The organism is Lactiplantibacillus sp. YT640 (assembly GCF_049745435.1).
In the GTDB taxonomy this organism is placed as follows: domain Bacteria; phylum Bacillota; class Bacilli; order Lactobacillales; family Lactobacillaceae; genus Lactiplantibacillus; species Lactiplantibacillus plantarum.
Map to the genome: position 1 here is coordinate 1 of NZ_JBMNVY010000022.1, position 46,069 is coordinate 46,069.

General features: G+C 44.4%; 44 protein-coding genes and 1 riboswitch. Of the genes, 15 read left to right on the plus strand and 29 right to left on the minus strand.

The genetic code is table 11. The features are described from left to right. Positions 1-395 precede the first annotated feature (395 nt). On the plus strand, positions 396-911 hold the full coding sequence (locus ACOV1R_RS11950; RefSeq protein WP_003643489.1) for a VanZ family protein: 516 nt from the start codon (positions 396-398) through the stop codon (positions 909-911). Positions 912-1,078: 167 nt separating this feature from the next. Here the strand turns inward: ACOV1R_RS11950 and ACOV1R_RS11955 are convergent, their stop codons facing one another. Further along, positions 1,079-2,068 (minus strand): serine hydrolase domain-containing protein, encoded by a 990-nt coding sequence (locus tag ACOV1R_RS11955; RefSeq protein WP_015381036.1) that lies wholly within the window; start codon positions 2,066-2,068, stop codon positions 1,079-1,081. A gap of 417 nt (positions 2,069-2,485) precedes the next feature. On the opposite strand from ACOV1R_RS11955, the gene pflB reads away from it, so the two are divergent. Next, positions 2,486-4,744: a formate C-acetyltransferase gene (pflB, locus tag ACOV1R_RS11960; RefSeq protein ID WP_003642836.1), complete on the plus strand. Its 2,259-nt coding sequence runs from the start codon at positions 2,486-2,488 to the stop codon at positions 4,742-4,744. Positions 4,745-4,780: 36 nt separating this feature from the next. Further along, on the plus strand, positions 4,781-5,602 hold the full coding sequence (gene pflA, locus ACOV1R_RS11965) for a pyruvate formate-lyase-activating protein (protein ID WP_003642837.1): 822 nt from the start codon (positions 4,781-4,783) through the stop codon (positions 5,600-5,602). A 224-nt stretch (positions 5,603-5,826) separates the two neighbouring features. Here the strand turns inward: pflA and ACOV1R_RS11970 are convergent, their stop codons facing one another. Further along, positions 5,827-6,138 carry a metal-sulfur cluster assembly factor gene (locus ACOV1R_RS11970; protein WP_003643490.1) on the minus strand — a complete coding sequence of 104 codons (312 nt, stop codon included), beginning with the start codon at positions 6,136-6,138 and terminating at the stop codon, positions 5,827-5,829. A gap of 1,060 nt (positions 6,139-7,198) precedes the next feature. Between ACOV1R_RS11970 and ACOV1R_RS11975 the strand changes: the two genes are divergently transcribed. Beyond that, complete coding sequence (locus tag ACOV1R_RS11975; RefSeq protein ID WP_015381038.1) at positions 7,199-8,119, plus strand: aldo/keto reductase; 921 nt, start codon at positions 7,199-7,201, stop codon at positions 8,117-8,119. 169 nt (positions 8,120-8,288) lie between these two features. Further along, entirely contained in the window at positions 8,289-8,813 is a 525-nt protein-coding gene (locus tag ACOV1R_RS11980; RefSeq protein ID WP_003643491.1) for an HIT family protein, read from the plus strand. Positions 8,814-8,907: 94 nt separating this feature from the next. Here the strand turns inward: ACOV1R_RS11980 and ACOV1R_RS11985 are convergent, their stop codons facing one another. Next, the gene (locus ACOV1R_RS11985; protein WP_021357434.1) at positions 8,908-9,153 is read right to left on the minus strand and encodes a YdeI/OmpD-associated family protein; all 246 of its coding nucleotides are present in this window, start codon (positions 9,151-9,153) and stop codon (positions 8,908-8,910) included. 172 nt (positions 9,154-9,325) lie between these two features. Here ACOV1R_RS11985 and ACOV1R_RS11990 point away from each other — a divergent pair, with 172 nt between their 5' ends. Then, positions 9,326-9,754 (plus strand): hypothetical protein, encoded by a 429-nt coding sequence (locus ACOV1R_RS11990; RefSeq protein WP_003642842.1) that lies wholly within the window; start codon positions 9,326-9,328, stop codon positions 9,752-9,754. Between the two features lie 102 nt (positions 9,755-9,856). Here the strand turns inward: ACOV1R_RS11990 and ACOV1R_RS11995 are convergent, their stop codons facing one another. Together ACOV1R_RS11995 and ACOV1R_RS12000 are read right to left on the minus strand one after the other, a co-directional pair. Then, the gene (locus ACOV1R_RS11995; protein WP_015381040.1) at positions 9,857-10,498 is read right to left on the minus strand and encodes an SGNH/GDSL hydrolase family protein; all 642 of its coding nucleotides are present in this window, start codon (positions 10,496-10,498) and stop codon (positions 9,857-9,859) included. 1,105 nt (positions 10,499-11,603) lie between these two features. After that, positions 11,604-13,271: a BCCT family transporter gene (locus tag ACOV1R_RS12000; protein WP_003642847.1), complete on the minus strand. Its 1,668-nt coding sequence runs from the start codon at positions 13,269-13,271 to the stop codon at positions 11,604-11,606. 769 nt (positions 13,272-14,040) lie between these two features. Between ACOV1R_RS12000 and ACOV1R_RS12005 the strand changes: the two genes are divergently transcribed. Continuing rightward, positions 14,041-15,885 carry a heavy metal translocating P-type ATPase gene (locus ACOV1R_RS12005; RefSeq protein ID WP_015381041.1) on the plus strand — a complete coding sequence of 615 codons (1,845 nt, stop codon included), beginning with the start codon at positions 14,041-14,043 and terminating at the stop codon, positions 15,883-15,885. Between the two features lie 2 nt (positions 15,886-15,887). Continuing rightward, positions 15,888-16,067: a hypothetical protein gene (locus ACOV1R_RS12010; RefSeq protein WP_003642849.1), complete on the plus strand. Its 180-nt coding sequence runs from the start codon at positions 15,888-15,890 to the stop codon at positions 16,065-16,067. Positions 16,068-16,210: 143 nt separating this feature from the next. Here ACOV1R_RS12010 and ACOV1R_RS12015 read toward each other — a convergent pair whose 3' ends face one another. Continuing rightward, positions 16,211-16,879: an MmcQ/YjbR family DNA-binding protein gene (locus tag ACOV1R_RS12015; RefSeq protein ID WP_015826060.1), complete on the minus strand. Its 669-nt coding sequence runs from the start codon at positions 16,877-16,879 to the stop codon at positions 16,211-16,213. Positions 16,880-17,365: 486 nt separating this feature from the next. On the opposite strand from ACOV1R_RS12015, the gene ACOV1R_RS12020 reads away from it, so the two are divergent. Further along, complete coding sequence (locus ACOV1R_RS12020) at positions 17,366-18,550, plus strand: DUF2325 domain-containing protein (RefSeq protein ID WP_021357446.1); 1,185 nt, start codon at positions 17,366-17,368, stop codon at positions 18,548-18,550. Positions 18,551-18,713: 163 nt separating this feature from the next. Here the strand turns inward: ACOV1R_RS12020 and ade are convergent, their stop codons facing one another. Further along, a complete protein-coding gene (gene ade, locus ACOV1R_RS12025; RefSeq protein ID WP_013355992.1) occupies positions 18,714-20,405 on the minus strand; it encodes an adenine deaminase in 1,692 nt (563 codons plus the stop codon). Between the two features lie 77 nt (positions 20,406-20,482). Then, a riboswitch (purine riboswitch) is annotated at positions 20,483-20,581 on the minus strand. A gap of 451 nt (positions 20,582-21,032) precedes the next feature. Here ade and ACOV1R_RS12030 point away from each other — a divergent pair. Next, entirely contained in the window at positions 21,033-22,133 is a 1,101-nt protein-coding gene (locus ACOV1R_RS12030; RefSeq protein WP_015379490.1) for an SIS domain-containing protein, read from the plus strand. Positions 22,134-22,193: 60 nt separating this feature from the next. Here the strand turns inward: ACOV1R_RS12030 and ACOV1R_RS12035 are convergent, their stop codons facing one another. From ACOV1R_RS12035 to ACOV1R_RS12050, 4 genes are all read right to left on the minus strand, one after another. Beyond that, on the minus strand, positions 22,194-22,499 hold the full coding sequence (locus tag ACOV1R_RS12035) for a hypothetical protein (RefSeq protein WP_013355995.1): 306 nt from the start codon (positions 22,497-22,499) through the stop codon (positions 22,194-22,196). A 38-nt stretch (positions 22,500-22,537) separates the two neighbouring features. Continuing rightward, entirely contained in the window at positions 22,538-23,962 is a 1,425-nt protein-coding gene (gene nhaC / locus ACOV1R_RS12040) for a Na+/H+ antiporter NhaC (protein ID WP_003643500.1), read from the minus strand. A 434-nt stretch (positions 23,963-24,396) separates the two neighbouring features. After that, the gene (locus ACOV1R_RS12045) at positions 24,397-25,779 is read right to left on the minus strand and encodes an amino acid permease (RefSeq protein WP_015379491.1); all 1,383 of its coding nucleotides are present in this window, start codon (positions 25,777-25,779) and stop codon (positions 24,397-24,399) included. Positions 25,780-26,066: 287 nt separating this feature from the next. Then, entirely contained in the window at positions 26,067-26,981 is a 915-nt protein-coding gene (locus ACOV1R_RS12050) for an alpha/beta hydrolase (RefSeq protein ID WP_015379492.1), read from the minus strand. Positions 26,982-27,170: 189 nt separating this feature from the next. Between ACOV1R_RS12050 and ACOV1R_RS12055 the strand changes: the two genes are divergently transcribed. Beyond that, positions 27,171-27,671 carry a phosphatidylglycerophosphatase A family protein gene (locus ACOV1R_RS12055; RefSeq protein WP_003645558.1) on the plus strand — a complete coding sequence of 167 codons (501 nt, stop codon included), beginning with the start codon at positions 27,171-27,173 and terminating at the stop codon, positions 27,669-27,671. Between the two features lie 204 nt (positions 27,672-27,875). On the opposite strand, the gene ACOV1R_RS12060 is transcribed toward ACOV1R_RS12055, so the two are convergent. The 11 genes from ACOV1R_RS12060 to ACOV1R_RS12110 all read right to left on the minus strand — a co-directional run bounded on the left by ACOV1R_RS12060 (position 27,876) and on the right by ACOV1R_RS12110 (position 34,557). Continuing rightward, entirely contained in the window at positions 27,876-28,736 is an 861-nt protein-coding gene (locus tag ACOV1R_RS12060; RefSeq protein ID WP_003645557.1) for an NmrA family NAD(P)-binding protein, read from the minus strand. 4 nt (positions 28,737-28,740) lie between these two features. Next, positions 28,741-29,160, minus strand: coding sequence for a MarR family winged helix-turn-helix transcriptional regulator (locus tag ACOV1R_RS12065; protein ID WP_003645556.1), 420 nt, complete (start codon positions 29,158-29,160; stop codon positions 28,741-28,743). A gap of 170 nt (positions 29,161-29,330) precedes the next feature. Further along, positions 29,331-29,735: a Spx/MgsR family RNA polymerase-binding regulatory protein gene (locus ACOV1R_RS12070; protein WP_003643504.1), complete on the minus strand. Its 405-nt coding sequence runs from the start codon at positions 29,733-29,735 to the stop codon at positions 29,331-29,333. A gap of 207 nt (positions 29,736-29,942) precedes the next feature. Further along, positions 29,943-30,317, minus strand: a complete 375-nt coding sequence (locus ACOV1R_RS12075) for a DUF488 domain-containing protein (RefSeq protein ID WP_003643505.1) — start codon at positions 30,315-30,317, stop codon at positions 29,943-29,945. 269 nt (positions 30,318-30,586) lie between these two features. Beyond that, a complete protein-coding gene (locus ACOV1R_RS12080; RefSeq protein ID WP_003642958.1) occupies positions 30,587-30,910 on the minus strand; it encodes a hypothetical protein in 324 nt (107 codons plus the stop codon). Positions 30,911-30,999: 89 nt separating this feature from the next. Next, positions 31,000-32,100: an A/G-specific adenine glycosylase gene (gene mutY, locus ACOV1R_RS12085; protein WP_003643506.1), complete on the minus strand. Its 1,101-nt coding sequence runs from the start codon at positions 32,098-32,100 to the stop codon at positions 31,000-31,002. A 67-nt stretch (positions 32,101-32,167) separates the two neighbouring features. Next, positions 32,168-32,533, minus strand: a complete 366-nt coding sequence (locus ACOV1R_RS12090; protein ID WP_015379494.1) for a hypothetical protein — start codon at positions 32,531-32,533, stop codon at positions 32,168-32,170. A gap of 34 nt (positions 32,534-32,567) precedes the next feature. After that, positions 32,568-33,074, minus strand: coding sequence for a putative immunity protein (locus ACOV1R_RS12095; RefSeq protein WP_003643507.1), 507 nt, complete (start codon positions 33,072-33,074; stop codon positions 32,568-32,570). A 232-nt stretch (positions 33,075-33,306) separates the two neighbouring features. After that, entirely contained in the window at positions 33,307-33,750 is a 444-nt protein-coding gene (locus tag ACOV1R_RS12100) for an Hsp20/alpha crystallin family protein (RefSeq protein WP_003642962.1), read from the minus strand. 95 nt (positions 33,751-33,845) lie between these two features. Further along, positions 33,846-34,202, minus strand: a complete 357-nt coding sequence (locus ACOV1R_RS12105) for a hypothetical protein (RefSeq protein ID WP_015379495.1) — start codon at positions 34,200-34,202, stop codon at positions 33,846-33,848. 211 nt (positions 34,203-34,413) lie between these two features. Then, complete coding sequence (locus ACOV1R_RS12110) at positions 34,414-34,557, minus strand: hypothetical protein (RefSeq protein ID WP_003642964.1); 144 nt, start codon at positions 34,555-34,557, stop codon at positions 34,414-34,416. Positions 34,558-34,721: 164 nt separating this feature from the next. On the opposite strand from ACOV1R_RS12110, the gene ACOV1R_RS12115 reads away from it, so the two are divergent. Beyond that, positions 34,722-35,360: an SDR family oxidoreductase gene (locus ACOV1R_RS12115; protein WP_003642965.1), complete on the plus strand. Its 639-nt coding sequence runs from the start codon at positions 34,722-34,724 to the stop codon at positions 35,358-35,360. A gap of 326 nt (positions 35,361-35,686) precedes the next feature. Continuing rightward, complete coding sequence (locus tag ACOV1R_RS12120) at positions 35,687-36,145, plus strand: GNAT family N-acetyltransferase (RefSeq protein ID WP_003642966.1); 459 nt, start codon at positions 35,687-35,689, stop codon at positions 36,143-36,145. Between the two features lie 186 nt (positions 36,146-36,331). Here ACOV1R_RS12120 and ACOV1R_RS12125 read toward each other — a convergent pair whose 3' ends face one another. The 7 genes from ACOV1R_RS12125 to ACOV1R_RS12155 form a co-directional block, all read right to left on the minus strand. After that, a complete protein-coding gene (locus tag ACOV1R_RS12125; RefSeq protein ID WP_015379496.1) occupies positions 36,332-37,240 on the minus strand; it encodes a DMT family transporter in 909 nt (302 codons plus the stop codon). 385 nt (positions 37,241-37,625) lie between these two features. Continuing rightward, positions 37,626-38,324 carry a VIT1/CCC1 transporter family protein gene (locus tag ACOV1R_RS12130; protein ID WP_003642968.1) on the minus strand — a complete coding sequence of 233 codons (699 nt, stop codon included), beginning with the start codon at positions 38,322-38,324 and terminating at the stop codon, positions 37,626-37,628. A gap of 25 nt (positions 38,325-38,349) precedes the next feature. Then, entirely contained in the window at positions 38,350-39,027 is a 678-nt protein-coding gene (locus ACOV1R_RS12135) for a VIT1/CCC1 transporter family protein (protein ID WP_003645552.1), read from the minus strand. Positions 39,028-39,305: 278 nt separating this feature from the next. Continuing rightward, entirely contained in the window at positions 39,306-40,292 is a 987-nt protein-coding gene (locus tag ACOV1R_RS12140; RefSeq protein ID WP_003643511.1) for a choloylglycine hydrolase family protein, read from the minus strand. Between the two features lie 96 nt (positions 40,293-40,388). Further along, a complete protein-coding gene (locus ACOV1R_RS12145; protein ID WP_003645551.1) occupies positions 40,389-42,428 on the minus strand; it encodes a heavy metal translocating P-type ATPase in 2,040 nt (679 codons plus the stop codon). 319 nt (positions 42,429-42,747) lie between these two features. Continuing rightward, on the minus strand, positions 42,748-43,176 hold the full coding sequence (locus ACOV1R_RS12150; protein ID WP_003645550.1) for a CopY/TcrY family copper transport repressor: 429 nt from the start codon (positions 43,174-43,176) through the stop codon (positions 42,748-42,750). Positions 43,177-43,373: 197 nt separating this feature from the next. Next, positions 43,374-43,646 carry a hypothetical protein gene (locus tag ACOV1R_RS12155; protein WP_003642973.1) on the minus strand — a complete coding sequence of 91 codons (273 nt, stop codon included), beginning with the start codon at positions 43,644-43,646 and terminating at the stop codon, positions 43,374-43,376. A 130-nt stretch (positions 43,647-43,776) separates the two neighbouring features. On the opposite strand from ACOV1R_RS12155, the gene ACOV1R_RS12160 reads away from it, so the two are divergent. Both ACOV1R_RS12160 and ACOV1R_RS12165 read left to right on the plus strand, forming a co-directional pair. After that, positions 43,777-44,193: a hypothetical protein gene (locus ACOV1R_RS12160; protein ID WP_003645549.1), complete on the plus strand. Its 417-nt coding sequence runs from the start codon at positions 43,777-43,779 to the stop codon at positions 44,191-44,193. 332 nt (positions 44,194-44,525) lie between these two features. After that, positions 44,526-45,959 carry a DHA2 family efflux MFS transporter permease subunit gene (locus ACOV1R_RS12165; protein WP_003643514.1) on the plus strand — a complete coding sequence of 478 codons (1,434 nt, stop codon included), beginning with the start codon at positions 44,526-44,528 and terminating at the stop codon, positions 45,957-45,959. Positions 45,960-46,069 lie beyond the last annotated feature (110 nt).

Genomic DNA, 46,069 nt, shown 5'->3' on the forward strand with positions numbered 1-46,069 from the left:
CTCTTGATTCAAAACCAAGAGACCCTACACATTTGATTCGTCGAAACTTTGTTCAGTTTTCAAAGATCTAATTCCGTGTGTTAATTGCTTAACACAACTTAATCATCATAACATCTTAATCAATATCTTGTCAACAACTTTTTTTAAGAAGTAACTTGATTAATTTGTCGTGGTTGCCATTGCGACAACAGAAACTATCTTACCAATTACTGAAGAAGTTGTCAACAACTAATTTCAATAATTATTTGGTGGTGAGATGTATCTGCCGTAGCAGCAACGTTTACTAATATACCAATTGAAGTAAAAAGTGTCAACACTTTTTCTGAATTTCTTTTTATTAATAGTCAAACCAGCTTTCTTTCTCTATACTATTTAATTAAAGGAGCGACTAAATTATGCTAGCTTGGCTACCATTCTTTTTGATTTCATTAATGTTTATTGTTCTACTATACGCTTGTGCGCGATCAGCGCGCACAAATATCCAGCGTTTTAAGCAACTCAGTTTAATTGCCTTTCTCTGGGTCTTAACTGCTTTTTGCTACACACCTACCAGTTACAATTTTGGTACCCAACTCGTTATTCAATATATTCAATGGGGACCCGTTAAGCTGAACGTGATTCCTTTCCAACAACTTGACATTGAATTTTGGCTCAACGTTCTCCTCACTGTTCCATTGGGCGGTTTACTGGCATGGAATTTTCCCGACTTGCCCTGGCGTCGTTTTATTTGGTTGGGATTTCTTACGGGGCTAACACTCGAGCTGGGACAATTCATCCTTGACTGGTTGGTTAACCTCAAACGTTGGGTTGATATCGATGATGTCATCACAAATTGGGCTGGTGTCATTATCGGTGCCGCTGGTTATAAAATTGCACGTCATGTTCCCGGACTTCGCTGGTTGCAAAAATAACGTATATATAGAAGCAAAAAGCAAAATAGCGTTTGCTTAGCACCCACAAGTGCCAAACACTTCAGCGGTCTAGCTGTCATGAAATCGTAATTAAATAAGCGTCGCAGCCTTAAGTGGCTGCGACGCTTATTTAATTTAACTACTAACTATTAATGAAGCTGCCATCATCAGGATTCAAAAAACAGATCGAATACTCGCTTACGATCTTGGTTCCAGACCTGATTGTCACTAGTTGGATAAACTCGATTTGTTAACACAACCAGCCCAATTTGACGATCCAAATCAAAAGCAACTGCCGGGCCAGTAAAACCAGTATGGAAATATTGATGTCGTCCCGCACGTCGTTCCCAACCTAACGTCCGGCCATTTTCGTCATACTCGCCTAACCAGTCAAAGACATTTTCATCCAGCACCCGTTTGCCTTGATATTCACCAAAGTTTAACATCATTTCAATAAATACGGATAAATCCGTCAGCGTTGAGAACAAGCCTGCGTGACCACTCTCACCATTCAACAAAAAGGCTTTATAATCATGCACCTGTCCTTGAATCTGACCCCGCCGCGGATCAAACTCCGTCGGCACAAACCGAATCTTCGGACGATTTAAGTTATAACCCGTATTGGTCATCGCTAGTGGATAGCAAACGTGGTCTTGAATACTCCGAGCCAATGAGCCGTCAACCGCACGAATAATCCATCCCAATAAAATAAATCCCAGGTCTGAATAGACATACGTTGTCCCTGGTGCCGTGACGAGTGGCGCATCATAAACCGCTTTGATCAGATCTTCACGTTGCATCTTATCCAGGTTATCAATATCTGCCGGTAGCCCACTATTATGAAGTAACAAGTTTTTAATCGTTATTTCAGGATGAGTGAACCCAGGTAAAGACCGGGCAACCGAGTCCGTTAAATGAATCGTGTGGTCCGATAACAACTGAAAAATCCTCGTCGTGGTCCCTACAACCTTAGTTACCGATGCTAGGTCATAAATCATCGCAGGATCTAAGCCCACGGCAAACTCATCGCGGCCCTGCTTACCATGATAGTATTGATTGATACCTTTAGGGGTGATCAAGCTAAACGACGCCCCATAAATGTCGCCAGCTTCAATACAACTGTCAATATATTGTTCAATTTGTTCGAGCATCCGCATTACGCCCACCTTTCACTACATTCACTAGTTTCTGCTTATCTTCTTTATGATAACGAACTTCCTCATAAAATCAACGGCAAACGCTTTTAACACCCTCCACACCTCGTTGCACTTTTTATTAATTAACTAGTTAAACACTTGTTACATTATGGACAATATTCCACTTATATATCAAAACAAGTCTTGTTTTTAGCCGTTTTCTAAATATAATTAAGTGAATTACCAATGCCTATCTAGCTATGTAAGTACTGTTATATCAACGTTAATAGTCAACTTTTCAATAATAGATTGCAAAAAAATAACCCAAACGTGAAATAAATCACCTGAAAGCGGTTACAAATCCAGCAAAAAATGTTATGATTCAAATATAGAATTTTATCAATCATTTGATTGGATTCAAATTATGGAGGCGAGAAAATGATTACATCAGAAAAGACAACAAAACCAGCAGCTTGGAAAGGTTTCAAAGGCGGGCACTGGCAGGAAGAAATCAACATTCGTGATTTTATTCAAAATAACTTCACACAGTACAATGGCGACGAAAGCTTCCTGGCCGGACCAACAGCCGCTACTAAGACCTTGAATGACAAAGTCTTAGAATTAAAGAAACAAGAACGTGCCGCTGGTGGTGTGTTGGATGCTGATACTAAAGTCGTTGCAACGATTACTTCACACGGCCCTGGTTATATTCAAAAAGATCTCGAAAAGATTGTTGGTCTCCAGACTGACAAGCCTTTGAAGCGGGCCTTCATGCCATTTGGTGGTATTCGAATGGCTGATGACGCTTTGAAATCATACGGTTATACCCCTGATGAAGAAAACGACAAGATTTTCACTGAATATCGCAAGACTCATAACCAAGGCGTCTTCGATGTTTATACTCCTGACATGCGGAAAGCACGTCACTACAAGATCATCACCGGACTACCAGATGCATACGCACGTGGCCGTCTCATTCCTGATCTTCCACGGGTCGCTGTTTATGGGATCGATCGTTTGATGGAAGACAAAGCTAATGACTTTGCCCACATTGGTGATGGTGAATTGACTGATGATGTTATTCGCCTCCGTGAAGAAGTTCAAGATCAATACCGTGCTTTAGCAGATATGAAGAAGATGGCTGCCAGTTATGGCTACGATATTAGCAAGCCTGCAACTAATGCTCAAGAAGCTATTCAATGGATGTACTTCGCTTACTTAGCTGCTATCAAGACCCAAAACGGCGCTGCAATGTCCGTTGGCCGGATTGATACAACGATGGACATCTTCATCCAACGTGACTTGGACAATGGTGTTCTGGACGAAAGCCAAGCTCAAGAATTAATTGATCAATTCGTCATGAAACTACGGATGGTTCGGTTCATCCGTACTGAAGAATACAATTCTCTCTTCTCTGGTGACCCAATCTGGGCAACCTTATCAATGTGTGGTTTAGGCGTCGACGGTCAACACCATGTGACTAAGACCGCTTTCCGGATTTTAAAGACTTTGGACAACATGGGCGCCGCACCAGAACCAAACATCACGATTTTATGGTCAGACCGCTTACCAGAAGACTTCAAACGTTACGCAACTGAAGTTTCAATCGACAGTTCAACCATTCAGTATGAAAATGATGACTTGATGCGGGTACAATGGGGTACCGATTATTATGGCATTGCTTGCTGTGTTTCCGCACAACCAATTGCTGATGGAATCCAGTACTTCGGTGCCCGGGCAAACTTAGCCAAAGCGATTCTTTATGCCATCAATGGTGGCCGCGACGAAATTGCTGGAGATCAAGTTGGCCCTGCTTACGAACCAATTACTTCAGAATACATCGATTACGACGAATTCATGAAGAAATTAGACAAGCAAATGGATTGGTTAGCTGACACTTACGTTAACTCACTGAATGCAATTCATTATATGCATGATAAGTACTACTATGAAGCTGCCCAATTAGCTTTGAAGAATACTGATCTTGATCGGACCTTTGCAACTGGGATTTCTGGCTTATCACATGCCGCGGATTCAATCTCAGCTATCAAGTATGGTCACGTTAAAGTAATTCGTGACGAACGTGGTATCGCCGTTGACTTCAAAGCCGACAATGACTACCCACGTTATGGGAACAATGACGATCGCGCTGATGACATTGCTAAATGGTTAGTCAAAGAATTATACAGCAAGATGAACACGCATCACCTCTATCGGAATGCCAAACTTTCAACTTCTGTTTTGACGATTACCTCCAACGTTGTTTATGGTAAGAACACTGGTACCACACCAAATGGCCGTCAAAAAGGCGAACCATTCTCACCAGGTGCTAACCCTGCATACGGTGCTGAAAAGAGTGGTGCATTAGCTTCACTTCTTTCAACTGCCAAATTACCATACCGTTACGCAACTGACGGGATTTCCAACACGTTCGGCGTTACTCCTAACACGTTAGGCCATGACCTCGAATCACGGAAAGACACGTTAGTAAACATGTTAGACGGTTACATGAAGAACGATGGGATGCACTTGAACATCAACGTCTTCAATAAAGACACTTTGATTGATGCTCAGAAACACCCTGAAGAATACCCAACATTAACGGTTCGGGTTTCTGGCTACTGTGTCTACTTCGCAGATTTAACCAAGGAACAACAAGATGACGTTATTTCACGGACATTCTTCGAATCAATGTAACATTTAATCTTTAATAGTTAAGAAGGCGAAAGGCTCATGGAAAACAAACAAGTTTCAACAACGCAAGCGGCGGCAAAGGAGCCTTTGATAGGCTACGTTCACTCCATCGAAACGTTTGGCTCCGTTGACGGACCAGGTATCCGTTACGTGGCATTCCTTCAAGGATGCCACATGCGTTGCCAATACTGTCACAACCCTGATACTTGGAAACTCAACGTTGGCGATCAAATGACGGCCGACGAGATTCTCGAAGACGCGGCTAAATACCGGGCTTTCTGGGGCAAGACGGGTGGCATCACAGTCAGTGGTGGTGAATCACTGGTACAAATCGACTTCATCTTAGACTTATTCGAAAAAGCCAAGGCGATGAATATCAGTACTTGTCTGGATACCTCTGGACAGCCTTTTACCCGAGAACAACCTTTCTTTGACAAGTTCGAACGTCTAATGAAGGTCACGGACATTTCGTTGGTCGACATTAAGCACATCGATTCTGCCAAACACAAGCAGTTGACCCAGTATGGGAACGAAAATATCTTGGATATGATTCAGTACATGGCCCAACACCACGATGATATGTGGATTCGTCACGTCCTGGTTCCCCAACGGACTGATTACGATGAAGACTTGAAGAAACTCGGCGATTACATTGCTAAGATTCCAAACGACGTCGTTCAAAAAGTCGAAGTATTGCCGTACCATACTTTGGGCGTTAAAAAATATCATGAAATGAAGATCAAGTACCGGCTTGAAGGAATCGAGTCTCCAACCCAAGATCGGGTGGCAAATGCCGAAAAACTACTGCACACCGCTGATTACAACGGGTACAAGACATGGATGCCATTGCCAAAACTTTAAATCGGCATTTCTAGCATGACTAAAACACCAGCGATACAATCGTCTACGGATGGTTGTGTCACTGGTGTTTTTTTGCTGGCTCGACGCATGCACGTATTGCTGGCTGGAATTAGTACAGTGGCACGCAAAAAAAGCGCCGCAAGCCTAAACCAGCAACGTCTTTCCTTAATCATGCCCTATCCAATGACCGTCAGCCCTTGAACTAGCTGCGAACAGGCCGGCCACTAACTATGAATGCCTAGTTCCATTCGAGCTTCGCGGGACATCATACTTTCGTTCCAAGCAGGTTCCCACACAATCTCAATCTCGATATTGTTAACTTCTGGTAATTTGATCAGTTCATCGTGAATGTCCTTAGCCAACCATTCGGTCAAAGGACAGCCCGCAATGGTCAACGTCATGGTAATTTCAGCGGTCCCCTCCGCCGTCAATTGTGCATCATAGATCAACCCCAAGTTAACCAGATCAATTCCTAATTCAGGGTCAATGACATGTCCTAGCGCCTCGAAGGCCCGGTCTTTAAACGTTGTTGTCATCGTATCTCGTCCTTCCATACCAGCTTGAATTCACTGATTAATCACGCCAACGTTTCGCGGTATAAGTGCCACCACACTTGATACACGTCATCGTTATATAAAGCGCTTTCTTGTCTACTTCTATTGTACCGTATGTCAGCCCATATTCAATCAATTATTAGCGCTAATTAGCCGACTTTTCAAACGATCGGTCAATCAGCAAATTATGCGACTATTTCTCGAAAAAATTTACTATAATCCCCGATATAGCAGCGTTTTGAGTCACTATTGATTTTTATTGCGAATTCGCGGTTGTTTTTGTTGTAAGCGTTTGCGGTTTATGCTATTATACTAAGTGAGGAAAGGAATTAATCCTCGATTAGCAAAGCTTCTCAAAAGAGTTTGGCTGTCGCTGTAATGTTAGACAGCTAGTATCACAGTTTGGGTCGTTATCGAAACCGTTTTAAGCGCCGTGAAGCGTTATCGGTCTAGCGAGTGTCGTGAGATTTACGTTGGATGACTGAACGTTGACCCTTAGATAAACGATAACCGCAAAGAATTAATTGGCATTAGAATGACGAACAGATTTTAACTAAGTTTTAGTTGGAAACAGGTGTCTCCGATGACCAGTTGTTAGTTCCACATTACCAGTTCCATTTGTAGACTCAGGTATTACAAAGTTTAAACGGAGGTGCATGTCTGTTACGAAGACATTCCCAAGTTTTAAACGCGAGTTTGACTTTCGTTAAAACCCGTCTAACGAGTCGCAATCAAGTAACAACCTTACTTTAGATCGACTATAGCAGATAGTTACAATAAATACGGGTTAGTCCGTTAGAAGTTGGACACGCGTAAAATTGAATAGCATGAAGGTGTATCATATTAACACTGAACAATTTTTCATTGCTAATCAGGATTATTCCTCATAAGTAGAACTCAAGTAGAGAAGCCTTGGGTTCTATTTTTTTTGCTCTAAAATCAGATTTACCAACAGTCTGCACCAGTCGTAACCGTTTACATCCTCTTACGAAAACCGTATACTGAATTTAAATCAAGTTGCACATTGAGGAGGACTTTAGTTTTGAAAACGATTAATTTAGGTCACAGCAATATTCAAGCTTCCAGCGTGGCGCTTGGCATCATGCGCATGGACGCCTTGGATGTCGCTCAAGCCACCAAGGTTATCGATACCGCTGTTGATTTAGGCATCAATTACGTTGATTCAGCTGATATCTACGGTGGTGGTCAATCATCGACCATCTTCGGTCAAGCACTCAAGCAGGCTCACGTATCGCGTGATCAGCTCTATATTCAGTCAAAAGGCGGCATCGTTCCTGGCAAGCGTTACGACTTTTCCAAACAGCACATACTGGCAGCCGTGGATGGCGAACTTCAACGCTTAGGTGTTGATTATCTCGACACCTTCCTCCTCCATCGACCGGACGCCCTGATGGAACCCGAAGAAGTTGCTGCCGCTTTTGACAAGTTGCAAACTAGCGGCAAGGTGCGCCACTTTGGCGTCTCTAACTTCAATCCCATGCAAGTTGACATGCTTCAAGCGGCACTAAACCAACGGCTCATCATCAACCAACTCCAATTTGGTATCATGCATACCGGTGCGATCGACTTTGGCTTGCACACGAACATGCAGGACGAACGTAGTCTTAACCACGACGGCGAGATGATCGAATACTCACGGCTCCATAAGATGACGATTCAAGCTTGGTCGCCTTATCAATACGGTAACTTCGCGGGTATCTTCTTAGACAATCCGAAGTTTCCAGAACTTAATAATGCCATGCAAGCACTCGCCGATGAGAAACAGGTCACTAAATCAGCTATTGCGACCGCATGGATTCTCCGGCACCCAGCCCACTTCCAAGTCATCCTTGGTACGATGAATCCGGAACATCTAGCTCAAAATGCTGCTGGAGCAGACGTTACGCTTTCTCGGCAAGAATGGTACGACATTTACTTTGCAGCTGGCAACGATTTACCTTAATCACGATCGACCTAACAGAATTGACGATTAGTTTTTACAATCAAAACGACGACCCCAAATCAGGATTGATTTTCAGGTCGTCGTTTTTTAGACGTTTCACTAACATTTTTGATGTACTCACCACATCTACGCGTATACTTAATCTTATCAAGACTCAGGAGGCGAGCGAATGACATCCACTTGCACGATCTGTGAACGAATCAAACTAATTCAGGCACATCAGAATCCTTATTTCGTTTACGAACTCACAACGGGCTACGTGGTCCTTGCTGATAGCCAGTACTTTGAAGGCTACACGCTCTTTTTAGCCAAACATCACGTTACCGAATTACATCATTTACCGGCACACGAGAAGTTACGATACCTTGAGGAGATGAGTATCGTCCAGGAAGCTTGTGCGCAGGCCTTTCATGCAGACAAAATGAACATTGAACTACTCGGGAATGGTGACGCGCATGTTCATTGGCACTTATTTCCTCGCCATAACGGTGATACGCCCAACCCCGGTCCCGTCTGGTGGACACCGCTGGAAACAATTTATGGTGATGATGTCAGTCTAGACATTCCCCGTTTAAGCCGGTTAAAGCGCACGCTCAGCGTAGCAATTGAGGCCACGCTTAATGCTCGGGAAGCAGAATTGCAGGCTTTAGAGGCACTCACAAGGCCTGCTAGCCACAGAATTGACAGCAATTAGACCAAATCAGGACCCAGACCCGCTTAGATCTTGGTGGCTACACCCCAATTCTTAATCGCAATCCGTCACCGTATTTCAAATTGCCAAAATCCACCTATTTACCCGACCGACTATCATACGCTCGCTTAGATTTATAGCCAGCTCGAAAAACCGTCTTCATAACTTCAATGTGCCGTTCCTTAGTTGCTTGTGCCTTAGTTCCAAAAATAAAGCGGGCCCATTCGCGCTGATAACCAGGTGTCAAAGCCACAAAGAACGTTTGCAATTCAGCATCAACCGCTAACAATTCGGTTACCGCCGGAATATTTTTTTCAAATGAACTGAGGGGTGCTGTACTCATAATCAAACCTCCGATTAGTTTTACTTAAATTTACTGTAAGAAAGGGAAAATCCCTAATTTTCAGGTTTTTATATTTCGAATTTTCATAAAATTGCGCTATCATTATAGTATAAGTATTATTATTTGACTACTATAATTGACCATACTGCTATTCACCAAGGGGAGCCCTGCTATGCCAAAATTTGATATCACCCTCATCAGTCCCGAACGCGCTAAAGCGATGTTGACTGAATATAAAGAACAACGTAAGAACTCTGTCCCACATCTGGCCCATCCTGGCCGCTATATCTTGCCGGATTACAAATTAACTCGTCGCCGGGCCGCATTCAAAATTGTTAAACATACCTTTTTAACGCCCCACTACAAGTCTTACGTTGCCATGGACTCTGACAACGGCCACACACTCTGGTTTCATAATTTCGGTTCCCTAACCGAAGCTTTATTCTGGTTAGAAACCGGCCTTAAAATCAGCGATACCGACTCCCATTCTAACTACAAGGAATGGATGGCTAAGCACACTACGGAAATCGAAACCTTCAAAGACTTGCTGCGCGAGCAGAAGCATAAACAAGGGCCCAAGACTAAGAAAAAAGCCAAGTAGCCCGTTTTGACACCTAGATTCAGATAAGCAGCAGTACGCCCATTAGCGTGCTGCTGCTTTTATTTACGATCAACTGTGCCATTCATTACTGACTAGGCCAACCTAAAAGTGGCTATCCAAAAACGACTGCAGCTTGCGTGCAATCACGCGATGACCGGCATTGTTCGGATGCAAAGTATCCACCGAATAAATGGCCGCTTGAGCGGGAATCGCAAACGTCATTCCCGCATCACGGTACAAGCTCAAATGTGGGACGCCATAGTCCGCAGTCATCTGGGCAATCGCTGCTTCATAATCTGACTGACGATACCCGAGACCATTAGTCACCGCACTAAAACTGCCGCCAAAATCAGAGCCAATATGAATTGCTGAAATAAATAACTTCGGCACGGTCGGCCAATTCGTCTGTAATCCCGTCAGTAACACCATTAACGCGCCATAAAATGTCGTCATATCGCAATCACCGTATTGCCCTAACGGCTGATTCCGACCATAGTCATTGACGCCCCCAAAGACAGCAATAAAATCAGCATCTTCAGGAATAGCTTGATAGCGCGCCGCCATCGCATCGTAGCGACTCCCAATCGTTGAACCAGAGATTCCCAAATTATCGCTCCGCTCGACATCCCAATCAGCCGCCAAAATATCATGATAATGCACCGTCGCCAACCCATTATTCGCCGTAATCGAATCTCCCAACCACGCCGGCCGCTTAAAACTAACATGCCCATTACTAATCGCCATAGCCAATCCTCCCTTTACTATCATCGCTATCATTCTAATCCATCCCACCTGAATTATGGTATAAAGATGCCTTTATTTAAAGTCAACAGCCACCAGCTTAGGCCCGCTGGAAACAGTTCCGGTTAGCGTAAACCTGCTTAGTTCGTTCGTCCTACGCCGCCCTCCAGGCATTTCTGCCAATTGCTGGAACGCGGTGGACACAGATTTAAGCCGAAGACCACGTCTTAAATACTGGTCTTCCACTAACCAAGCCAAGGACGCTTGCTAAGTGGAATTTCACCGCTGAGCATTGGCCGAAACGCCTTCCAGTCGGGACAGTATTCGAATGGCGGACGAAGATGTACCCAACTTTTGATGAATTTGTCATTGTTCTCCATAAACAGTAATTTTGTTAATCAACTGTTAGGTCGAAAAGATATTGGGNGAAGATGTACCCAACTTTTGATGAATTTGTCATTGTTCTCCATAAACAGTAATTTTGTTAATCAACTGTTAGGTCGAAAAGATATTGGGATAGCTCGCTATTTCGGAATTACTATAGTAATAATAGAACACCTCAACAAAGTGGTTAGGGTAACCCTAACGTCTCGTTTAAAGTTCCTGTATCAAAATAACCAACGACCAATTGTGCCGAGTTAAGTGGCCGTTCATCAGCCATTCGAGCGGCTTCCTGAAACGTGTTCGGTGCCACTAAAGTCTGTGCTTGCTATGCCAACGGACAAATGCCCAAACCGCATTAATCCGTTGGCTAGACAATGCTCGGCTTCAACCCGTGGCTTGAGACTGGAGGGGCTGGGTGACAATGCTCAGTAGCCAAATTATTCTTAGTCGGAAGTGATTTCCTTCCGGCTTAGAATAAGACTCGTATTTGAGATGACGCGGGTTATTCGTTAGCTCAAATCGATGTCGGCTGCGTTCCAGCAATTGTCACCCAGCCCCGGAGGTCGGAATAGGACGCTCACTGGCTGACGAACAGAAAACCAACCCTAAAAGGCATCTTTCTACCATTATTTCAAACAGGTGGGCCAAGCTTAAAAGGCTCGTATTATGGAAATCCATAATACGAGCCTAGTTTAATTGATATATTTAGTTCAACTGAGTAGCGCTAATCGGCTTCCGTTTCACGTTTCCGTGCAGTACGCCGTTCGCGTGCGTAGTCAGTTTTAGTTGTGATTTCAACGTCACGTGCTAGCCGTTTCCGGCGTGCTAATTCAGCTGCTTTGGCATTGGCTTTCGCAGCTTCCTTGACTGGATCAGTCGTTAAGTCGTGATGGATCGAGTACAGTAAGACGAGCGCGACAATCGTTAATGGGAAGCCAGACATCGCACAGATGGACTGAATCGATTCAAAGCCACCGACCGTGACAAGCCCCAATGAGAAGACTAGGAAGATAACGACCCAGCTCATCCGATTGAAACGACTTGGTTGTTCCCCCGCGGCCAACTTTTTACTAGTAAATGACGAGGTAATGAAGGCAAATGAAGATACCGTCGTTGCTAAGAAAATAAAGCAAGATAGGCAGTACAAAGCCAGCATAATCATCTTCAATGGTAAGGTCGACAATACTGCTGCAATCACAGCGGCTTGTCCTTGCGTATTTAAGATATGAACTAAGTTAACGATGCCCATCCGTTGCAAGTATAAGGCATAACCACCCAAGATGGCGTAGAAACTGACACAACCTAATGAGCCCCATAGCAACATACCACCGAGTACCTGACGAATCGTCCGGCCCCGAGAAATCCGGGCAATGAATAAGCCCATGACTGGCATAAAGGATAACCACCAGCCCCAGTAGAAGATCGTCTGCCGTTGCATGGCCGTTGCGTGACCATTTGGTGCAGTATTCGTGCTCAACGTAATAAACTTATTGACAAACAAGCCAATACTATTAGTTTCCGAGTTTAAAATATACAAAGTTGGGCCAACAATTAAAACAACGATTAGGAAGCCAATCGCTAACCAAACATGGGCAGCACTTAGCCGACCGATTCCCTTCTTCAAGCCATTAAAAACAGCCATGGCGAAAATTACGAATAATAAGGCAAATAACCCTAACTTTAAAGTCATCGTATCGGCAATCCCGGTAACGGCACTCAAAACTTTTGAAATGACGGGGATTTCCATCCCGACTGAAGTACCAACACCACCCATAATCCCAATAATAACGAGAAAATCAATCGTGTTCCGGGCAATTTGCTTACCCTTACCAGGACCTTGTAGTACTGAAATTGCGGCACTGAGCCGCTGAACCTTGATGTGTTTAACATACATTGCATAGGCAATTGCAATCGTGGCTGGCGCAAACATCATCCACGCCATTGGTCCCCAATTAAATTGTCCCAGCATGTGCGCATAATTATATGCAGAAGTTGAAAACGGCTTGACGCCGAATGAAGGGCTTTGGAGGTACCGTAACGGGTCAACCATGCTCAACATTAAAATGCTGGCATCGATCCCGGTCGCGTAAACCATACTGCCCCAGTGATACGTTGAAAATTCTGGTTTGTCATCAGGATCACCAAGTTTGGTTTTCCCTAACTTACTAAACCCTAAGTAAATGAAAAAGATAAAAGTGATCACATATACCGACATATAAAGCCAGCTCATGTTATTTGTGAGCCAGTTCAAGATGCCACTTAAACTCGTCTCCAGCGAATGGCCCCCCATTAATAAAACAACGGAAGCCGCCGCAAAGAGCCCAATTGTTGGTAAATAGACCCACCAATCAATATTCTTACTTTTTAAAATAATAAACCTGCTACTGAGCATATACTCTCTATATTTAGATCAAATTCGTGGTTCTTCCTACCAGCAATGGTAGTCCCCACGCGTAAATTTCCGACTAGCAATCGGTACACCCCTCCGAGTTAATCCTCGGAGCACTCAGCACCCTGACTGTATCAGGTTTGACCGGCATTGTCATCCGCATTCTGTTTGTGCTAACTCAAAATCAGTAGCAGAATTTCCTTCTTTCCGTTGGTTGAATCCGGACAACGCCATACTGACAAATGATTTTTAATTGCTTAATCGACGTTGGTGTTCATCTTGTTTAGCTAGTGTTTCTATTACCATCGTGCCTTTAGCACACGACCGTCGTCACACCACGTAACGATTAATGGTTACACTGCTCTTGCTAATAGATAACCCCCTTGAATCACCAGATAAGCCCACCGCACAACTGTTAGATTAATTGCTTGGTGCACCAAAAAAGCGCTTAGTACCGGGTAACAAGTTACCACCTGCACAGCGCACGTTGGCTTATACAAATGCTGATTTCAGTATTTTCTGATATCTGATGTTCGTTTATAAGTATACTAGTATTAAATCAGAAGTAAAATCAACCATTTTGAGCCGTCGAGGCCTAACCCGTCAAGGATTAGACGAGTTTTACACCCATATTTTTTCTGAAACTTTTTAAAAGTTTTCGCAATAATTAGTTTTTAGTTTAGAATCATTCTTATCTGTTTCAATTAAACCGATTTCATGTTATTCTTGTAACAAGTAAAAAAACGTTATCATCTAAAAGGAGGGGAACTGCATGCGGCACTACTATAAATTAATTTTAACGGTCAGCGTCGGTATCATTGCGGTTATTTTACAGTTTGGTTTGCACTACCAATTGGCAGCACAAATCATCATTACATTAATGGGGTCACTTATGGCCTTATCAATGTTAGTTGAGATGATCAAAACCTTACGTTCAGGTAAGTACGGGGTTGATTTATTAGCAATTACGGCGATTGTGGCAACACTAGCTGTCGGCGAATATTGGGCTAGCCTTGTCGTTCTAATTATGCTCACTGGGGGTGACTCGTTAGAAGATTATGCGGCCAAACGAGCGAATACCGAATTGAAAGCCTTGCTCGATAATTCACCACGTATTGCCCACCGCTCAGTCGCCGGCCAATTAACAGATATTGCCGTTGAAGATGTCCAAATTGGTGATCAGCTAGTCGTCAAACCTGGTGAGCTAGTTCCAGTAGACGGTCACCTTATTCAAGGAACGGCACTCTTTGATGAATCTTCATTGACGGGTGAATCTAAACCAGTCGACAAGCACGTTGGCGATGACATTATGTCTGGTGCGGTCAACGGCGATAGTGCCGTTACAATGGTTGTTGATAAATTAGCCATTGATAGTCAATACCAACAGTTAGTCAAATTGGTTAAAGAATCCGAATCACGACCAGCCAAATTCGTACGGCTGGCCGATCGCTATGCAGTCCCATTCACCTTGGTAGCATACGTCATTGCCGGAGTAGCTTGGGCATTCAGCGGTGATCCCCACCGATTTGCAGAAGTCCTCGTAGTGGCTTCACCTTGCCCGCTGATTCTCGCCGCACCCGTTGCACTCGTCTCAGGGATGAGCCGAACTAGTCGGAACGGAATCGTGGTCAAGACTGGGGACATGTTGGAGAAGTTATCTACGGCTAAGTCCGCCGCGTTTGATAAGACGGGGACCATTACCAGTGGTCAATTAACAGTCAACCAAATTGTTCCTCAGCCTGGTTTTACTGCCGAACAAATCTTGCACCTCGCAGCGAGCGCTGAACAAAACTCAAGTCATATCCTGGCCCGCTCACTCGTCAAGTATGCGAGTGCCACTAGCCTCAGCCCGGCAACACAATTAGCAGAAGTAACGGGTAATGGGGTCACGGCAACGATTGAGCAGCAACAGGTCAAAGTGGGCAAACTTAAATTCGTCGCACCGACTACAACCGCCAAGCCACTTGCTACTACTGCTATCTACGTCGGCATCGATGACCAGTACGCGGGTTACATCACGTTTATCGACAATGTCCGCCCCGAAGCAGCCGCCACGCTTCAAGCACTCCACGCTGAGGGCGTTCAAAACGTCATGATGCTTACTGGTGACCAACAGGCAATTGCTGATCATATTGCCGCCGATGTCGGTATCGATACCGTTGCTGCCGACCTCCTACCCGCAGATAAGATTGCCCACTTAAAGGCTGTACCAGCGGCCGAACGCCCCGTTATCATGGTTGGTGATGGTGTTAATGACGCGCCTTCCTTGGCTGTTGCTGACGTCGGCATTGCCATGGGCGCCCATGGCTCAACTGCTGCTAGTGAATCGGCCGACGTCGTCATCTTAAAAGACGATCTCAGTCGCGTGGTCACGGCGGTGCGCATTGCTAAAGATACCATGCAAGTGGCTAAACAAGCCGTTTGGATTGGGATTGCTATCTGTACGATCTTGATGTTGATTGCCAGCACTGGTATCATTCCGGCACTCTTTGGCGCTATGCTTCAAGAAGTTGTTGATACGGTCTCAATTCTTTGGGCGCTACGTGCATTACGGGATCGGCCACAATCATCAGTCTCATCAACAACCACAACTCCCATAACAAAGGATGTGAGCTAACCATGCCAGAATGGCTCTTACGATGGGCACAATCGGCACTGACTTTTGTCGTTGTTTTAACGTTCGTTTCAGTCGTTTTACTCAACGTACCACTAAAAGAAGCAATTCTCGTTGATTTTGCTTACATGCTATTAACGCTCGCCTTCGATTGGTACCGCAGTCGGCACCATGCCTCGCGCTAATTATTCAATCTAATAGTCACTAACGATGGTTTTACCAATCATTAATCAAAAAAATCGTTCCCAGATGTCTTCTTGGGAACGATTTTTTTAGTTAATGCTCAATGCTTCGGTTTAGGGTGAGACCGTCCACTTACATTCAAGCCTTACTTGGCCAACATATAACTAACTTTTACGTCGTCCATAATCGTGGCAAGTGGTACCACATCATCAAGCAAAATTGAATACCAATGTTTCTTATTCATATGATAGCCCGGTAAATAATGTTGTCCATCAATCAGCATAGATAAGTCTTCTGGGCGCGCTCGCAAATCTAATACCGTCACAACATGTGTTGCGCCCGGCAACGCCAGTTTATCGGAAGTTACCGTCAATAATGCGCCATACCATTTGTGCGTGTCTGAGCGTCGCCAAACCGCGTTTTGTGGAAATTTAGGCCACAAGAACTCAAGATCGTCACCATAAACAGCTTTGACTTGCGCAATCAGCTTACGCTCCGGGGTCGATTGGAAGACGTCATTATCGTAACAATGCTGTTCGATGTTGTATAAAACATCTTGATAAGCCTGCGCTACTTGACCTACAAACTGACCATGGGCTTGGGATGTCAGGTGTAAAACATATACTTCACTAGTCGTCGTATCCGTTAATGTCGTGTTCAGACTGCCATCAGTGTTCAACTCGATTATCATTTCAAATTGGCCTTGCATAATTAAAGTTCGGAACTGATACTGACCATTCTGATTGGGTTCAAATCCAAACTGACTGAGTTTGCTCATATTGACCCGTTTATTCTCAAATCTAACTCTTGCCATCTGCTGCGCCTCCAACTTCATTCCCACTTATCCTGAATGTGATGCTCGACTATTGCAATCCACAAACAAGTCAACGCACTCGTTGTCGTCTGATAGCCGCTATATCATTTTATAAGTAATCACCCGTAAGGCCAATTCAATTGACCATTGCTGTGTTAGTAAGCCGACCTTTCACAACAATTGCCATTGTTCCAATCAGCCAATACTTGCGCTAAAGCTCAGCTAATCTTGAAAAGACTTCACTAACTCGTTTTTATTGTTTTTTTATACCCGTCCAGCCACAATCTATGGCACAATAGTTGATAAGTACTGGCAATTGATGACCTACTTGGTTCTTTAAACCAGCATAACACAATCATTTTGGCTCGTGGTATTAACACATACATATCGTTGGTTATGACCTGACCCTGTACCAAATATCTTTTTAGCCAGCACAGAACCATGTCTGCGCTGACCAATTTACTAAATAATAACGGAGGTCCTAATTTGAAAAAATATCGCGATTATCGTACCGCCATTGCCCGAACATTGACCATGATTCGACCTACCGATGAAGGCCTCGCCAAGGGTGCCAAAGCGATTCAGGAAATCTTAAACCTGGCGCTTGATCCTGATACCATCGTAGATTCGGATAATGCACGCATAGCTAGACTAGCCACTAGTAACTCACACAATGAGACCAGCGGCCACGCTACGCAAGCAAACGCGGAAGATTCATCATCATCCGTCAAAACAACTTCTGCACAATCCAATGGGCAAACAATCATGCAAGTAAAGCGCGATTTAAAGGGGTTTGATTTAGTCGACCCCAATGATCCGACCGGCACACCACGCTACCACTACGATGAAATTTTGGCCCGACAACTGGTGATTCACCACGATGATCAGGTCCTGTTAGAACAAAATTTACGGCAACATCGACAACCTTATATTGATAAAATCGTTAGTCACGCTACTACAGCGGATCCGATTACTGTCGCACCATTTTTCGTTGTTCATTATCAAGACACCGATGATACTTATCACATCGAACAAGATTATAACGGCACAACCTTATCGTCGCTCAATCCGGCAATGAACGATGTTACGTTCACTAGTCAAGAAGCGCAATATCAGCGCATCAGTAATGGTCAATTAGTCGACCTGGCTTGGTATAAGGAGCGGCCTGAGAAGGTGGTTATTCGTTACGTTCATCATAGCTCGAGTCAACCGACCTCGAATAAAGCAGCCAAACCAGCTAAAAAGGCCACTATCCACACAACCACCGTGCCAGTGACGCTGCGCACCTTAGACTTTGATCTGCACGAAAAAACAGTTGCCATCGTCATGGGCGACGTTGGTACGCGCCGAACACAGATCACGCAACTCATTGATGAGCACAACGGGCACACCTTATTGATTGATGCTTTTAAACACAGTAATAGCACCAACTTCTATTACCGGCAAATCGGTCAAGCAGACCTCGTGGTCATGATTCAGAATCAGAATAAACACGCCACTTCCAAAACACTGAATAAAGCTGTCAAGCATTACGGTATTAAAATGACGATTGCTGATGGCGGCGGGCTGCAGCAGATTGAACGAGCCGTTTACCGCGGAATCGCTGATCTTCCCGCTTATGAGAGTGGCAATCCCATTAGCTACCCCCGCATTAATGACGCTTCACAGTAGCAGCCATTTAGCCCATTAAAACCACAGTAAAAGCCCCGCAGCAGCTAACTAAAACGTTTAGCTATTGCGGGGCTTTAAACATATTTCGGCACAAACCTTAAACTACATCGTTGTTCAGTAGCAGACACATCATAGCCTAATTTCAGTCACCGAACGATTGCACTTAAACTGTTTGACGCTGGTTATCCTGAATCGCAACTGGAATAAAGTCAAAGGTCGCGTAATCGAATAACCCCCGTGCCGTTAACTTCAACGTTGGAATCACGGGTAATGTCAAAAACGATAGCGTAATGAACGGATCAAAGCTAAGTGGCCGCTCGCTAATGACCTCATACGCTCGTTTAAGTTCGGCCAACTGTTCAGCAACTTTTTGATAGCTCGCTGCAGACAGCAAGCCCCCAATGGCAAGCGGCATGGTCGCTAGCACTTGTTCATCGTCAACGACCGCAATTCCCCCGTTATCTTGGGTAATCTGGGCTACCGCCCGTAAGATTGCGGCATCCGACGTTCCGACCGCAACAATATTATGAGCATCATGTGCCACCGTACCAGCGATAGCTCCCTGTTTAAGTGCGAAGCCATGAACTAAGCCGACGCCCACCTTGCCCGTGTTATGATGGCGCTCGATGACAACCATTTTGAGAATATCACGTTGGCAATCCGCTTCAAAATTCTGCGTTGCATCAATCGGGAGTGTTAAGTGATCCGTCTCGATATGGTTCGGCTGCACACCAATTACATTTGCCAACCCGGTCGCTAGTGGTAATTGGAAGTCGGCTAGTTGTGCATGGTGCTGAACACGCGTTGCAGTAAACGGCAATGGTTTTGTCGTGCTTGGTAATATCCACTGTCCCCGCTTCATCGTCCGCGCAATCCTAACGTGTTCGAGATCATCTAAGACCACTAAATCTGCCAACTGCCCGGCTGACAGACTACCCCGATCACTTAAACGATGCGCCATCGCGCCGTTGAGACTAGCCAATGTGTAGGCTAGTTCAGGACGCATCCCGCTCTGCATAGCTAGGCGCACGTTATAATCAATCGACCCTTCTGTGAGCAAGTCACTAATCGTCTTATCATCCGTACAAAAAGCAAACCGGCTAGCATTAGCTTCGGTCACTGCACCAATCGTCGGCAAAACATCGCGTTCAACCGTCCCTTCACGCAAGAAAACAGCCATACCAGCCCGCACACGATCCTGTGCTTCCGCCACTGTCATACATTCATGATCAGTATCCAGTCCCGCATTGCGCATCACATTGAGCTGGTGCGCATTCAAACCGGCAGCGTGACCATCCGCATGATAGCCATACGCATAGGCATCACTAATTTTAGCCAGGGTGTCAGTATCACCACGCGCAACGGCCCCATAGTCCATTACTTCCGCCAGTCCCCGAACCTCCGACTGTTGGTAAAGTGGGCGCAAGTCAGCAGCATGTAGCGTTGCCCCGTTATCATCAAAGGGAACACACGGTACCGATGACGGTAGCATAAAACAGACATCTAGTGGTGTTTGGCGCGCATCATCAATTAGGTACTGAATGCCAGCAATACCCGCAACATTGGCAAGTTCATGTGGATCAGTCGCAATTGTCGTGACGCCGTGCTGTAGTAAGACTTTTCCCAACTCGCTAGGTGCCACCATCGAACTCTCCATATGCACATGTGCATCGATCATGCCGGGAACGATCCACTGACCGGTCGCATCGACATGCTGGGCCGCTATGTACGGCTCGTCACGCAAGTTACTAATAATCCGGCCGTGATCGATCCACAAACTGGTGGCTTCAAATTCACGGGTATAAACGTTTAACACTTGTGCACCAGTAATCACCATTTCAACTGTCTTCGTCATCGTTATTTTCTCCTCACTAGTCAGTCTGCCTACGGAGAAAGCAAACGGGTCCACACGGCAAATTAAGCAGTGTAGACCCGTCGACTCAATTCGCTTATAGTCCAGTGTTTACGGCACTGGGTAGAAACTCGCCATCCATATCATGGCATTATATAGGCAATTAGTTGTATTGATAAATTGTTCCTTACTTTACCAGCCTTTTCAGTTACATGCAAGCCCTAATTATCATAAATGATTGGTACAATGAACTTAGAACTAGACATGAATATTCACCTAAATCAATGTCGGGTCTGCCACAAACAGCGCTGGCATTTTAAATGAACGGCATACGATTTGCGACAAGGTCCCTTACTGGTGACGCCATCTAACCAGAATGCTGATTAGGATGTTGTTCTGCGTACATTGAAACGCAACATGTTCCGATAATGGCAAGCCCGTGAATAAAACCGTCGGCCGTTAAGTCGTCTTTTATAATGATTTGCGAGCAGTCGCCTTTGATTTAAAGCGGACCCGCTACGATTAATCAACAGTCATATTTTTAAACATTCTTTTGCTGACTATAAGTTCATTTACGTTTACAATAAAGCTAAATTAATATTAATATACATAACTATTTTTTAGGAGCTGATGATTTTGATGATGATGAATAATCCGACCATGCTCTCATACATTCGTCGGGAACAGCCAGTACTAGAGCGGTTGTTAACCAATTATCCCAAACAGATTACGGCGGCCTTGACTGCCACCCCTGATCATCCACAACACTGGTTGATCCTCGCAACTGGTTCAAGACTCAACGCCGCCAACACCGCCCGCTTATACATGCAAAAGACGGCCGCCCTCCAAGTGACCATTGCTGCGGCCGACCTCTACGTCACTTATGAGGAAGCTGATCCCAGTGTCGATGTTGTTATCGGGATTTCTCTAAAAGATGATGATCCAACCATGCAAGCGGCAATCGAAAAAGCCCACACGGCCAGTCAAGCTCATGTCATTATCGTGACTAATCAAAAATCGACTGCTCTGACCGCAATGGCCGATGCAACTTGTGACTTACTAACTGGCAAAGAATCAGTGCCCTATATTACACTAAGCTTTCAAGCCATCGTGCTCACTTTAATGTTGCTTGCCGTCCGCAGTGCTGCCCTTCAAGCACGGTTAACCGAATTAGCAATCAATCAAGAATTAGACGAGTTCAGTTTTCTGATTGAAAGCATGAATCCAACTGTTCAACGGGCGAACGACTTCTACCGTAAGTTCACTATTGATTTCACTAACGCCCCTCAATTTACAGCTATCGGTGCTAACGTCCTAGCTGGAACACTAACTGAAATGCAAGCCAAATTCACCGAAATCCTCCGGGTACCAACGCATGGTTACTCATTAGCCTCATTTACCCACGGTGGCTTTATGGGGACGCATGAAGATCACTGTCAGTTCTATCTTGAAATCAATACAGATCCAGCTGTCATGACCCAATTACAGGCCGTCAAGACGTACGAATCGCGATTAACGCCCCACATTTATACCATCAGTCTCACTGGTGACCAGCCGACCATCAATGATGATCAAACCCTCCAGCTCGAAGCCGTTGCTGATCCGTATAAAGCCCCACTACTTGCGATTATCCCGTTCCAAGTCTTAGCTTGGTTCATTGCCAAATCACGCGGGATCAATTTGAACCATCCCATGTACGCAGATTTTCAAGCGGCTACTAAACTCAAGTAAAGATTACTAAATCAACGCAAAATGACCAGTATCGATATTCTTCGATACTGGTCATTTTAATTAATGCTCGTTTTCCGTAACTGCGTAATACCGAATTCTCTTATGTTGACGCTGTGCATAGCCAATTTCTTGCCTAGTCCGCTCACCAATGTAGCCAGCGACATTAATGACTACTACTTCATCTGCCAAGTCGATTTTTTTCAAATGTGTCTGGCGTAAATTCTGAAGCTCAATCGGTGTTAATACTTCATCACTGAAAGCTGGCTTTAAAACAATAACACCTTGTTTACTCAGAGCCAGCTCAACCGTTTCAAATACTGCCGCATATTTTCTAGACCCACATAAAGTAACTATTTTAACAGCCATTCGTCAACCTTCCCTAAAGTGAACTGATCGACCAACGATTAAACCTCCGTTGCAGTCACATGCTTAGTTTTCACTGCAGTTCGCTGATTCAAGTGCGCCATACCAACACCAGTGAAACCGCTGATTACCGAGATAACTGGACAAAGTAAACTGAAGAAAACAAATGGTAAGTATTGGACGGTTGGTACTCCCAGCGTCGTCGTCAGGAAGACGCCGCCAACGCCCCACGGGACTAGGTAATTGATTACCGTACCGCCATCTTCAAGGACCCGCCCCAGTGCATTTCCGGATAAGCCACCATCATTGAATGCCTGGCGAAAAGCGCGCCCTGGTAAGATAATCGAAAGAAATTGTTCACCAACAAACACGTTGACACCAATACAAGTTAATACACCCGCCAATACTAACTTGCCATCGCTATTCAAGTGCTTAGCAACCGGAGTCATAATTTGATTGATCAGTCCAAACTTGACCAACAATCCTCCTAAGGATAGCGTAACCACAATTAACGCGACCATACTCATCATGCTGACGATTCCGCCCCGTGAAAGCAACGTATCAACACTCGTATTCCCCGTCTTCGAAACAAATCCCGTGTTAATAATGGCGGTTAACTTCGCCAGTGATAACTCAGGCTGTTCAAATAGAATCAAGCCCGCCGAAATAAAAATATTTAAAAGCATCGTTGGAATGGCTGGCATTTTAAACCCGGCACAAATGAAGACTAAGACGATTGGTAATAATGCCAAGGCTGAGATACTGAAATGACCATTTAAAACCGCAACTGTTTGATTGATCTTGGCTAAGCTTGTCTCCGTATTACTGTGCCCCAGCATAGCAAACAAGCCTAATGAAATGAGCCCGGCCGGTAGCGTGCTCCATAAGATATGTTTAATGTGCGTAAAAAGATCAGTATCCACTACGGCTGAAGCTAAATTATTGGTTTCTGATAATGGTGATAATTTATCGCCGAAGATTCCACCACTGATAATTGCACCGGCAACTAAGGCTGGATTCAGATTCATGGTCACGCCCATGCCGAAAAAGGCAATTCCGACCGTCGATGTTACCGTAAAGGCACTGCCGACCGCCGCACCGACTAGGGTACAAACAATAAAGACTGATGGCAAAAACCACTGAATATTAATGATTTTGAATCCAATCACCATGAGTGTGGGAATCGTTCCCGCCGCAATCCAAGTTGAAATCATCGCACCAATGAGAATAAAGATGAAGATTGGCACGATTCCTTTATCAATGCCCTCTTTAATCCCGGCATTAACTGCTGACCATGGAAACCCGCGCAACATCGCCCAAGCAGTGACAACGCCCATTGCGAGTAATACGGGAACTTGGGGCGATAATCCCCAACCAATCACACCCGCACTCATAATTCCGAGGACGACCAGTAAGACAATGACTGCTTCTAAGGTACTAATTTGTGGTGCTTTTGTTTTGTTCATAATTTATTACCCCTTCGATTGATAAAATTCCAGTGACGCATATTCATCATCAAAATTTTAATATCGTGCAATCCCACCACAGCGTTGATTTGTCATTATTCTCATCCTCTTCATCAAAAAAATCGTCCCCATTGTTCATATGAACAACAGGGACGATTAGACTAGTCGCGGTACCACCCAGGTTGCGGATTATTGACACTTAATCCACCACTCACTAGAAGATAACGGTTCTAGTTATTATCCGTTCAGTCGAAACTCGGTTACCGTATTTCAATCATAGTAGCTGACCGGTTCGCAGCAACCACCGGCTTCCTGACACCTACCACTATGTCTACTTGATGTAACGTTATCGTACAGTTATTAACTTGTGATTAACAATACCACCATTTTTTATCATCGTCAAGCCATTTTATAATATAATTCTCATTTTAAGATTACGACCGTGTTACAGCTCGCAAGCGCGCTTGGTGGGCAAAAGTGATGCCACCAAATAGTAACGTCCAAATAATCGCACCGATTGCACCGACAATATCAGCTTGAATGAAGAATAGACTGGCAAAAATGAGAACAAAAAAGGCAATCGTCAGTGGGCTCGTGATTCGGTACGCCGGCATCTTAAACCCATCCGCCAGATAGTCATTAGATAGCCGGTACTTCCGGTGGGCCAGCATCGCCAGCGTGTAAACAATCAGGTACATATCACTAGAGATCCCGGTCACGACGGTAAAAACTGCCGTTGTTGCAGCACTTAAACTCATGATGGGGGTCACTAGCACTAGTATCGCGGACAACACGATTGCTGCTGCTGGCACACCACTTTTCGAAATCTGACCAAAGATTTGGTGCATGCGACTCGTAACTGGCATTTCAGTGGCTAGCTGATAGAAGTGACGTCCAGCTGAGAACAAACAACTATTTAGCGATGAGGCTGCCGATGTTAAGACGACAAAGTTAATGATGGCGGCCGCTGCTGGGTATCCTGCCAACTTGAAGACTTGCACAAACGGACTGCTATCGGGTGACAGTGATGTCCACGGAATAATGCCCATAATGACAATTAACGCACCAATATAAAACAACAAGATCCGCAACAAAGTTTCATTGACCGCCTTTTTGATAACGCGGTGAGGGTTCTTGGCCTCACCAATCGTTATACTGACAAATTCAATGCCCTGAAAAGCAAAGAAGACCATTGGAAATGCCGAGATAAAGTTAGCTAGCCCATTGGGAAAGACCTGATAATTATGGAACAAATTGCCGATTGAAGCCTGGCCTAATGGGGTTGGGTGATGTCCCACCATCATGAAAATACCAGTGATAATCAGTGCAACGATTGCGACGATCTTAATCATCGCAAACCAGAACTCTGCTTCGCCAAATAACCGTGCAGCCGTTAAATTAACGCCCGCCAAAATTAACAGGAAGCTAATCTCAATTAGCCAGGCGGGGACATTTGGTAACCAAAATTTGACGTACGTTGCCGTAGCCGTCAGCTCAGCCATACAGACAAAAATCAAACCGATCCAATAGGTCCACCCTGTAAAATGACCAACACTCGGTCCCAAATAGCGGGAAATAAACGCCACGAATGTGTGTTGGGTAGGATCAGAATAGAACATCTCACCAATTGCCCGCATCATTAAAAAGAAGAAGAAGCCCAACACCAAGTACACCCACATGACTGACGGTCCCGTCTTTGAAATCGTACTCCCTGAACCAAGAAATAATCCTGTCCCAATCGTGCCACCAATTGCAATCATTTGGACATGCCGGTTACTAAGCGCCCGGATCGTGCCATCAGCATTAGTTATTTTCATAAGACCCCTCCACAAATTTTAATGACTTTGTTGTTAAAATTTAATGTTGTGTCATTATAGCACGCTCTAGCTTTCACTTAATTGCGATTTTTAACTGTTAACCCCTGTTTTTAACGACGAATAGGTCGCAATACTTTGTTTTCTAAAGCTGTCTTCCTTATTGAAAACGTCACCAAAGCTGTAGTTTCTGCGTTTGACCGCCTAATTTGGCGCTACGAAAAAAGCCGCCCGAGCATTTACCCGAACGACCTCATTTATTTAATGCACCCATCCTGACACAATAACACTTACCACAAAAAGGCAATCATCTTGTGAGCGACACTTGGATTCTGATTCAACGCGCAATGCGCCGCCTGTTCCCCACTGTAGAAAGCTTCTTGATACTGTGTTAATTTTCCGCGCAACAAGTACCGAATTGAGCGCGCTGAAGCGACACCCACAAAACCATCATTGTTATACCCCGTGTTTGTATCTCCATAGACATTGAGTAGTTTCACGTTGTCTGGAAAATTGTGGCGATACTTGAGCATTTCTGAAAAATGCTTCGTGAAACGACTTGGTTTAACATCCAAGCGCCGGACCGTTGCTTCCGTCTGCGTGCTCAGAAACCCGGTCAGGCCATCGAACGGTCCGCCAATCGTCACGATTTTATTCAACGTTGGTAAGCGTTTGTCATGCCCATACTTCAATGCCTGATTGACAATATCATTGGCCCCGAGGGAATGACCAACCGCATTATAAGCTTTGACGCCATACTTCGCTTTTAGTTGGACTAAGACTTGGTGTAACCAATAAATCTGGGCTTTTTGTGAAGCGTGATTATCTTGAAAAACAACTTGAACCATCGGATTCTTGATTGACTTTTGCCAATAACCCTTAAAGGCCATCACACCATTCTTGTACACGTGCACCACTAACGCTTTTTGGGCAGCCCCCGCTTTTTCGGCTTTACGAATCAGATAGTTCGTCGAATACGCCCCACCATTGTAGCCATGTAAAAAGACCGTCGCTGTCTTTGACTGGTCATATTGATTCTTTAATATTCGTGCAGAACGCGGTGTCAATTGACTCGTTACTTTCGTAATCTTGGTATCATGATTCCGGGCCCCAACTAAAATCACAGCCGCACCGATAACAAAAACAATCAATAACAATTGAATCACCGTTCGCCAACGTTTCATCAAAATTATCTTACCCTTCATTATGTTTAACAGTCTTATTTTACGCGTTTCAATTAAAATAACCAGTCATCGTTTTCAACAATCGCCTTTTTAACCCGCACCAACGAATATTGAACCCAAATCATATTCTTTAGCCCCCCATCTCGTTATAATGGACTTACTAGGTTAAATAACTAACCTACTCAAATTGTTTATTTCTGGAGGGTAACTATGGAAAAACCAACGTTTAAATATCCTGATAAGGCTGCGTATGAGTTCGTCATTCAAGCCTTAGCCTCAAAAGGGATTACTTATCATGAAATTGCGCATATCACTTATAACTTACAAACAAAATACGTCCCTAACTTAACGATCGAAGAGTGCGAAATGGAGACGCAAGAAGTACTGCACAAGCGCGAACTATTGAACAATGCGATGGTTGCGTTAGAACTCGACCGACTTGCCACAGAAGGCCAGCTAAACGAGCCGCTCCAATCTATCATTGCCAGTGACGCCGGCGTCTTCGGTGTTGATGAAGGCTTAGCACTTAATATGGCGAATATTTACGGCACCATCGGCGTCACTAATTATGGTTACGTGGATAAAGTTAAAGAAGGCGTCATTAAGAAGTTAGATACTGATAAGTCAGGCGTTGTTAACACGTTTATTGATGACCTAGTTGGTGCGATTGCGGCGGCCGTTGCGGCTAAAATTGCACATAAGTATGCCTAAGCATTGTATTTGCTAGTCGTTATCGCTTATAAAAATCAGCAGACATCCTACTTCAATGCCTGTTTGCTTGAATTAGCTAGTCTGTACTGGATATGTCCGCTAAAAAACAGTTACTTCAAAATGAGGTAACTGTTTTTTTGTTGACCATGCTCACCACTAAATTAACCCACAACTGCCAAATGACATGCCTACTCCTCGACCTAACTACTGTAACTGATCTGCATAATCTCGTAAGTAAGTTGTCATCGTATGCGGGGCGTGACCCAGCACTTTTTCAGCCGTATCGGTCACGCGTTTAGCATTGCCCAACTGGGTAATCAAATACAGCATTACCATAACATTAACATAGTCCTTCTTGATTCCCCGCTTCAACATCACGCGGCGAAACCGCCATAAGCTCGGTCGATGATACGTTACCGGGTGACCACAGGATTCAGTCATTAGCGCCGCAATTTGCTGATAAGTCAACGCTTCTGGACCAGTCACAGTCAATTTCTGTTGTAAATATTGTGTATCTAGTAACGCCACGCCCGCAATCTCACCAATATCACGTGTATCAATAAAACTCGTCTTCGACCGCCCGGCTGGGATAAACAAATCGTGATTTTGCTGAATGTCGACGCGATGCGTGGTATTCAAATTTTGCATAAAGAAGCTCGGTCGAATGAATGTGTACGGTAACTGTAACTGTTCGATCATCTGCTCGATTTGATGATGTGGCGTCATTGGATTATGCTCAACACCCATCAACGAAACAAATACGACCTGCTCAATGTGGTGTGCTTGTAAGCATTTTAGGAAGGGCCACATATCTTGCTTGGGTTTAGCAAGTTGTGGTGGCCGCACGAAAAAAACCTTTTGGATTCCCCGTAACGCCGCATCAAAGGTCGTCTCGTCCAAAAAATCAAAGCGTCGAATTTCAACATCCGAATACGCAGCCAATAGTTGCTCGTCTTTATGCAAATTGTGGGCACCAGCAACAACTTGCACCCCCACCTGTTGATCTAGATATTGAATTAACGGTAAGCCAATATTTCCCGTCCCACCTATCACCAGTATTTTCATTTTATTAATTGCTCCCTAGTTTTTTTAACAGTTGTCTTAAAGACTGTTTTTCAGCAGCCGTCAATTTCTGAAGCCCCGTCGCAACGACCTGATCGCTAATACGCTGACCGGCCTGCAATTCTTGTATGCCAACTTGGGTCAAGCGTAGTAGCTTTGCTCGCTGATCCGCTGGATTAACGTCCTGTTCAACCAATTGCTTGGCAGCTAAGCGTCGAAGAATTCCTGACATCGTCGGCCGGTCCATATCGAGAACGTGGCACAGCTGGTTGGCAGTCGGCTGTTGCGCCGTTCTTTCGACCCAAAGACTGATTTGTTGCATCACAGCCCATTGTTGAATCGTCAATCCGTTAGCAATTAGCCGTTGATTTAGCTGATAACGTAACTGTTTGGAAAACTGCATTAGTAAATAACCAATATTATCCATTTCATCCTCCGCTATTTAGTTAGTATACTAACTAAATAGCTATAATTTGTCAATTTACACACAAAACAGTACCGCTTAACTGTGTCAATCAGTTTATGCTGGCAAGTAAGTAGTACTGTTTTATAATGTTTCGCCCCAAAAACACGGCATCAACTCATAAGCCGATCATTTTAAGCCATCTGATGTTCTGACATTGCTTGCATCTTGAGTACGCGCTGTTCACGTGGAATAAACATCCGAATCTCATCTTGGTTAAAGCCGCACAGAAGTCGGTGATCGTCAAAAATAATTGGCCGCCGCAATAATTGCGGTGTTTGGCTTAATACCCGAACAGCTTCGCTTAATGGCATATCTTCAATCGGTGTCGTCTTACTCAGTTGGTGATAAGCATTGGACTTAGTACTGATCAAATCATCAATGCCATTGTACGTGTACTGTAGCAGGTGCTTGATTTCAGTCTCCGTTAACGGCTGTGCATTCATATTACGTTCATGAAACGGGATCCGGTGTTCGAGTAACCACCGGTGGGCCTTGCGACAACTTGCGGTACTTGGTAACACACATAAGTTTATCATAAAATTATCCCCAATCTTGCTTGCCTAACAATGCAGCCCCCATTATTGTGCACTGTAATAGTTGACGTCATTAATTAACAACATAATCATAGCAAAATTCGCAGCTAATTGCTAGCGTTTTCAAAAAATAATTAAAATAATTTGATGAGTGCAGTTTATTGCAGGCCTAATCCCAATTTCATCTATACCAATATTACGCAATTTATATTAAGCGGTTGGTAATTGACCACTATCCTTCAGGTAATCACGCAGTACCACTGCCTGATTATGTTGTTCGTCCTTGGCACCGAACAATAAGATCACATTCGTCTTCGTCAGTTGTTCAGCAACTTGACTAATAAAGCTGGCCGTCAGGGGATTCTCATCCAATTCAGCCCGGTAACGATCGACAAATTCGGGATATTTCGCCGGTTCATGATTGAACCACTTACGTAACGTGGTCGACGGGCCAATTTCCTTTACCCAATTGTCCAACTGAGCGTTAACCTTCGAAATACCCCGGGGCCACAAGCGATCTACCAACACCCGATAACCATCCGTATCAACTGGTTTCGTGTAAATCCGTTCTAATTTTAATTGCATAATGAGCACTCCTCCTATCGTACGATGCGGTAAACAATCTATGACCATTTACAATAACCTATCACATTTCATGACCATAAGTTGACTCCATTATAACGCAGGTGCCGGTATCGTTAAATCGAACCAACACTTTCCCGCAACCACATATTGATCAGTCCTCGTGACAGCCACTATCATCAATTCAGCACAAAAAAATCAGGTCCCACGAATGGCCCTGATTTTCATCACAATGAGTTGACTAACATCTTATCATGATTATGACAATCACGTTAGCCTTCACCGATCACAACTTCAACTTGGCCCCTTTTCGGCACAAAATTAATGTTATAAATCGGTTCCCGCAATACCTTTTCATATTCTTCTAAGACATCTTGTGGCAATGGCGTATGGGCGGCCAATGCGCGCATTAAGTCATCGACCGAATAAACATCTTCCATGTTAATAAAGATCCGCATATTTCCCACAACATCATTCAATAATTCTGTCAAAATCGCATTGGGCTTACCGTTACCATCTGTAACAACCACTTGATTACTGTCGACTTCTTTATGGTCTATCTTTGTTAACTTAACGATATCAAATACATTTAACATGCGCGACCCTCCGTCACAATATTGATTTGCTATATTCTACCACAACCATAGCACATCTGAAGGGTGAAAAGTATTTAATGTTGACTGAATTAATCAATTGAATAGCGTGCAAAAATTTTTTCTTGAACCTTAGGCATTGGAAGTTTCTGCCGCTCAATCAACGTAAAGGTCTGACCAGCAAAGTAGGCTAAGTCACTTAACCCAACTTGACCACTCAAACCTTGAATGGTCCACTTCTGATGCGTAAACGTATGGGTCACAGGCCGCCCGGTCAGATAATGGGCCGTTAGCTGGAGCTGATATTCACGTTTAAAATAATTTTCTACCGCCGTAACTAGTTCTTCAGGTTGGTAATCATCATCTAAGTCTAAATCTGCAATCGGAATCAAGGGAACCGTCCATAAATTAGCCAACATCCCGTTACTCGGTCGCTTCGTCATCAACCACTGATCCTGCATCTTAGCTAATACCGCCACGTAAGCAACCGGCTTGGGCCGCGGTTTCTTCGTCTTGACCGGATAGGCTAACTCATCCCCATCCAAATAAGCTTGATTAAAGCGTTTGACCGGCGAATGAGCCGTATCTGGTTGCCGCGCTGTCATGTAGCTTGAACCGAGGTCCATAATCGCCTGGTTAAAATCTCCAGGTCGCTCTTGTGAAATAATCTGACTGATTACCCGTTCAAAAACAGCGCGGGTCTGGGGCTTCGCAATATCCGCGTCAATCTTGAGCAACCGGCTAAAGACGCGATAGGCATTACCATCCACAGCTGGAACTGGTTCATTGAACGCAATGCTGGCAATCGCTCCTGCAGTGTACGGGCCAATCCCAATCAACTCCGTCAGCTCAGCGGCAGTTTGAGGCCACTGTCCATCGTAATCGGTTAACAATTGTTTGGCACACCGTTGCATATTGCGGACACGTGAATAATAACCCAGGCCCTCCCACGCCTTTAACAACTGTGACTCAGGTGCGGCAGCTAGGTCCGCTACCGTTGGAAAAAGTGCCATAAAGCGCTGATAATAAGGAATCACAGTTTGAACCTGCGTCTGCTGTAACATAATTTCAGAGACCCAGACGTGGTAAGGCTCATGGTCATGTCGCCATGGTAAATCGCGGCCTTCGTGATCAAACCAATCTAATAGCGTCGTCTGAAAATCTTTAATTGTTGCCGCATCCCATTCAATCATTACTAACCCTCCAAAAAAGGCCACGAGGCTTCGTCTATCCGAAGTTCGTGACCACCTTATTTACAAATTAATCCAAAGTGTTAGCCAAATCTACGAGTGTTTTTTCGTAGTGATCCGTCACACTTTCATCCTGGAAATCGGCATTGAAAACGGCCAATGTCAAATACTCGGGGTATTTTAAGATGACCTCTGCTAGCCGCTTATTAATATCTGGATATTTTTGATCTTCATTATTCAAAATATCCAGACTCGCTTGGTAACAAACATTGGCTAAAAACAAATAATCCACAAAATAATTAAATCCTGGTTCGTTTTTTAATTCAAAATGCGCCTTCACGTCCACTGTTTCCGAAATATTCGTTAAATACTTCGTTACAATTTCTTGATACTGACGTAACAACTCCGCCTTTGCTTCTGCATGTACCGTTGCCATAAAATATCCCCACCTAATTTAATCTCTGTGAAGATTATAGCATACGGCGTAACCCCTGCTGAATGTTAGCTGCTAATCCAGCTAACTGATCGTACTGCCACTGACGCTCGGCAGTGACCGCAACCATGTCATTTGGTTGCGTTAAATTAACCAATTTAATTGCTTGGTCCGAGGCCCGCAGCGCATTTTCATCCGCATCTGCGGAAGCTACGGCCCAGCGAACGCAGTCCAGTGCCGCCGCACCAATGGAACTCGTCGTCGTTGCACTTAACTTAGTCAATCGTGCCAGTGCCTGCCGTACCTGGTAGCCACTAACAAGATTAACTTGCCACAATTCATTAGCATCAATTGCGAGTCGCAATTGTCGATCATATTTCTGTTGGTTATCAACATACTGCAAGGCTTTCTTGGCGATAATTAACGCCCATTTAGCCAATTGTTGTTGTGAGAGTTCACCAGTCAAAGCTTCGATTTGAGCCCGTATTCCAGGATCATCGTCAATCTCAATCTTAGGGTGACTCGGTCTAAAACCTTCCGTCATCACGCATTCCTACTTTCTTACAAATCCGACAACAAACATATCCTATCATTATCAATATTCAGTTCAATTGATATATCGATAGGATTAAATTGTACCAGAAATCCAGCAAAGATGTGAGTATCTGACTCCAGATTTCATCAAAAATTTACAAATTTTTGTAACCGTTTCATCCACTATAAATACAATAAAAAGACGCCCTGCCACCAATCGCGGCAAGTCGTCATATAAACCATTACTGAATTTCAATATGATGGGTATCCGCAGCTGCCTTCTTTGGCAAAGTTAACTGCAACACCCCATTTTCATATCGTGCTTCGATCTTGTCAACATCAACGTCGGGTAAAGAATACTGCCGGCCAAAGCGACCAGTTTGACGTTCGCTCGCGATAATATTACCATCTTTATCGCTTTCATCACTAATACTATCGCGTTTTACAGCAATCGATAATGTGCCATCCCGATACTTCAAGGCAATATTCTGTTTATCGATTCCAGGAACATCGACTTTCATCGTGTACTGATCGTCATTTTCTTTAATATCAGTCTTTAGGACCGACCCATGACTACCAGCATTTAAGAATGTCCGACCGAATCCATTAACCAAATCGTCCATCTTAGTCCAGTCATTCAACCGATCAAATAAATCATTGTGCCAATTCATCATATCGTTAGCCATTATGAAATCACCCTTTCAATTTGTTTACATCATTAATAATAAGCACTTTCATCAAGATTGCAACAATTTAGCACTCTCCGTATTAGAGTGCTAAATCACTCCACTTGATATGCCCGCATATCAACTGGGATCACCCTGACCATTTTATGTGGCGTGATTGTTAGTTGCTGGGTCGTTATCTTCGTAGGCCAGCGAGACTGCGGGCGATCAGCTAATTCCAAACCGACCAACATTCTGATTCGATCCAGAATATCAGGCACCCCAAATACATTATTACCCTGATTAAATGAAGTTTGGAGCATATTAATGGCAACCTGTAAGCGCTGATTATGGAAGCTAAAGGTTACTGGCACGTACACCAGATCAGTAGACGATAATTGCTCTTGTGCCAACGTCTTATCAAGCTGCGCCATAAACACTGTAAATTGATCCATTTGCGTCACCCCCATCATTAATTACCGCTATTATACTGCAAGACTGCTGTGACAGCTATTCAAATGGATGGCTGTCATAGCACTGCTAACAACCGACCATCAGTCTCCGTGCCAACTGCAATTTTGCTCGAACCAGTCAATCATCACCAGGCGATCCCGTGCACTCATTTTGGACAAAATAAAAGGGCGCGACCAATGTCTCGCCCTAACTGAAGAATCACGCTAATTATTAGTTATTAGATAACTTTTTAGCATCTTCATCGATCGTTTCGAAACCGGAAACGCCACTCTTCTTCTTTGGATGCTTTGCACGTTCTTCTTCGGCTTTTTGAATCATAGCCTTTTTTTGTTCCTTGCTAAGCTTTTGTGCCATGATTATCGCCTCTTTTATCTTGGACAGCGAAGTACAACTTCGCTACATGTTCATTATAAGTCTAAATTCAAAAAGTGGCACAAATTTGCTTAACTTTTTTGAAACTGCTTACTTGAATTCTGTAATAATTAAGTTTACAGTTAATATGTTCAGGAGGGGATTATATGACAAATGTATTGATCTTAGGGGCTGCGGGCCAAATTGCTCGTTTAGCCGAACAGCAATTTTTAGCCAACACAACTGATAATTTGACACTTTACTTACGTAATAGTAGCCGGGTCGCAGACCAACAATCTGACCGGGTGACGATTATCGATGGTGATACGACTGATGAAGCCAAATTAACCCAGGCGATGACGGGACAAGATGTCGTTTATGCTAATTTGGCTGGTCAAAACATCAAACAGCAGGCTGAAACCGTGTTAAAAGCCATGCATACCAGCGGCCTCAAACGGCTCATTTGGATCTCAACTTTAGGGATCTATGACGAAGTTCCCGGCAAGTTCGGTCAATGGAACAACGCAACGTTGGGTAGCTACCTGACGCGCTACTACGCCGCGGCTGAAGTCCTAGAAAATTCCGATCTCGACTACACAATCATTCGCCCTGCGTGGTTGACTAATAAGGACGAAATCGACTACGAAATAACCCAGCGACACGATCCGTTTAAGGGAACTGAAGTTTCTCGTAAGAGCATTGCGGCACTCGTCGTTAAATTAACCCAAGATCCCACAAGTAACATTCGCACGTCTTTAGGTGTTAACAAACCTAATACCGATGGTGACAAACCTGCTTGGTATTAATTAATTACCAGGCCGTCAAAAAAACAATTTAAAGATCAACCAGAATCACCACAATAGGCAATGCGTGGTGGTTCTTTTATTATCCATCAAATTATGAGAAAAATGATAATATCTAGACAGTTAACTAACGATGACTGATAATCAAGCTATCAATTCACTGGTATAACCAGCAATCCGTTCTCATGTTTTTTTCATCAAAAGTAATACCTGTAACCATTGATAAATCGCGGGTCTTTGCAATTGACGGTCAAAAATACAAGTGTTAAATTATAGACTCAATTTGAAAATAACTGGCGATATTCTTCAGTTTTCAAGGAGGCTTTCACTTGAATTTGAAATGGTACGTTAAGCAATTTAATGGTCTAACCACCACCCAACTGCACGATATTTATCAACTTCGTGCCAAGACCTTTATTAAAGAACAAGATCGGTCTTACCAAGACCCTGATGATACTGACTTGGACGCGCGTCACGTCTTCGCCTACGATCAGGGGCAACTCGTCGCTTATGCACGAATTTACGAACATGCTGGGGTCGTTTCGTTCGGCCGGATAACGACTGACAGTTGCTATCGTGGGACGGGCCTTGGCAAGCAACTCATGAATCACGTCATGGCAATTCTTAAAGTGCATTACAGCGCCGCCACCATTGAAATCGATGCCCAAACGCACGCCCAGAAGTTTTACGAGAAGTTCGGATTGATTGCGGAAGGTCAGCCTTATATTGACCTGGGTGCCGAAGTTATTAAAATGCACGCCCCCGCCCGGAAACTGGTGTTGGCGTAGCACAACTTACCAACCATCGTCCCCCAAGATAACTTTAATCTACTCAAATTATGATTAAAGCTGCGCATCAGAATGTTAAAATTCTGACACGCAGCTTTTATTTTTGGTCATTTCACAAATGGTCAAGTCCTGCTGAGCCCTTATTCAAGGGCCCTCACTAAACAAAAATGATAACTATCATTACAACTAATCACTAGCCGGATCACTCCGATACTGCTGCAAGATATAAATCGCGACAATCACCAATAACGAGCCGAGGATTTCGACCCATGTCACTTGTAAGCCTAAGAAAATAATACTTAGTACAAAAGTCACTACTGGTTGGACGGCATCAACAATACTGACCACCGCAGACGGCGCGTACTGTAGACTATGTAGCAACGATAAGAAAGCAAAAATCGTCCCGATTAAAACGATGGCGCCAATTGAAGTCACTAGCGTTGGTGTAATTTTTGGTGCACCGATCCAAATTGGGTGATATAAATTAAATAGGATTCCCGCAATCAATGTCCCCCAACCAAGAATCACGACCGGTGAATTTTCGGCTACAATCTTTCGCGGCAAGACTACGTACAAGGCCGCTGTTACCCCCGAAAGGATTCCCCAGACGAGTGCATCCATCGGAATCGCCAACTCATGAATATTACCCTTAGTGATTGCTAAAAACACCCCCAACAAGGAGACCGCAAACGCAATTAAATCAGTCCGTAAAGGCAGTTCCCGTTTAAACAGCAACGTTCCTAGTACAATAAACAAAGGACTTAAGTATTGTAAAATAGTGGCGGCAGCGGCTGTTCCGCGCTCAATACTGATGTAAAAAGTATACATATTCGCCATCAATCCCACTGTCGCGTATGCCACTAATTGTCCAACCGACGCCCAAGATCTAAAGACTTTGAAGATGTTGGTACCCTGTTGCACAAATCCAATCGCTAACAGAATGATTCCAGCAGATAACGTCCTTACAGATAAGAACCAATCAGCCGGGATGGCTTGGTTTTGTGATACGAACTGCATCACTGTACCTGAGACTCCCCACAGGGTCGAGGCCAACATCGCCCACATGATGCCCTTCATATAACGGTTAGTTGTCATATTTTTCAATTTCGCTCTACCTCAATTTAATTAATGGCAATATTATACCGAGACTTAATTAAAACTCACTGAAAATCGAGCGTTGTTTTTTAGGAAGATTCAGTAATCTTTATCATAATCAAGTTCTATCATCTATAAGCAACGATAAATCCGAACTTTTATTACTAATTGTGCGCAATTACACGGAAACCGCCCTCAACTAAATAGCACTGGGGCAGGTAACTACAGTAATTGCCCGCCCCAGTGCTATTTAAGTTCGTACCGATCCTAACAATTTGCGCCCATACTGATGCCGTTTCCAGCACACCGTACTTCAAGTGCCGTTTGGTTAGCTATTGTTTCACTGTTGACAATCCCTAGTCCGAACTGACCAAGACAGAAGTACTTAAAAGAGCGTCCCAACGTAGTAGTGAATGAACATCGTCACGATCCCAACGAGCACGTTGCGAATCACCGCCGTCTTCACATTGCCCTTACCTAATACGGCCGATAAATATCCTGTTAAGGCCACGGCAACGGACACCGCGATAATTGTTGCCGGCCACTGCCAATGAGCCGGTGCAAACGTCATCGCGAGCAACGGGAAGACGCCTCCTGCTGACGCTGAGAATAGCGATGCAAACGCTGCATCCCAAGGATTCATATAGTGTCCTAGTTGCATATCATATTTGATGCTGACAACGGTTGCCAATGGTTTTTTAGTTAATAAATCGCGTGCAATCGCCATCGCCGTCTCTTCCGTCACGCCAAGAGTCATATAGTGGCGTTGAACAGCATGCAATTCACCCTCAAAATCCGTCTTCAGCAATTGCCGCTCCTTTTCAACCACGGCTTTTTCAGTGTCCTTCTGCGTGCTGACCGAAGCATATTCTCCTGACGCCATCGAAAAAGCACAGGCTAATAAATCAGATAATCCAGCAATAAAAATCGTGAACTGATTAGTCGTGGCGGCCGCCACACTAAACAGCACCCCCACAACGGTTAAAATACCATCATTAGAACCTAAGACACCTGCTCGTAATGAGTTTAACTTCTCATCCATCGTTTGTTTGGTCTTCTCAGACTTTGTCCTTGTCAGTTGCATAAGCTCGCTCCCCTTGACCCTTTAATTAAGCAAATAAGTGACCAATAAAGTACGTTACGATCATCGTCAATAACCCGGCAACGACGTTACGAACCATTCCGCGCCGACGATTAGCATTACCCAGCATCGCCGCAACGTATCCCGTAATCATTAATGCAATTCCGACAGCCAACACCGTTGCTAACACCTTCACCCGTGGTGGGAAAAAGGTGATCGAAACTAATGGCAAAATTGAGCCAGTGGGAAAGGCAATCATCGACGCAATACCAGCCGCATACGGACTGATGAACTGGTTCGGATTGAAACCATAGCGTTCACGCACCGTCGTAGTCAGCGCATCTTCCGCCATCATTTCCCGGGTTGCTTGTTGCGCCAACGGTTTACTGATTCCTTGATCGACATATTTTTGTACGACTAGCGACGCTTCTGCTTCATAATCATCGGCAAGTGCTGCCTTCTGCTTAGTAATCGCCATTTTTTGTGAATCTTTTTGCGTATTCACGGAGACGTATTCACCCATGGCCATTGAAATCGTCCCAGCCAACATCCCGGCTAGTCCAGATATTAAAATCGAAAAACTATTGGTGGTTGCCCCCGCAACGCCAACAACAATGCCGGCAACTGATAGAATTCCATCATTCGCTCCCATGACACTTGCTCGCAAAATATTAACCCGCTGTGCCAAAGACATTCTTTTTTTCATGTTTGCCGCCTCCGTAGATACTTTATAATCATTATTACCTAGTAAATATTATATCTTTCAGAAAGAAAATGCAAGGCTTATTTGTAATCATTATCGAGTATAAGTTATGTATCCCTAAACTATAATATAGTGTACCACCATTTAATTATTAAAGTTAATTTGAATAATTATTATAGGTCATTGAAAGTGCTATTCTGCCTAGAATCAAAAAAAGCAGCACCGTTAGCATAAAATGCTAACGGTGCTGCTTTCATATTTTGACCCTAATATATTCCAACTTAGTTTGCTAACCGGAACTGTTGGGTTGTCTTTAATTCAAATTCAGTCGGTTGCGCGGCCGTCATTAAAGCTGGTGTCAATTCGACCCGCGTAATCGTCTGATCCGCGTATGGTTGCATGTAAAATGCTGGTTCATTCATGCTCATATAGGCGCGGTACTGGGTATAATCTGGCGTCCCGTTATCTTGCATCTTAACGCCCTTAGGAATCTCCACTGAGTTCAGCATGTGTGATAATGCGTTGACAGCTTCTGCATCAGTCGTTACTGCATCCGTATGTTCACGCATGAAGACCGTCCGAACGAAGCGTGCAACTGACGTATAGTCACCAGGCATTCCCAACGCCCCAGTTCCAGGACCGAAAGGATTCACCGTCATGTCACCGTATTGACGGCTAGGATGAGGGCCGGGTTGTAAGTTGACGTAATTACTCAAATTCTTGAGATGCCATTCAAAATCTGGTGTGTTCGTCATGACGCCCACCGGATTCTTCATGTAGTGAACACCGTCATTTTCCAATTCTAAGACGTAAGTAGAACCACTCTTGTCACTAATGATCCAGTGTAGTGGTACCACAATATTCAATAGTGGTGCGGCGGCTTCCATCACGTTCAAGTCAGCAATCCGTTCGCCTAATTCAGCGGTGCTCTTCACGTTTCCTAAAATCCACATTAAAACTTCGTGGGGTGCCAAGTTAACCTTGCCAGCCTTAGTCTGCTGAGTAAAGTGAGCTTGTCCCGAGAAATAGAGTGCAGCAGCACTGACCCCGTGCTCATTGACACCATCGACAAAGATATAGCCATTTAAGTCACGGCCCGTTCCAACAAAGCTATACGGGCTATCAAAACCGTCCGCATTGGTAACACTGTCAAAGTGGTGATTCCGTGGGATTGCCACTGGTCGACCACCAAGTTCAAAAGCAAAGTCCATGGTGCGTGCTAAAAACTGATCACCCGCCGTGGTTTGAATCGTTAAACTAGTACACATGGGTTTCACATCCTTGATTTAAATACTATTATTCTAGCATCTAAACCCATTATAAACACACATTTGCACAAATTAATTTACGCCAATCAGTTTGCCTTAGTCTTTTAATCGTAACGTCATCGCATTAATTGCCACGATTACCGTGCTTAATGACATCACTACCGCACCAAACATCGGGTTCAAAATAAAGCCGAGTGGTGCGAGAATACCAGCAGCCAAGGGGATTGTGATGACATTGTATCCAGCACCCCACCATAAATTTTGCGCCATCTTCCGGGTCGTTCGCCGGGCCAGAGCCAAGAAATCGACCACATCATTTGGATTACTCTTAACGAGAACAATATCAGCAGAATCAATAGCAACGTCAGTCCCAGACCCAATGGCAACGCCAATATCTGCCCGGGCCAGACTAGGGGCATCGTTAACACCATCGCCAATCATCATAACGTGGCTACCATCAGCCTGATACTGTTGAACGAGCTTAGCCTTATCTTCGGGCAATAAACCCGCATGCACTTCTGTAATTCCGAGCTGCTTAGCAACGACTTGGGCGCTCTGCGGATTATCACCGGTTAGCATTACTGGGGTAATGTTTTGGGCCTTCAAACTATCGATCAAGTTCTTGGCTTCCGGCTTGATCTGGTCACCCTGAGCGACAAAACCTAAGACTGTCTGCTCCTGAATCAAAAAACTGACTGAGTTACCGGCACTTGCCAGTCGATTGAACGTTTGCTGGTCATAGGCTAAATTTTGTTTATCCAAGTAAGCTGCCGAAACGATCTGATACGTCTGCCCATCAATCGTGCCGCTTAACCCGACACCAGTAATCTGATGAACATCCTGACTAACCTTAGGGGTTAACTGATGTTCCTTAGCGGCAGCAAGAATTCCGACAGCTAAGGGATGACTAGAGCCATTTTCCAAACCGGCCATCATCGCCAAGACTGCGTCCGCAGTTAGCCGGTCGGCGATACTTTGATAATCAGCGACCTTAAAGTTACCAGCTGTCAATGTCCCGGTCTTATCCATCAACGCGTAGTTCAACTTTTTGACTTGTTCCATCGCATCCCGATTACGAATCAGTAACCCGTGGCTGGCCGCAATCGCCGTACTCCGTGCCACTACCAATGGAATTGCCAATCCTAAAGCGTGAGGACAAGCAATCACGAGCACTGTCACCGCAATTGATAGTGCTAACGCCAGATTGCCCACGAGTAACCAGACGATAAAGGCAACGATTGCAACGGTCAAGGCAGCGTAGAACAAGAGTCCGGCCACTTTATCCGCCATATTTTCTTGCGACGATTTGGCCGCCTGTGCGTCACTGACTAACTTCATGACTTGGGCTAAGTATCCGGATTCACCAGTCCCGGTGACTTTCATCTCAAACGTCCCATCACCATTGACTGAACCACCCACAACTTGATCCTTAGCGCGTTTTTCAACTAACTTAGCTTCACCAGTAACCATCGCTTCATTCACACTAGTCGCACCATTTAACACTGTGCCGTCAGCTGGAATTTGTTCACCAGCCCGGACCTGAACTTGATCACCATTAGCTAGATCAGCAATTGCCACGTCATGGACCTGCCCATCAACTAACTTATGTGCCGTACTTGGTAACAGTTTTGCTAGTTTATCTACCGCCGATCCCGCATTCATGACCGTATTCATCTCGATCCAGTGGCCTAACAACATGATGACGATCAAAGTCGCTAGTTCCCAGAAGAAATCGGTCACCATTGGTTTTGCATTTAACAAGTCATTGGCAACCACAGCATAGATACTGTAAACGTACGCCACACTGATACCCATTGTAATCAACGTCATCATGGCAGGCTTATGATTTTTGACCTCCGCCTTGGCACCGCTGAAAAACGGTTGCCCACCGTATAGAAACAGGATTGTGCCTAAAATTGCGACGATATAATCGGACCATGGCCGAAAAACGATTTGAAATGGTAAATTGACCCCCATCATCGGACTCATAATGATAATCGGAATCGTCAGAACTAACGCTACCCAAAACTTCAACTTGAGATTGCCCATGTGCATCATCTCACCGTTACCCATATCCATATCGCCCATGTCATTTGAATCATGGTGCGCCATGTGTTGCATATCCATGTCTTTCATAATAGCGACCTCCCCTAGTCGGATTGTCTACATCTGTAATTTATGGCTAAAGTTTACAATTGTAGACGATAAAAGTCAAGAAAAACACTTTCTTGACTTTTTGTCGCCATTCATCTGTTTTCTGAGTATCCTATCTTGAAAGTAAGTCCCTTCCATTAGGCGCACTATAACTGATGGTTCCGATTAAGGCCTGCACGAATGCCCCATGTTCAGTTAGCCAAGTATCTTTAAGATCATTTCCCTCAAAAAATGTCATGTTCAGATTAAGAAAATCCAAACATGACATTCAGTGTTATTTCAATATTCGTTTATAACCACATTAACACCGCGTCCCCGGCACACAATCGCAGTCCACCATTTCTGGCGCATCCTTGGCTTTTTCAGCCAATACTGCCTGTAAAGCGGCGATATCCGTTTGACTCAATTCCGTTTGGTTAACAAGGTCCACCAACGTTTGACCAACGCGCATCTGACATAAATGACCGAAGAGGGTGCCCACGGCCTCATCCATCGATGGCTGTTCCTCAACCATTGGATAATAATTGAACGCTCGACCATTCTTTTCAGCACGTAACGCACCTTTTTTGACGAGCCGTCCAAGCAGTGTCTTGACCGTTGCTGTCTTCCATCCCATCTTATCCGCCATGATCTCAGCGACCTGACTACTCGTGACATTGCCCAACGTCCAAGCAACCCGCATGACTTCCCATTCGGCATCACTGATTTCAATTTTAGTTTGTGCTTCCAATGGTTTGACCACCCTTCGAATTAAATTAACTGTAGTTTACAACCGTAAACGTAAAAAAGCAACTATCACTCTCGCATGGTTCACCATCTAGCATAGCGCAATTTTCTTTCTAATAACAACATTGACTGCCATTAACCACTACCCAAATCATCACTAGTTAGGTTAATAACTTGATTGGCGCAAAAAAACGGCCCTAATTACTGAGCCGCAACAAAATGATCTAATAATGATGATAACGCCGCGACGCTATCTGGATAATTGCTCGGATGTTGTAATAGGTAACTCTTGATTTTGCCGTGATACAATACCGTCGTGGCGGCCTGTCCGCTCGTCTGCAATAAACTCCGCCGAAATTCATTGAGCAACAGTTGTAACCCGCTTTGCGCTGCGTCTTGGCGCTCCAACATCAGTGCCGCACGGCTGATAGCATCGAGAACCTGCGTTTGCGTGATTTGTGATTGTGTTGACATGTTTTTCCCTCTATTTACTGTAATATGCTTAAGTATACACCGTTAGTGGCACAAACAGGTATTATTTATCTGTTGAAAAACTATGTTATGCTACTAAATATTAATTATTTTAGTGACGGGGGTTCAGCATTTGAAACCAAACTCAAAACTATTACAGCGACTACGATCATGGATGCGTGGGCGGTACGGTCAAAACGATACGTTAAACCGCTTTTTAAACAATCTCGCTTTACTATTGATCGTCATCAGTTTTTTCATTCGCACCGGGTGGCTACTCTTAATTGCCGTGATGCTCATCGGTATTAGTTACTGGCGTTTGTTCTCTAAAAAGATTTATCAGCAAGTTGCGATCAATCGCGGCTTTCAGCGCTTTTGGTCACCGATTATTCGCCCATTCAGCCGTTTAAAATACCAGGTCAAGCAGCATTGGCAATACCGCTTTTTCCGCTGTTCACAGTGTCACCAACGGATTCGGATTCCGCGTCATCATGGTCGCGTTCGGATAACTTGCCCCCAATGTGGACACCAATTCGAAGCTAAAGTGTAACCATCGTGCTTGGATGAAAACATAACGATTGTTGAACATAACTGATCCGCCTGCAGACCTGATTTTGCTTAGCAACCACCTATAATAGGCCACCTTAGTTTGACACTGAGGTGGCCTATTTACATACAAAAACACTATTTTAACAACCATTACGTGCTACCTTTCTCGCTCAATGAAACTGCCGACAATTGCAGTCACAGACGCACTAGTTGAGTGATGGTTTTCAAACTACCGTAAATCAATCCTCTTTTTTCAGAAAAAACACTTACGAAAAAAATAATTTTCTGGTATGCTAACCCATTGTATTCAGGAAAGTGAGTGTGAACAATATAATGGATTCAGTACAAAGTAGCCCGCAAGCTAAACAACGGGCCCGCGTTCCCGTTGCCCATCCCATGCTAGCCATGATGGGGATGTTAATTGGTGGTTTTGTTGGGATGTTTAGTGAAACATCACTGAACATTGCCCTCCCCCAATTGATGGCTCAGCTACACGTGTCAACGGCAACTGTGCAATGGCTAGTAACCGGTTACATGCTTATGATTGGGATTGTCCTTCCACTTTCAAGCTTAATTACCAAATGGTTTACGACCCGCCAAGTGATTTTATTTGCCCTGATTGACTTCGCCGTTGGTGCGATTATTTCGGCTTCAGCGCCTGGCTTTGGCGTGTTATTATTCGGTCGAATGATTCAAGGTATCGCAACTGGCCTGATCTTACCACTCATGTTTACCGTGGCTATGCAGATTTTTCCACCCTACAAATTAGGGGCAGCTATGGGGATGGTCGGTTTAGTCATCATGTTCGCACCGGCCGTGGGTCCAACGATTGCTGGAGCCATCTTAGGACTAGCTTCATGGCGGTGGATTTTTTGGCTCTTTATCCCATTCTTGATTATTGCCTTTATCTTTGCCGTCACTTCACTTAAAAACATTGCGAAAGTAACCCGGCCGAAAGTGGACTTCTTATCCATTTTACTTTCAATGGTTGGCTTTGGTAGCCTTGTTGTTGGCGTTAGTCTTGCTAGTGATCAAGGTTGGGGGTCGCCCGCTGTACTAGGTGCCTTAATTTTGGGACTGGTTATTCTGGCTTGGTATGCCCATCGACAACTCACCATGGAATCGCCAATTCTGAACCTTAAGACATTTGCTATCCCTGGTTTTCGGGTTGGCGCATGCCTCGTTATGATTAACTTTGGGATTATCTTATCAGCCATGTATTTACTCCCAATGTACATTCAAAAGGGGCTGTTGATTCCCGTTGCCTTGACTGGGGTCATCATGTTACCCGGTGGCTTGATGAACGCAATTGTGTCGGCCGTCTCGGGTCGCTTATATGACTCGATTGGCGCCCGCACTCCAGCAATGCTGGGGTTCTTGATTTCAATGGTTGGTGCCCTCATGTTGGCACTGACAACCACGCAGAGTGCAACGTGGTACGTTATTTTGGCCCACGTTATCTTAATGATTGGGGCGCCATTAGCGATGTCCCCTTCACAGACGCATGGTTTAAATTCCTTAACGGGACCAATTGCCGCCGATGGTAGTACAATCATGAACACACTACAGCAAGTCGTTGGTGCCATTTCAACCGCGATTGCAACGAGCTTATTAGGCATTGGCCAAGCTTCTTACTACGCCAATGGGGGTCATCAAGCTGCTAGCGCGTTCGTCAACGGTGCCCATTACGGGTTCTACTTTACGTTTATTTTAGCGCTCGCCGGTTTGTTGCTTGCAACCCGTTTGTCTAAAAAAACGACTAACTAACTGTCATTAATCAAAACTAGCGCTGTTGGATATACTCCTCTTTGGGTAGACAAGCAAATAATCAAAGCTTGCCTACCTAAGGAGGAGTTTTTCTATGGGCAGAAAAGGTT

What these genes read in the sequence shown, in the direction of transcription:
- ACOV1R_RS11950 (WP_003643489.1), top strand. Translation starts at nt 396, where the DNA reads ATGCTAGCTTGGCTACCATTCTTTTTGATTTCATTAATGTTTATTGTT.
- ACOV1R_RS11955 (WP_015381036.1), bottom strand. Translation starts at nt 2,068, where the DNA reads ATGCGGATGCTCGAACAAATTGAACAATATATTGACAGTTGTATTGAA.
- pflB (WP_003642836.1), top strand. Translation starts at nt 2,486, where the DNA reads ATGATTACATCAGAAAAGACAACAAAACCAGCAGCTTGGAAAGGTTTC.
- pflA (WP_003642837.1), top strand. Translation starts at nt 4,781, where the DNA reads ATGGAAAACAAACAAGTTTCAACAACGCAAGCGGCGGCAAAGGAGCCT.
- ACOV1R_RS11970 (WP_003643490.1), bottom strand. Translation starts at nt 6,138, where the DNA reads ATGACAACAACGTTTAAAGACCGGGCCTTCGAGGCGCTAGGACATGTC.
- ACOV1R_RS11980 (WP_003643491.1), top strand. Translation starts at nt 8,289, where the DNA reads ATGACATCCACTTGCACGATCTGTGAACGAATCAAACTAATTCAGGCA.
- ACOV1R_RS11985 (WP_021357434.1), bottom strand. Translation starts at nt 9,153, where the DNA reads ATGAGTACAGCACCCCTCAGTTCATTTGAAAAAAATATTCCGGCGGTA.
- ACOV1R_RS11990 (WP_003642842.1), top strand. Translation starts at nt 9,326, where the DNA reads ATGCCAAAATTTGATATCACCCTCATCAGTCCCGAACGCGCTAAAGCG.
- ACOV1R_RS11995 (WP_015381040.1), bottom strand. Translation starts at nt 10,498, where the DNA reads ATGGCGATTAGTAATGGGCATGTTAGTTTTAAGCGGCCGGCGTGGTTG.
- ACOV1R_RS12000 (WP_003642847.1), bottom strand. Translation starts at nt 13,271, where the DNA reads ATGCTCAGTAGCAGGTTTATTATTTTAAAAAGTAAGAATATTGATTGG.
- ACOV1R_RS12005 (WP_015381041.1), top strand. Translation starts at nt 14,041, where the DNA reads ATGCGGCACTACTATAAATTAATTTTAACGGTCAGCGTCGGTATCATT.
- ACOV1R_RS12010 (WP_003642849.1), top strand. Translation starts at nt 15,888, where the DNA reads ATGCCAGAATGGCTCTTACGATGGGCACAATCGGCACTGACTTTTGTC.
- ACOV1R_RS12015 (WP_015826060.1), bottom strand. Translation starts at nt 16,879, where the DNA reads ATGGCAAGAGTTAGATTTGAGAATAAACGGGTCAATATGAGCAAACTC.
- ade (WP_013355992.1), bottom strand. Translation starts at nt 20,405, where the DNA reads ATGACGAAGACAGTTGAAATGGTGATTACTGGTGCACAAGTGTTAAAC.
- ACOV1R_RS12030 (WP_015379490.1), top strand. Translation starts at nt 21,033, where the DNA reads ATGATTTTGATGATGATGAATAATCCGACCATGCTCTCATACATTCGT.
- ACOV1R_RS12035 (WP_013355995.1), bottom strand. Translation starts at nt 22,499, where the DNA reads ATGGCTGTTAAAATAGTTACTTTATGTGGGTCTAGAAAATATGCGGCA.
- nhaC (WP_003643500.1), bottom strand. Translation starts at nt 23,962, where the DNA reads ATGAACAAAACAAAAGCACCACAAATTAGTACCTTAGAAGCAGTCATT.
- ACOV1R_RS12045 (WP_015379491.1), bottom strand. Translation starts at nt 25,779, where the DNA reads ATGAAAATAACTAATGCTGATGGCACGATCCGGGCGCTTAGTAACCGG.
- ACOV1R_RS12050 (WP_015379492.1), bottom strand. Translation starts at nt 26,981, where the DNA reads ATGAAGGGTAAGATAATTTTGATGAAACGTTGGCGAACGGTGATTCAA.
- ACOV1R_RS12055 (WP_003645558.1), top strand. Translation starts at nt 27,171, where the DNA reads ATGGAAAAACCAACGTTTAAATATCCTGATAAGGCTGCGTATGAGTTC.
- ACOV1R_RS12060 (WP_003645557.1), bottom strand. Translation starts at nt 28,736, where the DNA reads ATGAAAATACTGGTGATAGGTGGGACGGGAAATATTGGCTTACCGTTA.
- ACOV1R_RS12065 (WP_003645556.1), bottom strand. Translation starts at nt 29,160, where the DNA reads ATGGATAATATTGGTTATTTACTAATGCAGTTTTCCAAACAGTTACGT.
- ACOV1R_RS12070 (WP_003643504.1), bottom strand. Translation starts at nt 29,735, where the DNA reads ATGATAAACTTATGTGTGTTACCAAGTACCGCAAGTTGTCGCAAGGCC.
- ACOV1R_RS12075 (WP_003643505.1), bottom strand. Translation starts at nt 30,317, where the DNA reads ATGCAATTAAAATTAGAACGGATTTACACGAAACCAGTTGATACGGAT.
- ACOV1R_RS12080 (WP_003642958.1), bottom strand. Translation starts at nt 30,910, where the DNA reads ATGTTAAATGTATTTGATATCGTTAAGTTAACAAAGATAGACCATAAA.
- mutY (WP_003643506.1), bottom strand. Translation starts at nt 32,100, where the DNA reads ATGATTGAATGGGATGCGGCAACAATTAAAGATTTTCAGACGACGCTA.
- ACOV1R_RS12090 (WP_015379494.1), bottom strand. Translation starts at nt 32,533, where the DNA reads ATGGCAACGGTACATGCAGAAGCAAAGGCGGAGTTGTTACGTCAGTAT.
- ACOV1R_RS12095 (WP_003643507.1), bottom strand. Translation starts at nt 33,074, where the DNA reads ATGACGGAAGGTTTTAGACCGAGTCACCCTAAGATTGAGATTGACGAT.
- ACOV1R_RS12100 (WP_003642962.1), bottom strand. Translation starts at nt 33,750, where the DNA reads ATGGCTAACGATATGATGAATTGGCACAATGATTTATTTGATCGGTTG.
- ACOV1R_RS12105 (WP_015379495.1), bottom strand. Translation starts at nt 34,202, where the DNA reads ATGATGGGGGTGACGCAAATGGATCAATTTACAGTGTTTATGGCGCAG.
- ACOV1R_RS12110 (WP_003642964.1), bottom strand. Translation starts at nt 34,557, where the DNA reads ATGGCACAAAAGCTTAGCAAGGAACAAAAAAAGGCTATGATTCAAAAA.
- ACOV1R_RS12115 (WP_003642965.1), top strand. Translation starts at nt 34,722, where the DNA reads ATGACAAATGTATTGATCTTAGGGGCTGCGGGCCAAATTGCTCGTTTA.
- ACOV1R_RS12125 (WP_015379496.1), bottom strand. Translation starts at nt 37,240, where the DNA reads ATGACAACTAACCGTTATATGAAGGGCATCATGTGGGCGATGTTGGCC.
- ACOV1R_RS12130 (WP_003642968.1), bottom strand. Translation starts at nt 38,324, where the DNA reads ATGCAACTGACAAGGACAAAGTCTGAGAAGACCAAACAAACGATGGAT.
- ACOV1R_RS12135 (WP_003645552.1), bottom strand. Translation starts at nt 39,027, where the DNA reads ATGAAAAAAAGAATGTCTTTGGCACAGCGGGTTAATATTTTGCGAGCA.
- ACOV1R_RS12140 (WP_003643511.1), bottom strand. Translation starts at nt 40,292, where the DNA reads ATGTGTACTAGTTTAACGATTCAAACCACGGCGGGTGATCAGTTTTTA.
- ACOV1R_RS12145 (WP_003645551.1), bottom strand. Translation starts at nt 42,428, where the DNA reads ATGAAAGACATGGATATGCAACACATGGCGCACCATGATTCAAATGAC.
- ACOV1R_RS12155 (WP_003642973.1), bottom strand. Translation starts at nt 43,646, where the DNA reads ATGTCAACACAATCACAAATCACGCAAACGCAGGTTCTCGATGCTATC.
- ACOV1R_RS12165 (WP_003643514.1), top strand. Translation starts at nt 44,526, where the DNA reads ATGGATTCAGTACAAAGTAGCCCGCAAGCTAAACAACGGGCCCGCGTT.